This is a genomic window from Streptomyces sp. V1I1 (assembly GCF_030817355.1).
Lineage (GTDB): Bacteria > Actinomycetota > Actinomycetes > Streptomycetales > Streptomycetaceae > Streptomyces.
In genome coordinates this window covers 6,156,565-6,212,775 of the sequence record NZ_JAUSZH010000001.1, presented here as the reverse complement: position 1 = coordinate 6,212,775, position 56,211 = coordinate 6,156,565, and the positions used below count along the sequence as shown (strand labels likewise).

The window sequence follows — 56,211 nt, the reverse complement described above, 5'->3', positions numbered from 1 at the left end:
TGCTCCCTTACTGCGAGTTGAGGGCTGGGGTTAGGGTGGCCACCGTAAGGCACTCGCGGGAGCCCGGACGCACCGGGCTGAGAGGGAGGCTGGACGGCCTCCGACCGTACGAACCTGATCCGGGTCATGCCGGCGAAGGGAGGGGCTGGACGCCCATGTCTCGTACATCAGATGTCCTCGTCGTCGGGGGCGGAATCATCGGCCTGGTCACGGCCTGGCGTGCGGCGCAGCGCGGACTGCGCGTCGCCGTCGTCGATCCGGAGCCGGGCGGCGGGGCCGCACAGGTCGCGGCGGGCATGCTCGCCGCCGTCACCGAACTGCACTACGGCGAGCAGACGCTGCTCGGCCTCAACGTGGAGTCCGCCCGGCGCTATCCGGCGTTCGTCGCCGAGCTCGAGCAGGCGAGCGGGCAGCGTGTCGGCTACCGCGCATGCGGCACGCTGGCCGTCGCGCTCGACGCCGACGACCGCGCGCACCTGCGTGAACTGCACGCCCTGCAGCGCCGGTCCGGCCTGGAGTCGGAGTGGCTGGCCGGGCGCGAATGCCGCCGTCTGGAGCCGATGCTCGCGCCGGGCGTACGCGGGGGCCTGCGGGTCGACGGCGATCACCAGGTCGATCCGCGGCGGCTGGCCGCGGCGCTGGTGACGGCCTGCGAGCGGGCCGGGGTGGTCTTCCACCGCGGCTGGGCGGAGCGTCTCTCGGTGGTTCGGGACCGGGCGGCCGGAGCAGTGCTGAGGGATGCCGGCGAGCTCACCGCGGACCAGGTCGTCCTCGCGGGCGGCTCGCTCAGCGGCAGTCTCGACGGTGTGCCGGCGGATGTGCTGCCTCCCGTACGGCCGGTGAAGGGCCAGGTTCTGCGGCTCACCGTGCCCCCTGCGTACGCACCCTTCCTCTCCCGGACCGTACGGGCCGTGGTACGCGGCAGCCACGTCTATCTGGTGCCGCGCGAGAACGGCGAGCTGGTCGTCGGCGCGACCAGCGAAGAGCTCGGCTGGGACACCACGGTCACCGCCGGCGGGGTGTACGAGCTGCTGCGCGACGCGCACGAGCTGGTGCCCGGCATCACGGAGCTGCCGCTCACCGAGACCCGCGCGGGTCTGCGCCCCGGCTCCCCGGACAACGCCCCGCTGCTGGGCCCGACCGCCCTGTCCGGCCTGCACGTGGCCACCGGCCATCACCGCAACGGGGTGCTCCTCACGCCCGTGACCGGCGATGTGATGGCCGCCGTGCTGGTCACCGGCGAGCTGCCGGACGAGGCCCCGCCCCTTCACTCCTCGCCGCTTCTCCCCCGTGCCCCAGGAGCAGCCCGCATGAACGTCCTGAACGTCTCCGTCAACGGCGAGTCCCGTGCGCTCGCCACCGGAACCACCCTGGACACCCTGGTGGCGAACCTCACCGCGGCCGCTACCGGGGTCGCGGCCGCGGTCAACGAAGCGGTCGTCCCGCGCAGCCAGTGGTCCGGCACCCTCCTTGACGACGGCGACCGCGTCGAAGTCCTCACCGCAGTGCAGGGAGGCTGACCGGCATGGCCGACGACCGTCTCACCATCGGCGGCACCACGTTCAACTCCCGCCTGATCATGGGTACGGGCGGGGCGCCCAGCCTCGACGTACTCGAACGCTCCCTCGTCGCGAGCGGCACCGAACTCACCACCGTCGCGATGCGCCGCCTCGACCCGACCGTCCAGGGCTCCGTGCTGTCCGTCCTGGAGAAGCTGAACATCCGCGTCCTGCCCAATACGGCGGGCTGCTTCACGGCGGGCGAGGCCGTGCTGACCGCACGGCTCGCGCGCGAGGCCCTCGGAACCGACTGGATCAAGCTCGAGGTCGTCGCGGACGAGCGCACCCTGCTGCCCGATCCGATCGAGCTGCTGGAGGCGGCCGAGACGCTGGTCGACGACGGCTTCACGGTCCTGCCGTACACCAATGACGACCCGGTGCTCGCCCGGAGGCTGGAGGACGCGGGCTGCGCGGCGATCATGCCGCTGGGTTCGCCGATCGGCTCCGGTCTCGGCATCCGTAATCCGCACAACTTCCAGCTGATCGTCGAGCACGCGCGCGTGCCGGTCGTGTTGGACGCGGGCGCGGGCACGGCCTCCGACGCGGCCCTGGCGATGGAGCTGGGCTGCGCGGCGGTGATGCTGGCGTCGGCGGTCACCCGCGCGCAGGAGCCGGTGCTGATGGCGGAGGCGATGCGGCACGCGGTGGAGGCGGGGCGCCTGGCGCGTCGGGCGGGGCGTATCCCGCGCCGGCACTTCGCGGAGGCGTCGTCTCCTCACGAGGGCCGCGCGGCCCTCGACCCGGAACGCCCGGCGTTCTGACCGCTGCGCGGAGCCTCACACCACCCCGCCCCTCCCCGTTGCATCGATTTGCGGCTCCGCCGCGTGGGGGCTCCGCCCCGGACCCCGTACGGCCTTCGGCCGTGTCCTCAATCGCCGGACGGGCTGAAATTCAGCCCCTCCGGCGTTTGAGGAGCGGGGGTCCGGGGGCGGAGCCCCCGGCGTAGGCCCGCGCAGCGTTACAGCTCGGCTCCAGTCCCGCACCGAGGCGTCAGCCGTGTCACCGGTGGCTCGTAGAATCACCGTCGTGGATACGACCCTCAAGGACCCCCTCGTCGGGCAGGTGCTCGACGGCCGCTACCGCGTCGACGCGCGCATCGCCGTCGGCGGTATGGCCACGGTCTACCGGGCCGTCGACACCCGACTCGACCGTGTGCTCGCGCTCAAGGTGATGCACCCGGCCCTCGCCACCGACGCCTCCTTCGTGGAGCGCTTCATCCGCGAGGCCAAGTCCGTGGCCCGTCTCGCCCACCCCAATGTGGTGGCGGTCTTCGACCAGGGCGCCGAGGGCGCGTACGTCTATCTGGCCATGGAGTACGTCGCGGGCTGCACGCTGCGCGACGTACTGCGCGAGCGCGGGGCGCTCCAGCCGCGGGCCGCGCTCGACATCCTGGAGCCCGTGCTGGCGGCGCTCGGCGCGGCGCACCGGGCCGGGTTCGTCCACCGGGACATGAAGCCGGAGAACGTGCTGATAGGGGACGACGGCCGGGTCAAGGTCGCCGACTTCGGTCTCGTACGGGCCGTGGGCTCGGTCACCAACACCACCGGCACGGTGCTGGGCACGGTCTCCTACCTCGCCCCCGAGCAGATCGAGTACGGCACAGCCGACACCCGCGCCGATGTGTACGCCTGCGGGGTCGTCCTTTACGAGATGCTGACCGGCGGCAAGCCGCACGCCGGAGACACCCCCGCCCAGGTGCTCTTCCAGCATCTGAACGAGGACATTCCGGCGCCGTCCGCGCTGGTCCCGGGGCTCGCCGTCGAGCTCGACGAGCTGGTCGCGAGCGCCACCGCCCGCAATCCCGAGGTCCGTCCGTACGACGCGGTGGCGCTGCTGGCGCAGGTCCGCGAGGCCCGTGCTCGGCTCAGCGACGAGCAGCTGGACCTGGTGCCGCCGCAGGCGCACACCCAGGACACGGCGGAGGACGGGAGCGAGCGGGTGCGCGAGGCTCCTTCCTCCGAGGCCCCCTCCTCCGACAACGCCACAGACGTGATCCCGCGGGTGCTCGCCCGCAAGGAGCCGGTGGTCAACCACACCACCCGGCTGGCGATGCCGCCTTCCGAGCCGCCGCACCAGCCCCAGCAGTCCCGCCGGTCCATGCCCAGGCGCGGCGTCGTCGCCATACTGGTCGCGGTGTTTCTGGTGCTCGGCGTGGGTGCGGGCGTCTGGTACATCAACTCCGGGCAGTTCACCCGCGTCCCGGCCCTCATCGGCAAGACCGAGAAGGACGCGAGGCAGCAGCTGAACAGCGCCGGGCTCGATGTGAAGAAGGTCCGGTACGACTTCAGCGAGACGGTCAAGCGCGGCACGGTCATCAACAGCGATCCCGCGACCAATGAGCGCATCCGCGGCAACGGCTCGGTGATCATCATCATCTCGCGTGGCCCGGAGATCATCCGGGTCCCCGTCGTCAAGGGCCAGCCGCTCGCCAAGGCGGAGCGCGAGCTGAAGGAGCTCGGTCTGGCGCCGGGAGTGGTCACCAGGGCGTTCAGCGACGAGATCGACCAGGGCTCGGTGATCAGCACGGATCCGGAGGCCGGGACCGGGCGCAGCCCCGATTCCGCGGTCGCCATCGTCGTCAGCAAGGGCTCCCCGATCGACGTACCGGGCGTGACCGGCGAGACCCTGGCGGACGCCACCAGCGCGCTCAAGGACGCCGGGTTCAAGGTCAAGGTCGCCCCCGAGCGGATCAACTCCCCCGAGGAAGCGGGCTCCGTCGCCAAGCAGTCCGCGGCCGAGGGCGCCAAGCTGGCCCGCGGCGACACGATCACGCTGACGGTCTCCAAGGGACCGCGGATGATCGAGGTCCCTGATGTCGTCGGGGACAAGGTCGACGACGCCACCAGCGAGTTGGAGTCCGCGGGCTTCGAGGTCAAGGTCGAGAGGAACTTCCCCTTCCTCGGCGACACCGTAGAGAGCCAGTCCGTCGAGGGCGGCGGTCAGGCCCCCGAGGGCAGCACGATCACGATCAAGACCAAGGGGCTGTAGTTCAGATGCGCAACCCCGTCGGCGGCCATGTCCCCGTGGCCGGCGGCCTCGCCAGGACCGGTCTCGCCTACGCCCGTGAGCTGGAGGCGGAGACCGTCCAGGTCTTCGTGGCCAATCCGCGTGGCTGGGCGACGCCTGCCGGAAGCCCGGTGCAGGACGAGCAGTTCCGCGCCGAGTGCGCAGCCGACGGGATATCGGCGTACGTCCACGCCCCGTATCTGATCAACCTCGGCTCGCACACCGAGGCCACCGCGGAGAAGTCCGTGGAGTCCTTGCGGCACTCGCTGCGCCGCGGCCGGGAGATCGGCGCGCTGGGCGTGGTCGTGCACACGGGCTCGGCGACCGGCGGCCGGACCCGCGAGGTGGCGCTGGCGCAGGTGCGGGAGCGGATGCTGCCGCTGCTGGACGAGCTGACACACGACGACGACCCGTTCCTGCTGCTGGAGTCGACGGCAGGCCAGGGCTTCTCGCTCTGCTCACGGACCTGGGACTTCGGTCCGTACTTCGAGGCGCTCGACGCCCACCCCAAGCTGGGCATCTGCCTGGACACCTGCCACGTCTTCGCGGCGGGACACGATCTGACCGGGCCGCACGGGATGGCGCAGACTCTGGATCTGCTGCTGGAGACGGTCGGTGAAGGGCGGCTGAAGCTGATCCACGCCAACGACTCCAAGGATGTGGTCGGCGCTCACAAGGACCGCCACGCGAACATCGGCGCGGGCCATATCGGCGAGGAGCCGTTCCGGGCGCTGATGCAGCACCCGGCGACCGAGGGCGTACCGCTGATCATCGAGACGCCCGGCGGCAAGGAAGGGCACGCGGCGGATGTGGCGCGGCTGAAGAAGCTCCGCTGAACAACCGGGAATACCCCTAGGGGGTATACTGTTCTTGCTGTAGGCAGGAACCGCTACCTGGTTTTGGGGGTTCTCTCATGCAGCACGACACTCACGCTCAGCACGCACACCATGAGCACCACACACAGCACGGATCCGTCAGCTGGTCCATGGCCGCCCAGGCCACGCTGCACTGCCTCACCGGCTGCGCCATCGGCGAAGTGCTCGGCATGGTCATCGGCACCGCGCTGGGCTGGGGAAACATGCCGACGATGATCCTCGCGATCGTCCTGGCCTTCTTCTTCGGCTACTCGTTCACCCTGCGAGGAGTCCTCAAGGCCGGCGTCGGCTTCAGGACCGCCATCCGGGTCGCCCTCGCCGCCGACACCCTCTCCATCGCCGTCATGGAGCTGATTGACAACGGCGTGATCGCCCTGTGGCCCGGCGCGATGGACGCCCACCTCGGTGACGCGATGTTCTGGTGGGTGCTTGCGATCGCCCTCGTCGCCGCCTTCCTGATCACCACACCCGTCAACAAGTGGATGATCGGCCGCGGCAAGGGCCACGCCGTGGTGCACCAGTACCACCACTGAACCCCCAGGGGGTCAGAGTTCCGGGCCGTCCCCCGGCTCCTCCTGATAGGAGTAGCGCTGCTCACGCCAAGGGTCGCCGAGATTGTGATAGCCGCGCTCCTCCCAGAAGCCGCGGCGGTCGGCGGTCATGTACTCCACGCCACGGACCCACTTGGGCCCCTTCCAGGCGTACAGATGCGGGACGACAAGGCGCAGCGGAAAGCCGTGCTCGGCGGTGAGCAGTTCGCCGTCCTTGTGGGTCGCGAACATCGTGCGGTCCGAGACGAAGTCGGAGAACCGCAGGTTGGCGCTGAATCCGTACTCGGCCCAGACCATGACATGGGTGACGTTCGGCGCGGGCGGCGCGAGCTCCACGACCGTACGGGCGGGCACACCGCCCCATTCGGCCCCCAGCATGCTGAACTTCGTCACGCAGTGCAGATCGGCTACGACCGTCGAGAAGGGCAGCGCCGAGAACTCCTCGTGGTTCCAGCAGCGCTTGTCGCCGTCCGCCGTGGCGCCGAAAACCCTGAACTCCCAGCGGTCCGGCCTGAACTTGGGTACGGGCCCGTAATGAGTGACCGGCCAGCCACGCTGCAGTCGCTGCCCCGGCGGAAGCTCGGACTCCTCTGATGCGCGGTATTCCCGGCTCTCCGGCTGACCCATGCCTTCAATGGTGACAGACCGGGAGGGGTGGTCATGACCAGGTCTGGCCCGATTCGGGCAACTCCTACTAAGCATGCACTTACTGGACGCCCACCTGTCGCGGTGCGAGGATTCGCGCACCTGCCCAAAGTCACACGCGCGGAAGGAGCCTCTGCGATGCAGGGCGACCCCGAGGTCATCGAGTTTCTCAATGAGCAGCTGACCGCCGAATTGACCGCGATCAATCAGTACTTCCTGCACGCGAAGATGCAGGAGAACTTCGGCTGGACGAAGCTCGCCAAGTACACCCGGTCCGAGTCGTTCGACGAGATGAAGCACGCAGAGGTGCTGACCGACCGGATCCTCTTCCTCGATGGCCTGCCGAACTACCAGCGCCTGTTCCATGTGCGCATCGGCCAGACGGTCACCGAGATGTTCCAGGCCGACCGGCAGGTCGAGGTGGAGGCGATCGACCGCCTCCGGCGCGGAATCGAAGTGATGCGCGGCAAGGGCGACATCACGTCGGCGAACATCTTCGAGTCGATCCTGGCGGACGAGGAGCACCACATCGACTATCTCGACACCCAGCTGGAGCTGGTGGAGAAGCTCGGTGAGGCGCTGTACATCGCGCAGCTGATCGAGCAGCCCGACAGTTAGGCCGCAGCTCGAGGGCCAGGTCACCGCCGGAGGGCTGGGCCACAACCCGAGGGCTAGGCCGCTTCGCCGAGCTCGGTTCCGGGGGCGGAGCCGGGGTCCGTGGCCAGCACGGCGGCGCTGTTGCCCTGCTCGAGCAGCTCCCGGCGGGGGCAGACGTCACGACCGAGGATCCCCTGGATACGGCGTACACACGATCCGCAGTCGGTTCCGGCTTTGGAGACCGACGCTATCTGGCGGGGAGTGCAGGAGCCGGCATCCGCGTGTTCCTTCACTTGCTTCTCGGTGATGCCGAAGCATGAGCAGACGTACACGCGGTTCACCTCCCGGGCGGGATCGATAGGTGGCGCCTTCCCGATGATCGGTGAGGCTAACCTAACCTTACCCGGCGGACCCGGTGCGCAAAAGCCCCGGATTTGACGGTGGGGCGCGGATCACATCGATCCGCGCCCCACCGTCGTTGATCCGTCACTACTGGTCGCGGTACATCTCGGCGACCAGGAAGGCCAGGTCCAGCGACTGGCTGCGGTTCAGGCGCGGGTCGCAGGCCGTCTCGTAGCGCTGGTGCAGATCGTCGACGAAGATCTCGTCGCCGCCGCCCACGCACTCGGTGACATCGTCACCGGTGAGCTCGACATGGATGCCGCCCGGGTGCGTGCCGAGCGCCTTGTGGACCTCGAAGAAGCCCTTGACCTCGTCGAGCACGTCGTCGAAGCGGCGGGTCTTGTGGCCGGAGGCGGCCTCGAAGGTGTTGCCGTGCATCGGGTCGGTCACCCAGGCCACCGTGGCGCCGGAGGCAGTGACCTTCTCGACGAGCTCGGGGAGCTTGTCGCGGACCTTGTCGGCGCCCATACGGACGACGAAGGTCAGCCGGCCCGGCTCGCGCTCGGGGTCGAGCTTCTCGATGTACTGCAGCGCCTCGTCGACCGTGGTCGTCGGGCCGAGCTTCACACCGATCGGGTTGCGGATCCGGGAGGCGAACTCGATGTGCGCCCCGTCCAGCTGGCGGGTGCGCTCGCCGACCCAGACCATGTGGCCCGAGGTGTTGTACAGCTGGCCGGTCCGCGAGTCGGTGCGGGTCAGCGCGCCCTCATAGTCGAGCAGCAGCGCCTCGTGGGAGGCGTAGAACTCGACCGTGCGGAACTCCGCCGGGTCGGTGCCACACGCCTTCATGAAGTTCAGCGCGTTGTCGATCTCGCGGGCGAGCTGCTCGTAGCGCTGGCCCGAGGGGGAGGACTTCACGAAGTCCTGGTTCCAGGCGTGCACCTGGCGCAGGTCGGCGTAGCCACCGGTGGTGAAGGCGCGCACCAGGTTGAGCGTCGCGGCGGAGGCGTTGTACATCCGCTTGAGGCGCTCGGGGTCCGGGATGCGGGCCGCCTCGGTGAAGTCGAAGCCGTTGACGGAGTCGCCCCGGTAGGTCGGCAGCGTCACGCCGTCGCGGGTCTCGGCCGGCTTGGAGCGCGGCTTGGAGTACTGGCCGGCGATACGGCCGACCTTCACCACGGGCACGGACGCGGCATAGGTGAGCACCGCGCCCATCTGGAGCAGGGTCTTGAGCTTGTTGCGGATTTGGTCGGCGGACACGGCGTCGAAGGCCTCGGCGCAGTCGCCGCCCTGCAGCAGGAACGCCTCGCCCTTGGCGACGGCTCCCATCCGGGCGCGCAGCTGGTCGCACTCGCCCGCGAAGACGAGCGGCGGATACGACTCGAGGTCCGCGATCACATCGCGCAGAGCCTCGGCATCGGGGTACTCGGGCTGCTGCGCCGCGGGCAGGTCTCGCCAGGTGTTGCCACCGGCAGTGGTGGTCTTAGCGTTCACGGTCACCCAGCCAACATTACGGGGTCTTTGCGGACGCCCCTTCCAGCGCCCACTGAATGAGACGCGACGTCCACCGCTCCGACATTGGCTGTTCAACGGGCCAGGCCGTCCGGTCTGCCCGATCTGTCTGCCGAGGCGATTCAAAGCCCCCTGGCCTGCTAGTCTCACGCCGATTTCCAAGTGGTTCGATATTAAAACAAGTGGAACCAGGGGTGGGCGTGAACCGGGGTCATCGCAGAGACCGCAAGAAGAAGCTGCTCATTTACGGTGTCGCCACGGCCGTGGTCGCCACCGTCACGATCGGCACCATCGCCGTGGCTTCGCCCGGCTTCCTGGACTCTTCGACAGACGGCAAGCCAAGGCCCCCGGGCGCGGTGCTGCAGTCCCAGTTCGAGGACGCGGCTCGGGAGTTCGACGTTCCGAAGAGCGTGCTGATGGCGGTCTCGTACCGGCAGACGCGGTGGGAGACCCATGACGGACTGCCGAGCACGACTGGCGCGTACAACGTCATGGGGCTGACCCAGGTCGACCCGGAGGACGTGGAGCAGCCGGACGGCAAGGAGCGCCTCGCGCACCTCAACGCGAGCGGCAACCCGGAGATCGAGAAGACTTTCGACGCCGCGAAGATGCTGCGCAGCCTGCCGGAGGAGACCGTCGACACCGACGACCCGCGGCTGCACACGCTGGACAAGGCCGCCGAGCTGATCGACGGTTCGACAGACTCCGTGAAGAACAGCACGGCCGAGAGCATCCGCGCCGGTGCGGCGCTGCTCGCGGAGTACCAGCGCCAGGCGACCGGCGAGCTGCCGGACGACCCGGGGCAGTGGTACCCGGGCGTCGCCCGTTTCAGTGAGTCGCCGGACAAGAAGGGCGCCGATCTCTTCGCGAAGCGCGTCTTCGAGTCGATCAAGACCGGCGAGCGGGAGCTCACCGCGGATGGCCAGCTCGTCACGCTGCCGGCCGATCCCTCGGTGGAGCCGGTCAAGCCGTCGAACGTCCCGCTCGCCGCGACCTTCGCGAGCACGACGGCGGTTCCGGCACCCGAGTGCCCGTCGGGCCTGAACTGCAACTACATCCCGGCCGAGGTCCCAAGCACCGGCCAGCGCAACTACACGCTCGCGGACCGCCCCGCCAACGGGTTCGGCATCCGCCAGATCGTCATCCACGACACCGAGGGCAGCTACGACGGCACCATCGCCGCATTCCAGAGCTCCGCGGCCAGGGGAAGCGCGCACTACCTGATCCGCGCCTCGGACGGTCTGGTCACCCAGATGGTCGAGAACAAGAACCTGGCATGGCACGCGGGCAACTGGACCGTCAACATGCATGCCATCGGCCTGGAGCACGAGGGCTACGCCATCAAGGCGGGCAGCTGGTACACCGAGCCGCAGTACGAGTCCTCCGCGGCCCTGGTGAAGTTCCTGGCGGCCAAATACGGCATTCCGCTGGACCGTGAGCACATCATCGGCCATGACGAGGTGCCGGGACAGCTGGACGCCAAGGTGGCCGGCATGCACTGGGACGCGGGCCCGTTCTGGGACTGGAACCACTACATGTCGCTGCTGGGGGAGCCGACGGGCGCCGGTGGCGCCGGCGGCCTGCTCAAGGCCGGTCAACTGGTCCGTGTCGTGCCGCCGTTCACCACGGCGAACCAGCCCACGATCACATACAACGGCAGCACCGTCGCCAAGCAGCCGGCGAACTTCGGATACTTGTACACGACGGCGTCGACGGCCACGCCGATCAAGGACCCATACATACCCAACGTGCTGTGGAGCGACGGCCCGAACTGGGGCAACAAGGTCCTCGCAGGAGGTACCTACGTCGTCGCCGAGGCGCAGTACAACTGGACGGCCATCTGGTACGGCGGGCAGAAGGCCTGGTTCTACAACCCCGGCGGCCAGTACACCGCGCCGGTCGCCGGTGGGACCGTAGTGAAGCTCAAGGCCGGCGCGACGGCCCGAGTCTACGGACGTTCCTTCCCCGAGGCCTCGGCCTACGAGGGAACCGGCGAGACCGCGCCGACGGACAACCCCGACTACCTGTCGAAGTACACCTTCCCCTCCGGCCAGGCCTATGTGAAGGCAGGCGAGGCGGTCCTCGGTGACGACTACTTCGGCTCCACGCAGCTCCGGGTCGAGGGCGAGACCGACCTCTACGTCCCGATCCGCTACAACCACCGCATGGCGTGGGTGAAGGCGAGCGACGTCCAGCAGCTCAGCAGCACCGTCCCGGACGCGGGCACCAGCCGGTACAACACGCTGGCCCGCGACTCCTCGGGCGTGCTGTGGCAGTACCAGGGCACCGGCAGCGCAACCGCGCCGTACCTCACCCGCTACCGCGTCGGCAGCGGCTGGCAGGGCTACAACGCGGTGACCTCGATGACGGCTCTGCGTGCCGACGCAGTCGGCGACGTGGTGGCCCGCGACACCTCGGGCGTGCTCTGGTACTACCGAGGCAGCGGCAATCCGTCGGCGCCCTTCCTTAAGCGCACCGAGGTGGGCAAGGGCTGGGGGATCTACAACCAGCTGACCGGCGCCCGGGACATCACCGCGGACGGCATCTCCGATCTGATCGCGCGCGACTCGTCCGGCGTGCTCTGGCTCTACAAGGGCACCGGCAGCGCAACCACGCCCTTCGCGGCCAGGGTCAAGGTCGGCCCCGGCTGGCAGATCTACAACGGCCTGACCGACACCGGAGACATCACCGCGGACGGCAAGGCGGACCTGATCGCCAGGGACACCTCCGGCGTGCTGTGGCTCTACAAGGGCACGGGCAATGCCGCCGCGCCGTTCGCCGCCAGGGTCAAGGTCGGTCCCGGCTGGGGGATCTACAACGTCCTCAACGGACCGAGCGACCTCTCCGGTGACGGCAGGCCGGACCTGATCGCCCGGGACTCCTCGGGCGTGCTGTGGCTGTACAGGGGCACGGGCAGCGCCACCGCCCCGTTCGCCACCAGGGCACAGATCGCCACCGGCTGGCAGATCTACAACCTGCTGGTCTGACGCACAAACCGCCACGCTCCGCCCGCGGCACCGCGGCCGTCCGCTCCCCGGACGCGCTGCGGCGCCGCGGGCGGATGCGTTATGGTCGGCGTCATGTTCGCGCACTCGACTCAGACCTGGTGGTGGACCGCTCATCCGGCGGCCCACTGACTGCGCGTACACACAGCTCGCGAAGGCCGCCCCGCAGGGGCGGCCTTTCCCGTTTCCACGGGCCGTTCCTCCCACCCGGACCACCCGGACCACTCGGAAGGAACACACCGGATGCTCATCAGCCGACTGCTGGACGACGACTGCCCGCCCTTCGCCCTGCTGCGCAGACGCACCCCCGGCCACGATCACAACACCGTCGAGGTTCTGATCGGCGCCGTGCACGAGGCCGGGTCGCTCGCCGACATCCCGGTCGCGGACCGTCCCTCACTGGCCCTGATCCCGTTCCGCCAGATCAGGGAGCGCGGCTTCGACGTACGCGACGACGGCACTCCGCTGTCCGTGCTCGTCGCCGACGAGACGTACGAACTGCCGCTCGGCAAGGCCCTGGAGGCGCTGCCGGCGCACGATGTCCGGGTCGAGGGCGGAGCCTTCGACGTCGACGACGAGGAGTACGCGGGGATCGTCCGGCGCGTCATCGAGGACGAGATCGGCCGGGGCGAGGGCGCGAACTTCGTTATCCGCCGCACTTACACCGGCCGCATCCCCGGCTTCGGCCGGGCCGACGCCCTGGCCCTGTTCCGGCGGCTGCTGGCCGGCGAGCGCGGCGCGTACTGGACCTTCGTCGTGCACACCGGCGAGCGCACCCTCGTCGGCGCCAGCCCCGAGGTCCATGTGCGGATGAGCGGCGGGACCGTCGTGATGAACCCGATCAGCGGCACCTTCCGCTATCCGCCCGAGGGCCCGACTCCTGAGACGCTGCTGAGCTTCCTCGGCGACCGCAAAGAGCGCGAGGAGCTCTCCATGGTCGTCGACGAGGAGCTGAAGATGATGTGCACCGTCGGCGACATGGGCGGCGTCGTCATCGGGCCCCGGCTCAAGGAAATGGCTCATCTCGCCCACACCGAGTACGAGTTGCGCGGCCGCTCGTCGCTCGATGTACGTGAGGTGCTGAAGGAGACGATGTTCGCGGCTACGGTCACCGGCTCGCCCGTGCAGAACGCCTGCCGGGTCATAGAGCGCCACGAGGTGGGCGGCCGCGGCTACTACGCGGGCGCGCTCGCGCTGATCGGCAAGAACGCGGGTGGCGGGCGGGAAGGACAGGTCGGCGCACAGACCCTGGACTCCCCCATCCTCATCCGTACCGCCGACATCGACGCCGATGGCTCCCTGCGGGTGCCGGTCGGGGCGACCCTGGTGCGGCACTCCGACCCGGCGGGGGAGGTGGCCGAGACGCACGCCAAGGCGGCAGGCGTACTGGCCGCGCTGGGCGTACGCCCCGGGCGGCCGCAGGAGCACACCGAGCGCCCGAACCTCGCCGACGACCCGCGGGTGCGGGCCGCCCTCGACGCCCGCCGCGCCGACCTCGCGCCGTTCTGGCTGCGGATGCAGGAACGCGGCGCCCTGCTTACCGGGCACGCGCTGGTGGTCGACGGCGAGGACACCTTCACCGCGATGCTGGCGCATCTGCTGCGCTCCACCGGCCTGGAGGTGACGGTACGTCGCTACGACGAGCCGGGCCTGCGCGAGACGGTCCTCGCGCACACCGGACCGGTGGTCCTCGGCCCGGGTCCTGGCGATCCGGCCGACGCGACCGACCCGAAGATGCGCTTCCTGCGCACGCTCGCCGGCGATCTGCTGCGCGATCACCGCCACGGTCTGCTCGGCGTCTGCCTCGGCCATGAGCTGATGGCGGCCGAGTTGGGCCTGGAGATCGTACGGAAGGACGCGCCGTACCAGGGGGCGCAGGAGCGGATCGACTTCTTCGGGCGTGACGAGACCGTGGGCTTCTACAACAGCTTCACGGCGCGCTGCGACGACGCGGCGGCGGCGGAGCTGGAGGCGCACGGGGTCGAGGTGGCCCGCGATCCCCTCTCGGCGGAGGTGCACGCCCTGCGGGGCACGGGCTTCGCGGGCATCCAGTTCCACCCGGAGTCGGTACTGACGATGCGGGGGCCGGGGGTGATCCACGGGCTCCTTGCCTCGGCCCTGCGAGCGGGCCGAGCCTGATTTCTTGACTGGGGCTCCGCCCCAGACCCCGGTACGCCCTTCTGGGGGTCCCCCCACGCCCTTCGGGCGTAGGGGGAGTGTCCTCAATCTCCCCCAGACTTCGTCCGCGGCCCCCAGCGGGCTTGATTTCCGCCGGTCGGCCTGAAATTCAGACCGACCGGCGGGAAATTCCAGCCTCGCCGGCGATTGAGGCGCGGGGTCTGGGGCGGAGCCCCAGTCCGGGAAGGGGCGGGTAGGGGCCGGCAACCGTCAGCCGAAGAAGACCCCGACCTCCTCGTACAGCTTCGGGTCCACCGTCTTCAGCTTCGCCGTCGCCTCGGCAATCGGAACACGCACGATGTCCGTCCCCTGCAGCGCGACCATCTTGCCGAAGTCCCCGTCCCGCACCGCGTCGATCGCGTGCAGCCCGAAGCGGGTGGCGAGCCAGCGGTCGAAGGCGCTCGGAGTGCCGCCGCGCTGGACATGGCCGAGGACGGTGGTGCGGGCCTCCTTGCCCGTACGCCTCTCGATCTCCTTGGCCAGCCACTCGCCGACGCCGGAGAGCCGGACATGACCGAACGAGTCGAGCGTGCCGTCCTTGAGAACCGCCTCGCCGTCCTTGGGCATTGCGCCCTCGGCGACCACCACGATCGGGGCGTAGCTAGCCTTGAAACGCGACGTCACCCAGGCGCACACCTGGTCGACGTCGAAGCGCTGCTCGGGGATGAGAATGACATTGGCGCCGCCGGCCAGACCGGAGTGCAGGGCGATCCAGCCCGCGTGCCGCCCCATCACCTCCACGACCAGGACACGCATATGCGATTCGGCGGTGGTGTGCAGCCGGTCGATGGCCTCGGTCGCGATGCCGACCGCCGTGTCGAAGCCGAAGGTGTAGTCGGTGGCGGACAGGTCGTTGTCGATGGTCTTGGGCACGCCGACGCAGTTGATGCCGTACTCGTCGTGGAGCCGCGTCGCAACGCCGAGCGTGTCCTCGCCGCCGATCACGATCAGCGCGTCCACCTCGTGCTTGGCGAGGTTCTCCTTGATGCGGCGGATGCCGCTCTCTTCCTTGAGGGGGTTGGTGCGCGAAGAGCCGAGGATGGTGCCGCCGCGGGGCAGAATGCCGCGGACGGCCGAGATGTCGAGCGGAACGGTGTCGCCTTCGAGGGGTCCGCGCCAGCCGTCGCGATAGCCGACGAATTCGTACGCGTACTCCTGCACGCCCTTGCGGACGACACCACGGATGACCGCATTGAGGCCGGGGCAGTCGCCGCCCCCGGTCAGTACTCCGACGCGCATGGAAACTTCCCTTCGCCTGGTGAGCCTTATGACCGCCACGCTAATGGTGATCCAGGTCACTGCGGGATGGGGCGAAAGGTCAATTCCTGTGCGTCATGCGGAGGTTGACGTCCGGCTTTCACTCGTACGAGGAGAGGGCGGGGGTTACGCGTCGTCCAGGCCCCGCTCGATCGCGTACCGCACGAGCTCGACGCGGTTGTGCAGTTGGAGCTTGCCGAGGGTGTTCTGCACATGGTTCTGGACGGTGCGGTGCGAGATGACGAGCCGCTCGGCGATCTGCTTGTACGAGAGCCCCTTGGCCACCAGCCGCAGCACCTCGGTCTCCCGGTCGGTCAGCTGCGGGGCCTTCGGCTCGTCCGCGCCCGCCGCGGGGACGGGCTCGGAGGCCAGGCGGCGGTACTCACCGAGCACCAGGCCCGCGAGGCCCGGCGTGAAGACCGGATCGCCGACGGCGGTGCGCCGCACGGCGTCGCTCAGCTCTTCCGTACTGGCCGACTTGAGCAGATAGCCGGTCGCACCGGACTTCACCGCTTCCAGTACGTCAGCGTGCTCACCGCTGGCGGACAGCACCAGGACCCGCAGGCCCGGGTGGGAGCCGACGAGTTCCTTGCACACCTGGACGCCCGGCATCCCGGGCAGATTGAGGTCGAGGACGAGGACGTCGGGCGCGACGGCCTTGGCGCGGCGCACGGCCTGCGGACCGTCGCCGGCCGTCGCCACCACCTCGAAACCGGCCGCGGCCAGATCGCGGGCGACCGCGTCCCGCCACATCGGGTGGTCGTCGACGACCATCACCTTGATCGTCTGCTGGTCCGTCATATGACTGCCTTCCCCCGTGGAACCTTCAATTCGACTTCTGTGCCCTGGCCCGGGACCGAGATCAGCTCGGCCGAGCCGCCCAGATCCCGCAGCCGCCCGCGGATCGAGAGGGCGACTCCCAGCCGGCCCTCGCCCTCCGCCTGGGCGAGCCTGCCCTCCGGGATGCCCGGGCCGTCGTCCCGTACCGTCACGATCACCTCGTCCGGCCAGTCCTCGACCAGGATCCAGGCGTGGGCGTCCTCGCCGGCATGTCTGCGGACATTGTCCAGGGCGGCACTGACAGCGGCGGCGAGTTCCGCCGCCGCGGCGGTGGGGAGCAGCACCGGGGCGCCCGGTTCCGAGAGGGTCACCTTCGACCCGGCGTGCCGGGCCAGCAGCGAGCGCAGGTCGTCCAGTTCGGGCCCGTCGGGCTGATCGTCGTCGACGGTGCGGACCACGGCACCGAGTGAGACGTCCTCAGAGGCGCGCGTGGTGGGTACCAGACCGCTGGAGACCAGGGTGCGCAGGGCGACCTCCTGCTCCCCCGCCATCCGGCCGAGCTCCTCGGCCTCGCCGCCCAGCGCCGTACCGCGCCGCTGCACCATCGCGAGCACCTGGAGCACGCTGTCGTGGATATCGCGGGCCAGCCGCTCCCGCTCGCGGGTCGCCGCCTCGATCTCCAGGGCGCGGGCGAGGGTGCGCTCGGAGGCGCGGGCGACCTCGACGACGTAACCGATGGCTATGGAGGCGACCCAGACCAGCAGGACGTTGTGGAAGGTGTCCCGGCTGGGCTGGCCGCGCTCGATGATGTTGGCGACGGCGACGAGTGAGGACGCGAAGCCCGCCCATCGCCAGCCGCCCTTGATGGCGAACGCGAGGACGGATCCGGCGGTCCATATCGTCGGCAGGGTCGGGCCGTCCTGCGTCTGGGCCTGGGCGTCGGCGAGCGGCGTGAGCATGATCCCGGTCAGCGCGACGGTGAGATCGGCGACCAGGAAGCGCTTGGTGCAGCGGGCAGCGTTGGCCACCTTGGGGAGCGTGACCAGCGTCCATACGGACATCACCGCGAGGAAGCCGACCGCGACCCAGGGCCGCTCGAACTTGCTGGGGGTGACGACGAAGAGAAGCACCGCGTAGACCATGGTCAGTACGCGGTAGGCCGCCAGCGCACGCCACAGCGGCAGCTCGACCGACATCCGCACGACACGCTCGCGCTTGGCCATATCCCCCACCCCAGGACGGACGGCGCGGCTAGGCGGCCGGCCGGTCCGTCTTCCCCGCCTTGTCTGTGTTCTCCGGCTTCTCCGGCTTCTCCGGCTTCTCCGGCTTCTCCGGCTTGTTCGCCTTCGCGGCCTTTTCGGCCGCCGCCTTCTCGGCCTTCTCCGCCTTCTCCGCATCCGCGATCTGGCGCTTGGCGGCCGTCGCGTAGATGTCGACGTACTCCTGGCCGGACAGCTTCATGATCTCGTACATGACCTCGTCGGTCACCGAGCGCAGGATGAAGCGGTCGCTCTCCATGCCGTGGTAACGGCTGAAGTCGAGCGGCTTGCCGATCCGGATCCCCGGGCGCATCAGCTTGGGGACCACCTTGCCGGGCGGCTGGATCTTCTCGGTGTCGATCATCGCGACCGGGATGACCGGAGCGCCGGTGGCGAGCGCCACGCGCGCGAGGCCGCCCGGCTTACCGCGGTAGAGGCGGCCGTCCGGGGAGCGGGTGCCCTCCGGGTAGATGCCGAACAGGCCACCGCCCGCGATGACATCTATCCCGGCCTTGATCGCAGCCTCACCCGCACCGCGCGCGCCCGAGCGGTCCACCGGGAGCTGCCCGACGCCCTTGAAGAAGGCGGCGGTCAGCTTGCCCTTGACCCCGGGCGATGTGAAGTACTCCGCCTTGGCGATGAAGGTGACCTTGCGGTCGAGCACCGCCGGCAGGAAGAACGAGTCCGAGAAGGACAGGTGGTTGCTCGCGAGGATCGCCGGCCCCTCGACGGGAATGTTCTCGAGGCCCTCCACCCAAGGCCTGAAGGCAAGCTTCAGTGAGCCCCCGATGGAGAACTTCATTGCGCCGTAGATCAACTCGAGTGCCTCCTGTGTGCTGTCGAACAGACCCTATCCCGAGGTGGGTCAGTCATCCCTGCGCCGGGGGGCTTGCGGACCTGGTCGGTGTCAGTCCGGTCGCGTACGGTGAAGTACACCCTTCAGACACTCATGAACAGGAGACCCAGGTGCCGGTCCTTCCTGGAGCCGAGCCGTACCGCCACGAAGGCGGCGAGGTCGGCGTCCTCCTCTGTCACGGATTCACCGGTTCTCCGCAGTCGCTGCGCCCCTGGGCCGAGTATCTGGCGGAGCGCGGACTGACCGTGTCCCTGCCGCTGCTCCCCGGACACGGCACGCGCTGGGAGGACATGCAGGTCACCGGCTGGCAGGACTGGTACGCAGAGGTGGACCGCGAGCTGCGGGTGCTGGTCGAGCGATGCAGCCAGGTCTTCGTCTTCGGGCTCTCGATGGGCGGGGCACTGACGCTGCGGCTCGCCGCGAAGCACGGGGACGCGGTCAGCGGCATCGTCGTGGTGAACCCGGCGAACAAGGTCCACGGCCTGTCGGCGTACGCCCTGCCGGTCGCGCGCCACTTTGTGCGTACGACAAAGGGGCTGACGAGCGACATCGCCAAGGAGGGCTCGGAGGAGGTCGGGTACGACCGGGTGCCGCTGCACGCCGCGCACTCGTTGCGGAACTTCTTCCGGCTGGTCGACGGCGAGCTGCCGCAGGTCACTCAGCCGATGGTGCTGCTGCACAGCCCGCAGGACCATGTGGTGCCGGCTGCCGACTCGGCGCGGATCCTGGGCCGGGTCTCGTCCACGGACGTCTCGGAGATCCTGCTGGAACAGAGCTACCACGTGGCGACGTTGGACCACGATGCGGAGCGGATTTTCGACGAGAGTTACGCGTTCATCGGCCGGCTCGCTCCGAGTATCGGGAAGAAGGGGAGCACCACCGGTGGCTGAGCAGCACGATGCGGACCGCGAGCCGCAGCCGATCGACGAGGAGGCCGCCTGGGCCGCCATCGTCGAGGGGTACGGCGAGGAGCCGACCGACCCGCCGGGCGCCAAGCCGTTCAAGTCGGTGGACGACCTCGCCCTGCTCGAGGGTGATCTGAACAAGACGCCGAAGGACGACAGGGCGGCGGAGGCCAAGACCGATCCGGAGGATCCGGACGCGGGTGACGCGGGGCCTGACGCGGACAAGCCCGCGCTGGGCAGCTCGATCACGTTCGCGCCGGGGATCGGTGGCCCGCGCGACTACCAGGTGGCCGACGCGAAGGACGACGACCTCGACGAGAGCGACGAGGGCCACTTCGTACCGCCGGAGCCGCCGCCTCTGCCGGAGTCCGATGTCACGGCCAAGTTCGCCTGGCTGGCGGTGGTCGGCGGGCCGGTGCTGATGCTGGTGGCGGTGCTGCTCCAGTGGAACATGACGTGGTGGCTGACGACGCTCTGCGTCGGCGGCTTCCTGGGCGGCTTCGGCACGCTGGTGGCCCGGATGTCGCACGGCGACGACGAGGACGACGACGATCCGGGCCGCGGCGCGGTGGTCTGACTCTCGACGCGGCGTCGGCCTCCGGCCGTCGGACGCGGCTCAGCGGGCACTCGGTCCGTCGGACGACACGGCGGGGACGCGTAGCGCCGCCAGCACCGGCAGGTGGTCCGTCGCAGCGCGAAGGTCAGCCTGGGTGATGCCCGGCAGGGTCAACGGCACCCCGCAGCCCAGCACTTCGACTCCCGGGGTGGCGAAAATCGCGTCGATCCGCTGGTGCGGGTCGTCGGGTGTCGAGGTGTGCTCGCCGCCCCAGGGCGCGACCGCCCAGCAGTCCTGCAGCTCCCCCGCGAGCCTGCGGAAGCTCCGGCCGCTGGGCCGGTCGTTCAGGTCGCCCGCCGCGATCGCGTACGGCACGTCCATCGCCTTCAGCCGGTCCAGCAGCATCCCGGTCTGCGCATAGCGCTCGTCGCTCTGCAGGCTCAGATGGCAGCTGAGCAGCCCGATCCGGGCGCCCCCGATCCGTACGACCGCCGTGGCGAAGCCGCGCCGGTGCAGGCGGGGGGTGAGCGGCAGCAGCACATCCTCCGTACGCTCCACGGTCGCCCGCAGCGAGCAGAGCAGCAGCGGGCCGGCTGCGGTGGCCCCGCCGGTCAGCACCACCAGCTCGCTCTTGGCGGCCAGCCGCGCCGCGTGCTTGCGCCAGCGGAAGAAGCGCGGGGCCTCCTGGATGAACACCAGGTCGGGCGCGCAGGCGCGGATCACCCGGGCCAGCGCGTCCTCGTCGTCGCGCATGGAGCGGATGTTGTAGCTGAGCACGCGGATCACGGCCGAACCGTCTGGTTCGGTGCGGGAGTTTGGCAGTGCGGTGATCGCCATGCGCAGCAAGATACGCGGGTGCGGGTCTTTTCCGGGGCTCCGCCCCAGGCCCGCCCCCTACGCCCTGGCGGGCGTGGGGGACCCCCAGTCCTCAATCGCCGGACGGGCTGAATTCAGCCCGCCCGGGTGCAGAAGACCGGGTGCGGGTCTTTTCTGGAGCTCCGCCCCAGACCCGGGGTCCTCAATCGCCGGACGGCTGAATTTCAGCCCGTCCGGGTGCACTTAATTCAGGCCCGCCCGGCGATAGAGGACAGACCCTCAGCCCGCCCGGGGAGACCGAAATCAAGCCCTCGGCCCTCAAGAATCAAGCCCGCCCGGCGATTGAGGGCGAACCTCCAGCCCGCCCGGGGAGGCCGAAATCAAGCCCCCGGCGCCCAAGAATCAAGCCCGCCCGGCGATTGAGGACAGACCTCCAGCCCGCCCCAGGGGGCCAAAAATCAAGCCCATCCGGCGATTGAGGACAAGGAAACTAGCCCTGGCGGGCCAGGTCCGCCGCGCCCACCAGGCCCGCCCTGCCGCCCAGTTGCGCCGCGACCACCTGCGCGTGCGGGCGGAACCTGCCGCCGATCAGCCAGCGGCGGAAGGACTTGCGGATCGGGTCGAGGACCAGCTCCCCCTCGTCGGAGAGACCGCCGCCGACGATGAAGGCTGACGGGTCGAAGAGCGATGCCAGGTCGGCCAGGCCCGCGCCCACCCAGCGGGCCAGTTCGCGGTACGAGTCGACCGCGACCGGGTCGCCCTGCCGCGCGGCCTCACTGATGTGCTTGCCCTCGATGCCGTCGACCGTGCCGTCGCCGAGGCCGAGCAGGATCTCGGCGCTCTCCGGGGTGGCGTTGGCGCGCTGCTTGCCGTAGCGGACGAGAGCGCGCCCGGAGGCGTACTGCTCCCAGCAGCCCTGGCTGCCACAGCCGCACAGCAGACCGTCCGGGACGACCCGGATGTGACCGAACTCCGCGGCCACGCCGAAGCGGCCGCGGCGCAGCTTGTTGCCGATGATGATGCCGCCACCGAGCCCGGTGCCGAGGGTGATGCAGATGACGTCTTCGTGGCCCTGGCCGGCACCGAAGCGGTACTCGCCCCAGGCCGCCGCGTTCGCGTCGTTCTCGACGACCACCGGGAGGCCGACGCGCTGCTCGACCTTGTCCTTCAGCGGCTCGTGGCGCCAGTCGATGTTGGGCGCGAACAGGACGGTGGCACGCTTGTCGTCGACGTATCCGGCGGCGCCGATGCCGACCGCCTCGATCTCGTGCCCCTCGCCGGCCCCGGCGACGGCCGAGCAGATCGCGTCGACGATGCCCTGCGGGGTCGACGGGGTGGGCACCTTGTGAGTCTCGAGGATGGTGCCCTCTTCGTCGACCACGCCCGCTGCGATCTTCGTGCCGCCGATGTCGACGCCGATGGTGAGTCCCATGTGTCCCTCAGTTTTCGGTCGAGCCCCGCTATGGCCAACCGTACCCGAGGGCGGGGCACGGCCTGGTCAGTCCAGGTCGATGTGCTCGCTCGCCCCGGGTCCCTCGTCCCGCGGGTCCTGGTCGTCCTTGGAGGCGGTGGGCCGCTGGGTCCAGCGTCGCTCATGGCCCTCGACGGCGGATCGATACGCGGCGAGCAGCTCGCCGCCCGCCGCCGTGAGGTGGTCGAAGACCTCAGGGTTGCGCTCTATGACCGGCTCTACGGCGGCCCTCGCCTGGTTGACCAGCTGCTGCACGGTGTTCTGCGCAGCCATTCCGGGCAGCGACGTCTGGAACGAGGAGACCTTGTCGGCGACCGCGTCGAGGAGCTTGCGCAACTCCTCGCCGGCCGAGCCGGGCGGCGGCCCGTACTGGGCGCGGCGGCGGGCCTTCTCCGCCTCCAGGTCCTCGGCGCACGCCGTGGCCCAGGCGTCGTCGTCGACGGCGGGACGCTCGGTGGCATCGCTCATGGCGTACTCCTAACGGAAGAACTGGCGGAAGAACTGAGGGTTTGTACGCTCGACGGTACCCGAATGGAGGCAGCGCGTTCAGCGTGCCCGCGGCCACAGATCGGGGTCGGGCTGGAAGCGGACCCGCAGCACGCCGTCCGTGAGACCCGCGCCCGCCACGGTGCAGCGGCGCAGCGCGGAGGGCAGCGGCACGATCCTGCGGAACGGTCCGACGGTGATCAGGAGTTCATCCCCTCGGCGGACGAGTGCGAGCTCCTCCTTGACGGCGCCGGGCAGCGGTAGCTCCCAGACGAAGACGCTGTCGGTGCCGTGCCCCTCCGCGACCCGCCATGGGTCCTCGCGACGCTCGCCGCGGTGCCGGTGCGGTCCGAGGGCTCCTACGGCTTCGACGGCGAGCCCGTCGCCGGTGTCGAGGAGGGCGAGGTCCTCGATGCCGCGCGGGTCCCGGCCGAGGTGGGGCGCCTCGCGGATCGAGCCTTGGGGGGCCCAGTCCTCGTACCACTCGCTCAGGCACTTCTCCTGCTGTGCGGAGAGGGTCGCGAGCCAGCTGTCGGCCGAGTCGCGCGGCAGGATCCGGTTGGGTACGAGGGTGTCGACCGGCAGTCCGTACAGCGCGAGCCCGGCACGGGCGGTGCGCAGGGCGTCGGCGGCCGCGGGTCCGGGCTCGGCGACAACCCGCAGCGTCGTACCGGCGGATTCGATCATTGCTTGGACGCCGGCCAGTTCGCTGTCCCAGCGGGCCGCGGTCTCGTACAGCCACTGCGCGGGCATCGGCACACCGGCGAGCTGGGCGAGCATCGGGCGCAGGGCCCGGGCGGCCTGCCGTTCCGGCGGCAGCAGGCGGCGCAGATAGCGGCGCAGCTGTTCGGGCAGGGCGAGCAGGGCGATGGTCTCGCGCAGCGGCGGCAGGTCGAGGACGATCACGTCCCAGCCGCCGGCGGCGGTCTTCAGCGCGCGCAGCAGGGCGAACTGCTCGCTGCCGGGGAGCTCGGTCAGCTCCTCGTCCTCGAGTCGCGCCGCGCCCAGCAGATCGAGCCCGGCGGCGGCGCGCTCCTGGAGCGAGAGGAACTCGGTGCGGAAGTCGGCGCCTGAGTCGATGCGGGCGGCCCACAGGCCGTCCGCGATCCCGTCCGGTGCGTCGGGGCGCCCGGTGACAGGCGCGCCGAACACGTCGCCGGGCTCGGCGGAGAGGAACAGGGCGCGGTTGCCGCGCCGGGCCGCGGCGAGCGCGGTGGCAGCGGCGACGGTGGTTCGGCCCGCGCCGCCGAGCCCGGTGACGAGGACCGTGCGCATCAGGCGGCGGGCCCGCTCTCGACGCGCTTCTTCAGACCGGCCAGGGCGCGGTCGATGATGACCTTCTCGGCCTTGCGCTTGATCATGCCGAGCATGGGGATCTTGACGTCGACGGTGAGCTGGTAGGTGACCTCGGTGCGGTCACCGCCGCCGACCGCCGCGAGGGTGTACGAACCGTCGATGGCGCGCAGCATCTGGGACTTCACCAGCGTCCAGCTGACCTGGTTTTCGCCGTTCCAGGTGTACGCGAGGGTGTGGTCGTCCTTGATCGCGCCGGCGTCGAGCACCAGCCGGACCTGCTCGGCGCGGCCCTTGGCGTCGGTGGCGAGCACCTCGGCCTCCTTCACCTCGCCGGTCCACTCGGGGTAGCGGGCGAAGTCGGAGATCACGCCCATCACGTCGGCCGGCGCCGCCTCGATCGTGATGCTCGAGCTGGTGTGTTCCGCCATCGCTGCGGCTCCTCAGAGTGCGGTACGGACCGGGGGTGGTGTGGGGTGCAGGCTATCGCGACCCGGCTGGTCACCACTCCAGGGCCCGGCCGGTCACCGCTCCAGGGCCCAGCGGTTCACAACTCCAAGGTCCAGGGGCGACCGGTCGAGGCGAAATGCCCGACGTTCACGCACTCCGTCGAGCCGATGCGCATCCGTTGGGCGAGCGGCTGGTGGACGTGGCCGAAAAGGGCGTACCGGGGCCGGGTGCGGCGGATCGCCTCCAGAAGGGCCCGGCTGCCGCGCTCGAAGCGGCGCGGGACGGTGTCGTACGTCAGCTCGGGGACGTCCGGGGGAATGTGCGAGCAGAGCACATCGACCTCCCCGAGCGCTTCGACCTTGGCGGCGAACTCCTCGTCTGAGATCTCGTACGGAGTGCGCATCGGGGTGCGCAACCCGCCGCCGACGAAGCCGAAGACGCGGCCGCCGATCTCGATCCGCTCGCCGTCGAGGACGGTGGTGCCCGGCCGCGCATACTCCGGCCAGAGGGTCGGCATATCGACATTGCCGTAGGTGGCGTACGTCGGGGCGGGGAACGCCGCGAACAGCTCGGCGTACTGGCGGCGCACGGCGGATTCGATGGCGGTCTCCCGGTCCGTCTCCAGCTCGGCCCAGAGTCTGCGCCCGAGCTCGCGGGCCGCGTCGTAGCGGCGGGCGGTGCGCAGTTCCACGATCAGGTCGGCGTTCTCGACGCCGAAGAGGTCGGGGAAGATGCCGCGCGAGTGGTCGGCGTAGTCGAGGAAGAGCACGAGGTCACCGAGGCAGATGAGCGCGTCCGCGCCGTCTCCCGCCATCGCGAGATCTTTGGCATTGCCGTGTACGTCACTGACCACGTTGACTCGAATGCCTCGCATGGTGATCACCCTAGGACGCCGGTTCGCGGCTCGGTAGAGCAGGGCGGACCAGCCGTTCTTCCGAGTCGTCATGTGTGTGGACTACTCTGCGCGAAGCACTGCCAACACGTGTGACGCAGCGAACATCTGGCCGGAACCCCCTATCCGGAACCGAGTACTGGTGGGTAACGTCCGGGCAGTCCAGTCGTGCTCACCCCACTGAGCACCTGCCCGATCTTGGACCGCAGCCGGTGCATCACACAGAGCCGTGGCGCCGGCGCCCGATGAGGAGCAGCAGTCTTGCGCGAGTTCAGCCTTCCGGCCCTGTACGAGGTCCCCACGGACGGCAATCTGACGGATCTCATCCGCCGCAATGCCGCTCAGCATCCCGATGTGGCGGTCATGAGCCGCAAAGAGGCGGGCGTCTGGACGGACGTCACCGCCACGCAGTTCCTCGCCGAGGTGCGCGGCGTTGCCAAGGGTTTGATCGCGGCGGGCGTAGAGCCCGGCGACCGGGTCGCCCTCCTGTCCCGTACCCGCTACGAGTGGGTGCTCCTCGACTTCGCGATCTGGAGCGCGGGCGGGGTCACCGTGCCGGTGTACGAGACCAGCTCGCCCGAGCAGATCCAGTGGATACTCGGTGACTCCGGTGCCACGCTGTGCGTCGTCGAGTCCGGGGCACACCAGGACTCAGTGGTCTCGGTTCAGTCCAATCTGTCCGCCCTGAAGGGGATTTGGCAGATCGAGGCGGACGCGATCGCCCAGCTGACGAGCACCGGCTCCGACATCTCCGACGAGCTGCTCGACGAGCGCAGCGGGAGCGCCAAGGCGGACGACGCGGCGACCATCGTCTACACCTCCGGGACCACCGGCCGCCCCAAGGGCTGTGTGCTCACCCACCGCGCCTTCTTCGCGGAGTGCGGCAACCTGGTCGAGCGCCTCAAACCGCTGTTCCGTACGGGTGAGAGCTCTGTGCTGCTCTTCCTCCCGGCCGCGCATGTCTTCGGCCGCATGGTCGAACTCGCGGCCGTGATGGCGCCGATCAAGCTCGGCTGCGTACCGGACATCAAGAACCTCACCGACGAGCTGGCCTCCTTCCGGCCGACGCTGATCCTCGGTGTGCCGCGCGTCTTCGAGAAGGTCTACAACTCGGCGCGCGCCAAGGCGCAGGCGGACGGCAAGGGCAAGATCTTCGACAAGGCCGCGCAGACGGCGATCACCTACAGCCGCGCGCTGGGGACCCCCGACGGGCCGTCGATCGGTCTCAAGTTCAAGCACAAGGTCTTCGACAGGCTCGTCTACAGCAAGCTGCGGGCGGTGCTGGGCGGGCGCGGTGAGTACGCGGTCTCCGGCGGCGCGCCGCTGGGCGAGCGGCTCGGGCACTTCTTCCGCGGCATCGGCTTCACGGTGCTGGAGGGCTACGGCCTCACCGAGTCGTGCGCGGCGACCGCGTTCAACCCGTGGGACCGGCAGAAGATCGGCACGGTCGGTCAGCCGCTGCCGGGCTCGGTGGTGCGGATCGCCGACGACGGCGAGGTGCTGCTGCACGGCGAGCATGTCTTCCAGGGGTACTGGAACAACGAGGCGGCGACCGCGGAGGCGCTGGCCGACGGCTGGTTCCACACGGGCGACATCGGCACCCTGGACGAGGACGGATACCTCGCGATCACGGGCCGCAAGAAGGAGATCCTGGTCACCGCGGGCGGCAAGAACGTCGCTCCCGCGGTGATCGAGGACCGCATCCGCGCGCACGCGCTGGTCGCGGAGTGCATGGTGGTGGGCGACGGGCGTCCGTTCGTGGGCGCGCTGGTCACCATCGACGAGGAATTCCTGGGGCGTTGGGTCTCGGACCACGGCAAGCCGACCGGTTCGACGGCGGCCTCGCTGCGGGACGATGCGGATCTGCTCGCGGAGGTCCAGCAGGCGGTGGACGACGGCAATGCGGCCGTCTCCAAGGCGGAATCGGTGCGGAAATTCCGCATTCTCTCCTCCCAGTTCACTGAAGAGGCGGGACACATCACGCCGTCGCTGAAGCTGAAGCGCAATGTGGTGGCGAAGGACTTCGCCGACGAGATCGAGGCGATCTACCGCGGCTGATCAGCCGCTGACAGCCCTTGGTGCCCCTTGGCCGGCGGTCAGCCGCTGGGGTCCTCGGCGAGGATCCGGGTCATGTTCCGTTCGGCGAGCGCCGTGATGGTGACGAACGGATTGACCCCGATCGAGCCGGGGACCAGGGCGCCGTCGGTTACGTACAGCCCTGAATACCCTTTGGCGCGGCCGTAGTTGTCGGTTGCCCGGCCCAGTACGCAGCCGCCCAGCGGGTGGTACGTGAAGTCGTCGGCAAAGGTCTTGTTGCCGCCGAAGAGGTCGTACCGGTAGATGGTGGCGTTGACCCTGTTGATGCGGTCGAAGAGCGATTTGGCCGCTTTGACGGAGGGCTGGTTCTGCGACCGGGTCCAGTTGAGCTTCGCCGAGTCGGTCGCCGCGTCGTACGAGAAGCTGCCGCGCTCCGGGTTCTTGGTGATCGCCAGATAGAGGCTGATCCAGTGCTCGAACCCCATCGGCAGCGGTGCTATCTCGGCGAAGACGGGGTTGGTGGGATTGGCCCAGTCGTCGATGCCCATGGTGGGCATGGTCGCCTGGTTCGCGCCGACGGTGTCCCAGATGTGGTTGGCGCGGCCGGTCATCACATTGCCGTTGTGGCCCCAGCCCTTGCCGACCTCGGTACTGAGTCCGGGCAGGGTGCCCTTCTCACGGGCGCGCAGCAGTAGTTCGGTGCTGCCGATACTGCCGGCGCCGAGGAAGAGCTGCCTGCAGCCGATCTCCCTGGTCTCGACGACGCGGCCGGCGGTGTCCGTGCGGTCCACGGTCAGGACGTAGCTGCCGTCAGGCTCTGTCCGGATGCCTCTGGCCCGGCTCATGGTCTGGATGGTGACGTTTCCGGTGCCGAGCGCGGCGGCGAGATAGGTCTTGTCGACGCTGCGCTTGCCGTGGTTGTTGCCGTAGATGACCTCGCCGCCGAGCGCCGACCTGGTGGCCTGGCCGGCGGCTTCGCGCTGCATGTAGCCGAAGTCGTAGACGTTCGGCACGAAGACGGTCTTCAGTCCGGCGTTCTGGGCGTGCTTGCGCGAGATCCGCGAGAAGCGGTACCACTCGGTGGACTCGAACCAGGCCGGGTCGACGGTGTTGACGCCGAGCATCTGGCGGGCCCGCGGGAAGTATGTGCCGTACATCTCCGCGGCGTCGACCTGGGGCAGCACCTCGGAGAAGTACGTACGCGGCGGGGTCACCGCCATTCCGCCGTTGACCAGCGATCCGCCGCCGACGCCCCGGCCGACGAAGACGGACATCTCGGCGTAGCGGACCCGGTCGAGGACACCGGGGTAGGGGCTGATGTCCTTGTTGACGACGTCCAGCCAGAGGAAGGTGGAGAGCGGCGCCTCGGTGCGGGTGCGGAACCACATGGAACGCTGATCGGGCGCTCCGGTGGTACAGAAGATCTTGCCGTCCGGGCCCGGGGTGTCCCAGAGCCGGCCCATCTCCAGGACGAGGGTGCGCACGCCGGCCTCGCCGAGGCGGAGGGCGGCTACGGCGGCGCCGTAGCCGGAACCGATCACGATGGCGGGGGCGTAGTCGGCGGCCGCCGGCTGGATGGCGGCTGCCGAGGAGAGACCAATGCGGGTGAAGCCGAGCGCGGCCGCTGTCTGCAGGGCGGCGATGCCCAGCAGTTGACGGCGCGTCAGATGTGATGTCATGTCCGGAGCATGGGCGGAATCTCACCTTCCGCCCATGCTCCGCGCGGCTTAAAACTGACGTACCATCAAAAAATACTTTACGCAGCTCAGAGAAGTGTCCGAAGTTTCTCGGCCAGCAGGTCCCAGCGCCACTTCTCCTCGACCCACTCCCGGCCGCGCTCCCCCATCCGCTGCCGCAGCCCGGGATCTTCGAGCAGGGCCACGATCCGCTCGGCCGACTCCTCGGCCGAGCCGCCGCGGACCACCCAGCCCGTCTCTCCCTCGAGTACGGCGTCGGGGGCGCCGCCCGAGTCGCCCGCGACGACCGGCAGACCGGTCGCCGACGCCTCCAGGTACACGATTCCGAGGCCCTCGACGTCCAGGCCGCCCCTTCGGGTACGACAGGGCATCGCGAAGACATCGCCGGCGCCGTAGTGGGCGGGCAGCTCCTCCCAGGGCACGGAACCGGTGAAGCGGACCGACCGCGCGACCCCTGTCTCGTTCGCCAGCTTCCGCAGATCCTTCTCGTACGGACCGCCGCCTACGATCAACAGCACCGCGTCCGGCACCTTCGCCAGGATCCCGGGCATCGCCAGGATCAGCGTGTCCTGGCCCTTGCGCGGCACCAGCCGCGATACGCACACCACCACCGGCCGGTCGGCGAGCCCCAGGCGTTCCCGGACCGCGTCCCCGCCCGAGCCCGGATGGAAGGTCTTCTCGTCTACGCCGGGCGGCAGTTGGACCATGCGGCCGGCCGCTTCCGGCGTCAGCGCGGCGGCTATGCGCGAGCGCGTGTACTCACCCAGATAGGTGATCGTGTCCGTGCCTTCACCGATCCGCCGCAGCAGCTGCCGGGACACGGGCAGCTGCGCCCAGCCCGCCTCATGGCCGTGCGCGGTGGCCACCAGCCGCCGCGCCCCCGCCCTGCGCAGGGCCGGTGCCATCAGACCGAGCGGGGCGGCCGCCCCGAACCACACGGATTCGCAGCCGTACTCGCGCAGCAGCTGGGTCGCCCTTCGGGTGACGCGCGGGGTCGGCAGCAGCATCGTCGTACGGTCTCGTACGACCGTGAAGGGCTGCTCGGCATCGAACGCGGCGGTCGCCTCGGCACCCTCGCGGCCGCGCTTCCAGGTGGAGGCGTAGACGACGAGCTGCTCCGGGTCCAGCCGCAGCGCCATGTTGTGCAGGAACGCCTGGATGCCGCCGGGCCTGGGCGGAAAGTCGTTGGTCACGATCAGGGTCTTGTGCATCGCCGCCGACAGTACCCAACGGCCCTGCCTCACCGCTCACGCACAGCCCTGCCCGGCATCATGGGCACCCACAATTCCCCATGAATGGGATGAGGTGCTCATGGCGGGCGCAAGCGGCAGCGGCGGTGGCACGCGGCTTCCCCTCGCGGTGCGGATCGTCCCGGTGTGGATCACCCCGGTATGCATCGTTCTGGTGTGGATCATCACCAGGACCGCACTGCTGCTATGCGTCTTCAAGCTCGTCACCTTCCCCGGCCCCGATGTGACCAGCGACATCTCGGTGATCTACCAAGGCTGGTTCGAGGTGCTGAAGACCGGCACCTTCCCGCTGGACGACGTCGCCTGGCAGTACCCGCCCGCCGCCGCGCTTGCGGTCCTCTCCCCCGCCCTGCTGCCCTTCCTCGGCTACGCGTCGGCCTTCTTCGTCCTCGCCCTGCTCTGCGACGCGCTGGTGCTGAGCCTGCTGCTGTACGCCGGCGGGCGGCCCGGCAAGTCGCAGCGCGGCAGCTGGGTGTGGGTCGCGGGCGTACCGCTGCTGGGCCCCACCGCGTACGCCCGCTACGACCTGATGGTCACGGCCGTCGCCGTCGCCGCCCTGCTGGCCGGGGCACGCCGTCCGCGCACCCTGGGCGCACTGGCAGGCTTCGGCGCCCTGCTGAAGGTCTGGCCGCTGCTGCTGATCGTGGGCACCCCGCGCGGCCGGGCCACCCGCCGTTCCTGGGCCACCGCGGCGGGCACGGCGGCCGCCCTGGCGCTGCTGCTCCACGCGACGATGCCGGGCGCGCTGGCGTTCCTCACCTTCCAGCGCGACCGGGGCACCGAGATCGAGTCGCTGGGCGCGCTGGTCTTCCAGGTGGCGCGGCACTTCGGCTGGCAGGGCGAGGTGCTGCTGAACTACGGGTCGGTGGAGTTCGTCGGCCCGTACGTCACGCTCGTCTCCACGCTCGCCCTCGCCCTCACCCTCCTCGCGTTCGGCTGGCTGGCGATGTGGCGGCTGCGGGCCCGGAAGTTCGCGCCGAGCACGCCGTGCGACGCGGCGTTCGCCGCGGCGTTGCTGTTCACCACCACAAGCCGGGTGATCAGCCCCCAGTACATGATCTGGCTGGTCGGCCTGGCCGCCGCCTGCCTGGCCTTCCGGGGCAGCCGGATGGCTCTGCCCAGTCGGCTGGTGCTGGCCGCCACGGGCGTCACGCTGCTGGAGTTCCCGGTCTGGTTCGCGCACGTGGTGGCCGGCGACCCGCTGGGCGTGGTGCTGCTGGCCGTACGCAATGGGCTGCTGGTCGCGGCGACGCTGACCGCGTGCCTGCGGCTGTGGCGGCAGACGGTGACCGAACCGCGCCGCCGCCCGCCGCTCAGCCGTCCAGCCGCTCGCGCAGATAGTCCCGCCAGCGCACCGTGAAGTCCTTCCGCGTCGTGCCCAGTACATCGGCCATCGCCTTCTCGACTGCGGCCGCCCGGTGCTTCCCCGCACCGACGGCCCGGTAGAACGACGTCAGCTTCTTCTCGCCCCAGCGCGCGGCGATCAGCTCGCAGGCCAGCCAGCCGCCCTCGTACGCGCGCGCCAGCTTGTCCCCGTCGCCGTCGAAGGCGAAGTCCTTGTCGGACGGCAGCGCGGCCGGCACATCGCCGCGCACGACCGCGCGCTGGAGTTCGGGGGCGGTCTGCCCGGCGCTGCGGCCCGTGCCGCGGTACGCCGCCCAGTCGGCGAAGCCCTCCGAGAGCCACATCGGGGTGGCCGCCGAGGTGTACGCGCGTGTGGCCACATGGGCCGCCTCATGCGTGAGCACGATGCCCTGGCTGAAGTCGCCGAGCGCTCCGTACGCCTCGGGGTTGACGATCACCCGGTCCGCGGGCGCTGTCCCGGCCGCCCCGGTCTCGCCCGTGGTGACCGCCGCGATCCCCCGGTACCCGGCCGCGGGCGCCCCCAGCAGCCCTCCCATGGCGTCCAGGGAGGCGGGGACCAGGATCACCAGGCGCCCCGCCCAGGGGGAGCGCCAGACGTCCGAGACGGCGGGCACGGCCCGGTCGGCTTTCGTGGCGAGGGCGCGCAGCCGCGCCACGTCATGGCCGACGGCGAGGACCAGGCTCCGCTTGCCCCGGACGACCTGGACGTCGCCCTGCTGCCAGAGCTGCTGGCCGCCCTGCTTGCTCGCGCGATCGGCCGTGATGTACCAGCGGCCCTCGTGTTCGGCGAGCTCCAGCGTGCGGGAAGCGGTCACCGGGGCGGTGTCGTAGCCGTCGATGCGGTAGCGCAGTTCGGCCTCGGCGACCGCCCGCTCGCCCTGCCGTCTCACATCGCTCAGCCGGTACTCCCAGGAGCGCAGCGGCACATCCGCGAGGTTCTGGAACTCCCTGCGCTCCGTCGCCCGCAGCACCGGGGCCTTGGGATCGAGCGCGGCCAGGTAGGAGCTCTCGTCATGTCCGAGGACGGCGGCCGCGCGCCCGTCCAGCGTGCGCTGGATGTCCCGCATCGTGGTGTCGGACGCCTCGGGGGCCGCGCAGCCCGACGCCAGCAGGGCGGCGGCGAGGACCAGCCCCGCCGCACGCCGTACCGCTCGGCGCACCGTGCGCCCCTGACCTGCCACGTGGACGATCGTACGGAACGCGGCGCGGAACGGAACGCGGCGCGGAACAGAACGCGGCGCGGAACAGAACGCGGCTCAGACGCGGGTGACCGACGCGATCGGCATCATGCCGACCGGGTCGTAGCGGACCGCCGCTCCCGGGTAGGGCGCGTGCACGACCTGCCCGTTGCCCATGTACATCCCGACATGACTGGCGTCGCTGCGGTACGTCACAAGGTCGCCGGGCCGCGCCTCGGACAGCGAGACCTGCCGTCCCGCATACCGCTGCGCCTGCGAGGTGCGCGGCAGCCCGACCCCCGCCTGCGCGTACGACCACTGGGTGAGCCCCGAACAGTCGAAGCCGGAGGGCCCGTTGGCGCCCCACACATAGGGGCGGCCGACGGCGCTGCGGGCCGCCATCACCGCGGCGCCCGCCCGCGAGGAGGCGGGCGCGAGGCCGGAGAGCTCGGGCAGGGAGCCGCGGCCGGAGCGGGATGCCCGGTCGAAGGCGGCGCGGTACTGGGACGGAAGGGCGTTCAGCAGCCGCTGCGCCTCGGCGAGTTTGTGCTCGACGGTGCGCTTGTGGTGGGCGACGGCGGTCCGGCTGCGCTCCAGCTCTGCGAGGTCGTGGTAGGCCTCCGTGCGCTGCTGGCCGAGTCTTCGCTGCGCCCGCCGAAGGTCCTGCAGATCGGTTGCCTGCCGCTCGCTGATCCTGTCCAGGGTCGCCGCCTTGTCGAGGTAGGTGTCCGGGTCCGCGGAGAGCAGCAGGGCGAGCGCGGGGTCCATGCCGCCCGACCGGTACTGCGCGCCCGCGACCGAACCGAGCGCTCCCCGCATCCGGTTGACGCGCTCCTGGCCGCGGGCCACGCTGTCCTGCGCCTGCGCCACCTGCTCGCGCAGCCGCTCGACCCGCTCACCGGCCTTGTTGAAGTGCTCGGTGGCCTGCTCGGCCTCCTCGTACAGCCGGTCGACCTTGGCCCGGGCACTCTCCGCGGCGTCGTGCGGGTCAGCGCTCGCCGGTGCGGCCCCGAGCGCCGCAGCGGCCGTTGCCGCCGCGGCGGACAGGACGGTGACCCGGACACTCTGAGTGAGGCCGGACTGTGAAAGCCGTCGATGGGGCGCCACGAGCCGCGCTCCCTTCCGCTGTACGAGGGATGTTGCGCGGCAGACAGTAGCCGGGCGATCACGCAGCGGCCAACGCCCCTGACATGCACAGAAAGTGACGCCCCGCCGGAGACCACAGGTCACCGGCGGGGCGCGACGTCAGTTACAGGCGCGGGAAATCCCCCGATTGGGCGTCAGATGCGTACGCCGAACTGGAACGGCATGTTGTTGATCGACTCGTAGCGCACGCTGGCACCGGGCTTCGGGGCGTGCAGCACCTGGCCGTTGCCCGCGTAGAAGCCGACGTGGTGCATGTCGCCGTAGAAGATGACCAGGTCGCCCTGCTGGAGCGCACCCTGCGAGTAGATGCGGGTGCCGGCGTTGGCCTGCGACTGGGAGGTGCGCGGTATGGAGACACCGGCCTGCGCGTACGCCCAGGAGGTCAGCCCGGAGCAGTCGAAGGAGCTGGGACCGGAGGCGCCGTAGACGTACGGCGAACCGATCTTGCTCTGGGCGGCGGAGAAGGCCGCGCCCGCGCGCTGCGAGGCGGGGACCGAGTTGCCGAGGTCCGCGCGCGAGCTGGCGCGGTTGGCGCGGGACTCGTCGGCGGAGAGCGCGGCACGCTCCTGCGCGGTGAGCGAGTTGAGAAGCTTCTGCGCGGCGGCGAGCTTGGTCTGGACTTCCTTCTTCTTCTCGCCGAGCTCCTTGCGGGTGCTGGCGAGGTCGGCAAGCTTGTCCTGGGCCTCCTGGCGCTGCTGCGCGAGGGTCCGCTGCTTGGCCTGGATCTCGGACAGCGCCTCGGACTGCTTGGCGCCCAGCTGGTCCAGCGCGGAGGCCTTCTCCAGGTAGGTGTCCGGGTCCGAGGAGAGGAAGAGCTGCACCGCGGGGTCGATGCCGCCGGAGCGGTACTGGGCGCTCGCCACCGAACCGAGGCCGTCGCGCAGGGTGTTGAGCTCGTCCTGTCCGCGGGCGACCTTGTCCTGCAGGGCGTCGACCTGCTTCTGGATCTTCCCCTGCTGCTCCTTGGCCCCGTTGTACTTCTCGGTGGCCGCCTCTGCCTCTTCGTAGAGCTTGTCGACCTTCTCCTTGACCTCGCTCTTGCTCGGCTTCGGGTCGGCCTGCGCGGCCTGGGAGGTCAGGGCAACGGCCGCGGCGGCGGTCGCGGTGAGCACGGTCACACGGGTGCGGCTCGGCTGCTTGGGACGACGGTGGGACGCCACGAAGGCGAGCTCCTTCTTCCTCGAGCCGCCTACCGGGCTGTGGGGGGTTGAATCCCCGGCGTCCGCACTTCAGGTCCTTACGGGGAAATAAAGGACTGAACTGCACGAACTCGGCGGTTCCTTCGCTGTCGCCCCGGGTGGGCGATCAACCGCGCGAAGGTTCGAGGCCCGACCCTAGTGACCTTCCTGTGATCAGTTCAAATCCTGTCGAGAAAAATCTCGGTCGCTGAGCGTTTTCTTTACCCGCATCACACGCGTAGTAATTGCCACTTGACACTACGTCCGTCAGACAAATAGCTAATTCGGGCATTTGGCACGGCAGTTAACTAGACGCGCGAAAGCCGCTTCAGCAACAAGGCGGACGCGACGGGCCTCGCGCCCGCCTTCGCCACTCCGTCGGCGACTTCACGGTCGGTGGAGACCACCACCACGGGCCGCCCCGGCGGCTCCGCCCGTACCAGCTGACGGATCAGTTCGTCGGCGGTCACGCCCGGCTTGGAGAACAGCACCCGCACTCCGCGCGGCGGCGCCAGCAGCACCGGGGCGGCCAGCTCCGCCCCGTCGAAGACACAGGTGATCTCGGCGCCGGTCTGCGCCGCGAGCACCGAGAGACCGCCGAGCAGCCGCAGCCGCTGCTTCTCCAGCGGCATCGTCGGATAGCCGGTCTTGGTGACGTTGTAACCGTCCACCACCAGATGCGCCTGCGGCAGCGCGAGCAGCTGGTCGAGGAGCGCGGGATCGGACTCGGAGAGCGCACGGGCCGCGATGTCCTTGGGCGACATCCGGCCCGGCTCGACGGCGTCGACCGTGTCGGCGGGATGGACGGCGGCGGGCGGTAGAGCCAGTTCCCGGCGCAGCCCCTGGGCCGCGTCGAGCACCGTGTCCAGCAGCAGCCGCAGCCGCATGTCCTCGATCGAGCGGCCCTCCCGGGCGGCCCGGCGGCTCGCCTCCAGCGCGGCCTCCGCCTCGCCGAGGCGGGCCTTGAGCCGGCGGCTCTCACTCTCGGCCGCCGAGACCTGGGCCGCGGCCTCCGACCTGATGGCTTCGATATCGGCGTCTCTACGGCGCAGAGCGGCCTCGCCGCGCTTCACATCGCTCTGGGCGCTGCGGAGCTTACGGCGAAGCGTTTCGGCTTCCTTACGGGCCGCCTCCAGCTCCGTGCGCAGCCGCTCGGTCTCGCTCTTGGTCAGGCCGCGGGCCTCCGTGAGCTCCTCGCGCAGCCGTTCCAGCTCGCGTCGCCCGGCCTCGTCGGCGCGCTCGGCGTCCGCGCGCTGGGCCTCCTCACCCGCAGCGGCGACAAGTTTCACCCATCCGGTGGGTCGCAGCACATAGGCGGCGGCCGCCACATCGACGGGGTCGGCGGCCGCGGGCGGCGATCCGGACTCCAGCGCCCGGGACAGCTCCGGCTGGGCCTGGCTGAGCCGCTCGCCGATGCGCTGCCGGAAAACCGGGTCGCTCTCCAGGGCGGCGGCCATCGCGTTGCCCGCGAATTTGGCTCGCCGGGTGGGGGTGAACCGGGCGTACTGCCGCAGCTGGGCCGGAAGTTCGGCAACGGTCAGGCCGCCGAAAGCGTCCGAGACCAGCGCCATGACCCTGCGCCGTACGCCGTCCGGCAACGGGCGGTCGAGCGCCTCGGCGGCGTCACCGGCCGCACCGGCCGGCTCAGCGCCGCTTGCAGGCTGCTCCACGATCCGTCACCCCACTACCCGTTCGGGCCGCTCCCTCAGGAGCCGGCGCCCGGCCTGTCCACCAGCTCGATCTGGTCCACCGCGTTGCACCAACGGCAGCGCACCGACTCGATGGTCTCACTGACCACCTCGCGCTCCTCGACCGTCGGCTCTCCGGCCAGGTCCAGATGGACGTATTCGACGACCTTGGAGGAACGGGTTACATCGAAGCGCGTGAGGTTGCCGCAGAGCGTGCAGCGCCAGCGGGTACCGGCCGTCGGCGGGGGAACCGTCGTCATCGTGCCGTCCTCTTTCGTCGTGCGTATGCAGGTGCCGCTGTGCGCCGTCGAACCGCGGATGTACTGCCCGTAACCCTACGGCCTCGCAGGGACCCGATGGCGCGGCGAGGCACTCTGTACCGTTCAGCCCCACTAGGCCATGCTCTGTCCATGATCAGTTGGCAGGGCACGGCACGGGCGGCGGTGCGGGGCGCGGTGACGGGGCCCGCGGTGACATACGGCGTGATCGCCGTCTGCTGTGCGGTATTCCTCCTCAGCCCGGTCTCGGGCCTCAACCCGGTGTACGGCACCGGTGACACACTGCTCGCCGCCCAGAGCGCGTACTTCGAACGCTGGGGCGTGATCCCTGCGGAACTGCTGAACAGCTCGCCCGGCACCCTCCACCCGCTCCTCACCCCTCTCACCGCCCTCTTCGTCCACGGCAGCTGGCTGCATCTGCTCGGCAACATGCTCTTCCTCTACGTCTTCGGGGCGATGGCCGAGGAGCGCGTGGGGCAGCTGGAGTTCGCCCTCTTCTATGTGGGCTGCGGCTATCTCGCGCTGCTCGCCTACGCGGCGGCCAACGCCGACTCCGAGCAGACCCTGGTGGGAGGATCCGGGGCGATCTCGGGCGTGCTCGGCGCGTTCCTCTTCCTCTTCCCCAAGGCCCGGGTCACCAGTCTCTTTCCGTTCCTCTTCTTCCTGCCTTTGCGCTTCCCCGCGTGGATCGTGCTGATCTTCTGGTTCGTCCTGCAGTGGCTGGCGGCACAGCAGGCGGGCAGCGGCCCCGGCGTCGCGTATCTCGCGCATCTGGTGGGGTTCGGGGCCGGGTTTCTCTACGCCTGGGGACGATTCCGGCATGCGACTAGAGTGAAGGCCCAAGCAGCGGCCACCGAGGGAGAAAGCCAACCGTGATCACCGCGATCGTGCTCATCAAGACCAGCGTGGACCGCATCCCCGAGATCGCCGAGTCGATCGCCGCGCTGGACAGCGTCAGCGAGGTCTTCTCCGTCACCGGCACGTACGACTTGATCGCGATGGTGCGGGTGGCCAAGCACGACGACCTGGCGGACGTCATCCCGGGCCGCATCAGCAAGATCCAGGGCGTCGAGGGCACGGACACGCATGTGGCGTTCCGTACGTATTCGCAGCACGACCTGGAGGCGGCGTTCGCGATCGGCCTGGACTCGTAGCGCGTCGCGGCGCGAAGCTGCCGCCCGGGTTCGGGGGCGTTCCGCCTCCGCCGCATACGCAACAAGCCCGCGCCTTCCGGCGCGGGCTTGTTCGGGTCCGGGGCGGAGCCCGGCGTCACACGGCGGGGACGCAGCGGCCGTCCTCCGTGCGGTAGTTCCACTTGGCGCCCTCGCGCACCAGCTCCTTCACCGCCCGTACGAAACGCTCCACATGCTCGTCCGGCGTACCCGCCCCGAAGCTCACGCGGATCGCGTTGAGCGAGCGTTCGCCCGGCTCGGCCTCCGGAGCGCCGCACTCGCCCGGGTCCTGCGGGTCGCTGCCCAGCAGGGTCCGCACCAGCGGGTGCGCGCAGAACAGCCCGTCCCGTACGCCGATGCCGTACTCCGCAGAGAGCGCGGCCGCGAAGTGCGAGCTGTTCCAGCCCTCGACGACGAAGGAGATGACGCCCACCCGAGGAGCGTCGTCCCCGAACAGCGAGAGCACCTTCACCTCGGCCACCTCGGCCAGGCCCGCGCGGACCTTCGCGACGAGGTGCTGCTCCCGGGCGACCAGGTTGTCGAAGCCCGCCTCGGTGAGCGCCTTGCAGGCGGAGGCGATGGAGTAGACACCGATGACGTTCGGCGAACCGGCCTCGTGGCGGGCGGCCGTGGTGTGCCAGTCGACGTCCACGCCGCCGTCCGCGCGCCTCGCGACCTTGCGCGAGGCACCGCCGCCGGCGAGGTACGGCTCCGCGTCCCGAAGCCAGTCCGCACGGCCGGCCAGCACGCCCGAGCCGAACGGCGCGTACAGCTTGTGCCCGGAGAAGGCGACCCAGTCGACGTCCAGCTCCTGTACGGACACGGGGTGGTGGGGCGCGAGCTGAGCCGCGTCGAGCACGATCCGCGCGCCGTGGGCGTGCGCGGCGGCCGCGAGCTCCTTCACCGGCCACAGCTCACCGGTGACATTGGACGCACCGGTCACGCAGACCAATGCCGGGCCGTACGAGTCACGTTCGGCGAGCGCGCGCTCCAGCGTCTGCACCGCCTCCGCCGGCGTACGCGGCGCGTTCAGATACGTCACCCGGGCATCTCTCCCCCTACGCCCTGCGGCGTGGGGGGACCCCCACGGCAGCAGCGAGGCGTGGTGCTCGGTCTCGAAGACGAAGACCTCGCAGTCGGCGGGGATCACGGCCGCCAGCAGGTTCAGCGAGTCGGTCGTGGAGCGGGTGAAGACGACCTGGTCGTCCGGGCGGCAGTCGAGGAACTCCGCGACCGTGACCCGGCTGTTCTCGAAGAGGTCGGTGGACAGCTGCGAGAGGTACCCGGCGCCGCGGTGCACGCTGCCGTAGTACGGGGCGTAGGCAGCGACGTCGTCCCACACCCGCTGCAGGGCCGGGGCGCTCGCCGCGTAGTCGAGTGCGGCGTAGGTGACTTCGCCGCCGGTGACGAGCGGGACGGTGACGTCCCGGCCGAGGACGGGCAGTGGCGCGGCACAGGCAGGGTCGGACTCGGCGGGGGCGACAGCGGTGGCGGTGGCGGTGGCAGCGGAGGCAACGGCGTTCGGGCGTGCGGACATGGCGGTATCTCCCGGCAGGACGAGGCTGGGGGTCCCCCCGACGAAGTCAGGGGGAGGCTTCGGTAGGACCTGCGCGCCTCAACGGCCGCTCGGCGCACAGGGGTTGCCTCGAACACACGGCAACTGCCGCACGGAGGCGTACTGAAGAAGGGGCGTGTAGCCCTATCGCATTCGCTTGCTCACGAGACTGCTCCCTTGAGGACCAGGACCCCAGGGCTTGCAGGGGTCCGCGCTTGCCGCAGACCTCGCTGCCTACGGCCTGGTCTTCACCCGGGGCACCCCGCCACGGACGGAGGGTTGCCGGACAGCGAGCCGGGGCCGTAATCGCTGTCACTCATGACCTTGAAGAGCATCCTGCCATACGTCCCACAGCATGCAAGGCGAGGTCCAGTTCCTGAGACAGGAACCGAACCACGCCTTGCCTCACGCCACCGCAGCCTCAGGCGTTACTCGCGGCCACCCACCGCTCGAGCACTGCTCTGGCCGCACCCGAGTCGATCGACTCGGCGGCCCTTTCGATGCCCGCCGCCAGCTGCTCGTTCAGCGTGCCGTGCGTCGGCTCCAGCGCGACGAGAGCCGCCGCCGAGTTGAGCAGCACCGCGTCCCGTACGGGCCCGGTCTCGCCGCCGAGCAGCCGACGCGCGACATCCGCGTTGAACGATGCGTCGGCGCCGCGCAGGGCCTCGACCGGCACGAGGCTGATGCCGATGTCCCGCGGGTCGAAGGCCTCCTCGCGCACCGCCCCGTCCCGTACCACCCACACCCGGGAGGTCGCCGTCGTGGTCAGCTCGTCGAGGCCGTCGTCGCCGCGGAAGACCAGCGCCGAGGAACCGCGCTCGGCCAGTACACCGGCCAGAATCGGCGCCATCCGCGCGTCCGCGACACCGGTGGCCTGCGCCTTCACCTTCGCCGGGTTGGTGAGCGGGCCGAGGAAGTTGAAAGTGGTGCGGATGCCCAGCTCCTTACGGGCGGCCGCCACATGCCGCAGGGCCGGGTGGAACTTCACCGCGAAGCAGAAGGTGATGCCCGCCTCTTCCGCGACCTGGGCGACCCGCTGCGGGGTGAGCTCGAGATTGACGCCGAGCTTCTCCAGTACGTCGGACGCACCGCTCGCCGACGACGCGGCGCGGTTGCCGTGCTTGACGACCTTCGCACCCGTCCCCGCGACCACGATCGCGGACATCGTGGAGATGTTCACGGTCTTGGCACCGTCGCCGCCGGTCCCGACGATGTCGACGCTCGGCCCGGGCACCTCGATCAGGTTCGCGTGCGCGTACATGGTCCGTACGAGACCGGAGATCTCCTCGACGGTCTCGCCCTTGGCGCGCAGGGCCACCGCGAAGCCTGCGATCTGCGCGTTCGTCGCCTCGCCGCTGAGGATGCGGTCCATGGCCCACGCGGTGGCCTCCGCGCTCTGGTCGCGGTTGTCGAGGAGAGCGTTCAGCACCTGGGGCCAGGAGAGGTCCGCCACGCTGTCGCCGCCGACCGGGGTCACAACGTTCATGGTCCACTCCTGGGTCCACAGCCGAATAGGGATGGGTCCACCCTATCCAGCCCAGCAGACAGCGAAGAGCCCCGTCCGACGAATGGACGGGGCTCCAGCTGCGGCGACCTCGCGGTCGGGTGGGATCAGTGGTGGCCGTGGCCGCTCGTGATCTCCTTGTACTCCTCGACCGTGGGCTTGGGGATCTGGCTGTCTCCCCCGTAGTAGCCCTTGCTGAGCTTGGCTCGCAGCTTCTCCGTGAGCTTCACCTTGCGCTCGACGCCGTTCTCGTCGACCGTCGGGCCGATCTCGGCCGGCTTGTACTGCTCGTGCGAGGTGAGCTTGTACAGCTCGCCCTGCGAGAGCGGCTCATGGATCTCGACGAACTCACCGTGCGGCAGGCGCTTGATGATGCCGGACTCGCGTCCGTGCAGCACCTTGTCCCGGTCGCGGCGCTGGAGACCGAGGCAGATCCGCTTGGTGATGATGAAGGCGATCACCGGGCCGACGAAGAAGGCGATCCGGGCGAACCAGGTGATGTGGTTGATCGACAGGTGGAAGAAGATGGCGACCATGTCGTTTCCACCGGCGATCAGCAGGATGACGTACCAGGTCAGCCAGGCCACACCGAAGGCCGTACGGGTCGGGGCGTTGCGCGGGCGGTCCAGGATGTGGTGCTCGCGCTTGTCCCCGGTGATCCAGGACTCGACGAAGGGGTAGACCGCGATCACCGCAAGGATCATCGGGAAGATCATCAGCGGGATGAACACGCCCAGAGCGAGGGTGTGGCCCGCGAAGTTGATCTCCCAGCCGGGCATGGCCCGGATCAGGCCCTCCGAGAAGCCCATGTACCAGTCCGGCTGAGCGCCGGTGGACACCTGGTCCGGACGGTAGGGGCCGAGAGCCCAGATCGGGTTGATCGAAGCGACCGCGGCGATGATCGAGATGATGCCGAAGACCAGGAAGAAGAAGCCTCCGGCCTTGGCCATGTAGACCGGCAGCAGCGGCATGCCGACGACGTTCTTGTTCGTACGTCCGGGGCCCGCGAACTGCGTGTGCTTGTGGTAAAAGACCAGGATCAGGTGGGCCACCAGCAGGCCCATCATGATGCCCGGCAGCAGCAGCACGTGGATCGAGTAGAACCGGCTCACGAAGTCCCCGCCGGGGAACTCCCCGCCGAAGAGGAAGAACGACAGGTACGTGCCGACGATCGGCATGGAGAGAATCGCGCCCTCCATGAACCGGACGCCCGTACCGGACAGCAGGTCGTCGGGGAGCGAGTAGCCGGTGAAGCCGGTGAACATGCCCAGGACCAGCAGCAGGAAGCCGAACAGCCAGTTGATCTCACGCGGCTTGCGGAAGGCGCCCGTGAAGAAGACGCGCATCATGTGCACGATCATGGCCGCGACGAAGATCAGCGCCGCCCAGTGGTGGATCTGCCGGATCAGCAGACCGCCGCGGACGTCGAAGCTGATGTCCAGCGTCGAGGCGTACGCCTCGGACATCCGGATGCCCTGCATGGGCACGTACGAGCCCTCGTACACGACCTCGTTCATGCTCGGGTGGAAGAACAGCGTCAGATACACACCCGTGAGGATGATGATGATGAAGCTGTAGAGGGCGATCTCACCCAGCATGAAGGACCAGTGGTCCGGGAAGATCTTCCGCATGTTGGCCTTGGCCAGGGAGTAGATCCCGAGCCGGCCGTCCGCCCAGTCGGCGACCCGCTCACCCGCGGGTGCCTTGCGGTTCGTCTCAGATGTAGTACTCATCCGCGCTCCCAGAAGGAAGGACCGACGGGCTCTTCGAAGTCGCCGAGCGCCTCAAGGTTGCCCTCGGCGTTCACGCCGATCCGCAGCTGCGGGAGGGCGTGACCGGCCGGGCCGAAGATGACGCGGGCGCCGTCGGAGAGGTCGAAGGTGGACTGGTGGCAGGGGCAGAGCACGTGGTGCGTCTGCTGCTCGTACAGGCTGATCGGGCAGCCGACGTGGGTGCAGATCTTCGAGTACGCCACGATGCCCTCGTGCGACCACTCGAGTTCGCGCTTGTCCTTGATGTCGTCCGGCTGGATTCGGACGATCATCAGGGCCGCCTTGGCGATTTCCTTCTGGAAGTCGTGGCTGTCCTCCTCCAGGCCCTCGGGCATGGCGAAGGTCAGCGAACCGACGACGATGTCCTCGGGACGCAGCGGCTCATTCGTGTTCATGTTGATGAGTTGCTTGCCCTTGGCCCACAGGGTGGACCGCAGCTTCTTCTCGGGCAGCGGGCCCAGGTCGCGCAGCAGCACCACACCGGAGAGCGGCACCAGCGCCAGCGCGCCGAACATCGTGGTGCGGATCAGCTTGCGCCGGCCGAAGCCGGACTCCTCGGCGCCCGCCGCGAAGTCGGCCATGACCTTGGCCCTGACCTCGGGCTCGGCCGCGATGGGGTGCCGCTCGTCGGCGACCTCCACATCGGACATCAGGGTGCGGGCCCAGTGGACCGCGCCCGCGCCGATACAGAAGAGCGCGACGCCGAGCGTGGTGCCCAGCGCGAAGTTGAGCGCGCTCACATGGCCGATCGGCCAGATGAACACGATCTTGTCGACCGGGAAGATGACGTACGAGGCGATGAAGGCGACGGTGGCCAGCATCGACAGCGTGAACAGGAAGGCGACCGCGCGCTCGGAGCGCTTGGCGGCCCGCTCGTCGATGTCCTGGATGCGCGGCTTGTGGGGCGGCAGCCCCGGGTCCGCGAACGGCTCGTCGGCGACCTTTACCGCGCCGTGCGCGGTGTCCTGCTCAGCAGGCAGGTTCTCTTCTGGAATCTCTTGGCTACTCATGACTTCTTGGCCTTAGCGGTGTGGGCCGCGACCCAGACGGCAACTGCGATCAGTGCACCCAGCCCGAAGACCCAGCCGAAAAGACCCTCGCTGACGGGGCCGAGGCCACCCAGCTTGAGGCCGCCGGGGCTCTCGGCCTCTCCACTGTTCACGGTGTGGAGGTACGCGATGACGTCCCGCTTCTGCTGCTCCGGCAGGATCGTGTCGGGGAAGGAGGGCATGTTCTGCGGGCCGGTCTGCATGGCCTCGTAGACATGCTTGGGGTCCACGTCCTCGAGGTTCGGGGCGTACTTGCCGTCCGTCAGGGCACCGCCCTCACCGGTGAAGTTGTGGCACTGGGCGCAGTTGGTGCGGAACAGGTCGCCACCCTTGGCGATGTCCGCACCCTCGGGGCTGTACTGCTTCTCGGTCGGCGTGATCGGACCGGCGCCGAGGGAGGCGACGTACGCCGCGAGCTGGTCGATCTCGCTCTGCGAGTAGATGACCTTCTTCTTCGGCACCTGTGCGCCGGGCTGCTGGGCCGGCATCCGGCCCGTGCCGACCTGGAAGTCGACGGCGGCGGAGCCGACGCCGACCAGGCTCGGGCCGTCAGAGGTGCCCCGACCGCCGGTTCCGTGGCAGCTGGCGCAGCCGACGGTGTAGAGCTTCTTGCCCTCCTTGATGGCGAGTGACTGGGCGGTTTCATCGGCCTGCGCCTTGTCCGCGGGTGCGAACGCGGCGTACAGCCCCCCAGTAGCCGCCAGCGCGAGGAGTAGGACGACGACCGCCGCCAGCGGATGGCGTCGTCGTGCGGAGAGCTTTTTCACGGATTACCCCGGTGTCAGGATCTTCTGCGTCGATGCTTCTGGACTGTGTCTGCTTCGGACAGCGAGCTGCCCACGCCACTACTTGATCATGTAGATCGTGGCGAAGAGGCCGATCCAGACGACATCGACGAAGTGCCAGTAGTAGGACACGACGATGGCGGCGGTTGCCTGCTCGTGAGTGAATCTCCTGGCCGCGTAGGTCCTCCCGAGAACCAGCAGGAAGGCGATGAGTCCGCCCGTCACGTGCAGGCCGTGGAAACCGGTGGTCAGGTAGAACACCGAGCCGTACGGGTCGGACGAGAGCGAGAGGCCCGCGTCCTTGACCAGCTCGGTGTACTCGAAGACCTGGCCTCCGATGAAGATCGCACCCATCACGAAGGTGATCACGAACCAGGTGCGGAGCTTCTTCACATCGCCCCGCTCAGCGGCGAAGACGCCGAGCTGGCAGGTGAGGGAGGAGAGCACCAGGATCGTGGTGTTCGTCGCCGAGAACGGGAAGTTCAGGTGATCCGCCTGCGTCTTCCAGAACTCGGCACCCGTCACCGATCGCAGGGTGAAGTACATCGCGAAGAGGGCCGCGAAGAACATCAGCTCGGAACTCAGCCAGATGATGGTTCCGACGCTGGTGAGGTTCGGCCGATTGACCGACGGGTGCGCGTGCCCGGTTTCTACTGTCGTTGCTGTCGCCACGACCGACATTATGTCGGTCGCTTATCCCGCCCTCACTCCGGGGGGTGCCGTTCGGTGTGTCAGTGGGCTTTGTCCAGCCCGAACGGCCCATCGAAGCACTGCCCGAACTGCTGTTGACAGGGAGTCGGACGGAGTAGCATCCGGCGCATCGGTTCCTGATCCAACGACGGAGGAACAATGCAGGCGACTGCCACGGTCCTGGTCTACAGCGACGACTCGGGCACCCGGGAGCAGGTCCGGTTGGCGGCGGGACGCAGGCCGGCGGCCGACGTACCGCCGGTGGAGTTCCTGGAGTGCGCGACCCTGCCCGCTGTCCTCAAGGCGCTGGACGAGGGGGGCGTCGACGTCTGCGTACTGGACGGCGAGACGGTTCCCGCGGGCGGCATGGGCGTATGCCGGCAGATCAAGGACGAGATCTTCAACTGCCCGCCGGTGCTGCTGCTGATCGGCCGCCCACAGGACGCCTGGCTGGCCACCTGGAGCCGTGCGGACGCCGCGGTGACCCTTCCGGTCGATCCGGTGGAGTTCGCGGACGCACTGGCCGCCCTGCTGCGCGGCCGGCTCGGCGTCGACGCGTAGGCCCGGGACCCGTCAGACCCGGGACCCGTCAGACCCGGGCCGGTCAGACCCGGGACCCGTCAGACCCGGGCCGGTCAGACCCGGGCCGGTCAGACCCGGGCCGGTCAGACCTGGGGACGCAGCCGCGCCGCCGCCGTGGGGTCGCTGCCGTCCCTGGTGTCGGCCACCAGGGCGCTGCCCTTGCGCCACTTGTCCCAGGCCAGGTTCCAGTCGCCGAAGCCGTTGCCGAAGGTGTCCATCTCGTTCCCGCGGCTGTTGATGACCTTGACGATGTCGCCCTCGCGGACGGTCTTGTAGAACCACGCGGCGTTGCCGGTCGACATTCCGGTGCAGCCGTGGCTGACGTTCGCGTACCCCTGTGAGCCGACGGACCAGGGCGCGGCGTGGACGTACTCCCCGCTCCAGGTGACGCGTGTCGCGTAGTAGACGGGCAGGTCGTACGATTCTGAACTGCCCTCGGCGATCCCGATGCTGGTACCGCGCATCCGTACGAAGTACTCCTTGCCGAGCACGACCTTGATTCCGTTACGGGTGGAGAAGCCGGGCTTGCCCGTGGTCACCGGAATGGTATTGATCACTTCTCCGTTGCGCATGACCGTCATGTTGTGCGCTCCGGCGTCGGTTACGGCCTCTATTCGGTCCCCGATGGTGAGCGCCAGCGGCTCCGAGGCGGTGCCGTAGATCTTGTCGGAGACCTTTACGCCCTGGAGGTTGCTGGTGGCGCTGACGGTCGCGCCGGTGGGCCAGTACTCCTTCGGGCGGAAGTGCAGCTTCTTGTCGTCGACCCAGTACCAGGAGCCCTCCACGGACGGCTCGGACTGGACCCTCAGGGCACTTTCGACCACGGCCCTGGCCTCCTTGGCCTTGACCGGAGCGCTGAGCTCCGCGGTTATGGGCTGGCCGACGCCGTACGTGCCCGCCTTCGGGCCGAACTTGACCGTCAGCAGCCGCTTGGCGGGGGATGTCTCGAAGGTGAGCGTGCGGGCGCCCGGGGCGCCGTCCTCGTCCTCCGTGGATACCTTCACGGTGTACTTGACGCCGGCCGACAGCGGCGCGGTGGAGCGCCAGCGGGCGCCGTCCGCGGAGAGTTCGCCCGCCAGGTGGTGGTCCGAGTCGTCGGTGACCGTCACATCGGTGATCCGGCCGTTGCCGCCGTTGGTGGTGACCTCCAGGGGCTTGTCAGGGTCCACCTTGACCCTGCCCTTGGGCGTGTTGAAGGAGACCTGCTCCGCCGCGTCGAAGGGCTTCGCAGCGAGCGGGTGGCTGTCGGCGTCGCCGCACGCGGCCACTGCCGCCCCGAAGGACACGACCAGCAGGGTGCAGCTGAGAACGGTGCGGAAGCGCGGCGTTTGGTTCATAAGCACACGTTATGAAGACAGGTCTGCAACGGCGCGCCGGGTGACTCCAAACGAGGGGCCCGGATCCCCCTCAGGAGTGAGGGGGATCCGGGCCCGGCCCGTGTGTTGCTGACGCGGTGTTACTGGTTCTGGCTCTCACCGCGGTAGTACTCGAACACCCAGCCCCAGAGACCGACCAGGATGACCGGGGCCGAGAAGTACAGCAGCCACCAGCCGAAGACGACGCCCAGGAAAGCCAGGGCACCTCCGACGGCAAGGGAGAGCGGCTGCCAGCTGTGCGGGGAGAAGAACCCCACCTCGCCGGCCTCGTCCGCCACGTCGGCGTCCTTGTTGTCCTGCGCCATGGAGTCGACCCGCCGGGCCGTGAAGGCCAGGTAGTAGCCGATCATGATGCTCAGGCCGAAGCCCAGGAAGAGCGCGGTGGTACCGGCCGGCTCCTTCGACCACACGCCATACAGGATGGCCATGGCGAGGATGAAGACGCTCAGCCAGAGGAACATCTTGCCCTGGATCCTCACTTGCCTGCCTCCTTCTCACCGGCGATGACGCTGGCGCCGTGGCCGGCGTGCTCGAGCTGGTCGAGCGCCGCGATCTCCGGGTGGTGCAGGTCGAACGCCGGGGATTCGCTGCGAATCCGCGGCAGGGTGAGGAAGTTGTGCCGCGGCGGCGGGCACGATGTCGCCCATTCGAGCGAACGGCCGTAGCCCCACGGGTCGTCGACCTCGATCTTCTTGCCGTACTTGGCGGTCTTCCAGACGTTGTAGAAGAACGGCAGGACCGACAGACCGAGCAGGAACGAGCTGATCGTGGAGATGGTGTTCAGCGCGGTGAAGCCGTCGGCGGCGAGGTAGTCCGCGTAACGACGCGGCATGCCCTCGGCGCCCAGCCAGTGCTGCACCAGGAACGTGCCGTGGAAGCCGATGAACAGCGTCCAGAAGGTGATCTTGCCGAGCCGCTCGTCCAGCATCTTGCCCGTGAACTTCGGCCACCAGAAGTGGAAGCCGGCGAACATCGCGAAGACCACGGTGCCGAAGACGACGTAGTGGAAGTGCGCGACGACGAAGTACGAGTCGGAGACGTGGAAGTCCATCGGGGGCGAGGCCAGGATGACGCCGGTCAGTCCACCGAAGGTGAAGGTGACCAGGAAGCCGATCGTCCAGAGCATCGGTGTCTCGAAGGACAGTGAGCCCTTCCACATGGTGCCGATCCAGTTGAAGAACTTCACACCGGTCGGTACCGCGATCAGGAAGGTCATGAAGGAGAAGAACGGCAAGAGCACGCCGCCTGTGACGTACATGTGGTGCGCCCACACCGTCACGGACAGACCGGCGATCGCGATGGTCGCGCCCACCAGGCCGATGTAGCCGAACATCGGCTTGCGGCTGAAGACGGGGATCACTTCGGAGACGATCCCGAAGAACGGCAAGGCGATGATGTACACCTCTGGATGGCCGAAGAACCAGAAGAGGTGTTGCCAGAGCAACGAGCCGCCGTTGGCCGCGTCGAAGATATGGGCCCCGAACTTCCGGTCTGCCTCCAGCGCGAAGAGCGCGGCGGCCAGTACCGGGAAGGCGAGCAGGACCAGCACACCGGTCAGCAGCACGTTCCAGGTGAAGATCGGCATCCGGAACATCGTCATGCCGGGCGCGCGCATGCAGATGATCGTGGTGATGAAGTTGACCGAACCGAGGATCGTGCCGAAGCCGGAGAAGGCCAGACCCATGATCCACATATCGGCGCCGATGCCCGGCGAGCGGACCGCGTCCGACAGCGGGGAGTAGGCGAACCAGCCGAAGTCGGCCGCACCCTGCGGGGTGAGGAAGCCGGCCACCGCGATCAGCGAGCCGAAGAGGTACAGCCAGTACGCGAACATGTTCAGCCGCGGGAACGCCACATCGGGCGCGCCGATCTGCAGCGGCATGATCCAGTTCGCGAATCCGGCGAACAGCGGCGTCGCGAACATCAGCAGCATGATCGTGCCGTGCATCGTGAATGCCTGGTTGAACTGCTCGTTCGACATGATCTGCGTGCCGGGACGGGCCAGCTCGGCGCGCATGAAGAGCGCCATCAGGCCGCCGATGCAGAAGAAGGCGAACGACGTGACCAGGTAGAGCGTGCCGATCGTCTTGTGGTCGGTGGTGGTAAGCCACGTCACGACGACTTTGCCGGGCTGCTTGCGCCGTACCGGCAGCTCGTTCTCGTACGAGTCGTCAGCTGCGGCGGCACCCTGGGGTTCGTTGAGGATGCTCACAGTTGGTTCTTCTCCGCATTCCTGGCCGGGTCCGTCTGCTCAATGCCAGACGGGATGTAGCCGGTCTGCCCCTTCTCGGCCAGCTCCTTCAGGTGCTGCTGGTAGCGCTCCGGGGAGACCACCTTGACGTTGAAGAGCATCCGGGAGTGGTCGACGCCGCAGAGCTCGGCGCACTTGCCGAGGAAGGTGCCCTCCTGGTTCGGAGTCACCTCGAAGACGTTGGTGTGACCGGGGATGACGTCCTGCTTGAACAGGAAGGGGACCACCCAGAAGGAGTGAATGACGTCACGAGAGGTCAGGATGAACCGGACCTTCTCGCCCTTCGGCAGCCACAGGGTCGGGCCCGGGTTGCCGGTCTGGGGGTTCCGGGTGCCGGGGATGCCGGCGTCGTAGACGCCGCCCGCGTTCGCCGGGAAGTCCGCGCGGTACTTGTCCGGGACGGCCTTCAGTTCCTTGTTGGTCTTGGCGTCTCCCTCGGAGCCTTCCACGTTCTCGACGTAGTTGAAGCCCCAGCTCCACTGGTAGCCGACCACGTTGACCGTGTGGGCAGGCTTTTCGGAGAGGGAGAGGAGCTTCGACTCATCACGCGCGGTGAAGTAGAAGAGCACCGAAACGATGATGAGCGGAACGACCGTGTACAAGGCCTCGATGGGCATGTTGTACCGGGTCTGCGGAGGTACCTCCACCTTGGTGCGGCTGCGCCGGTGGAAGATGACACTCCAGATGATCAGACCCCACACCAGCACGCCCGTGACGAGCGCTGCCGCCCACGAGCCCTGCCAGAGGGAGAGGATCCGAGGGGCCTCTTCCGTTACCGGGGTGGGCATTCCAAGGCGGGGGAAGTCCTTGTATGTGCAACCAGAGGCGGTCGCCAGGACCACGCCCGCGGTCAGCACCTGGAGCAGCTTCCGCCGCATCGGGCGCCGCGACGAGCGGTCGGAGCCGTTGGGACTCACGTAGCGCCTTCCCGAGAGTCTCGGCCCGCGCGGCATGCCGCGGCCGTCTCACTGGTCGGTCGCCGGCCCTGACGCGGGCAGGGGTTTGGATGTTTATGCGGACCAAACCCTACTGGACGCTATTTGGGGTCGCGCGGGGAGGGTGCTTAACGCGCCGCCCGACACCCCGAAGGGGTGGAACGCCCCTGGAATCCCGGCCTCCGGCAGGCATCTGACGCCCCCTCCGCGTATGGGGGTTAGCGTGGCAGTGTGCCTTACTTCGACGTCGCGTCATCCGCTCCTCTGCACCCGGTTGCCCGGCAGGCCCTGCAGGCATCCCTGGACGAGGGCTGGGCCGACCCCGCCCGGCTCTACCGCGAGGGGCGGCGCGCCAGGCTGCTTCTGGACGCGGCGCGGGAGGCCGCGGCGGAGGCCGTGGGCTGCCGTCCGGACGAGCTCGTCTTCACTCCTTCGGGGACGCGCGCGGTTCACCTGGGAATTTCCGGCGCGCTCGCGGCCCGTCGGCGTGTCGGGCGCCACCTGGTCGTTTCCGCGGTCGAGCACTCCTCGGTACTCCATGCGGCGACCTCGTACGAGGGGGCGGACGGCGGGGCGGACTCCCGGTCGGTGACCGAGGTCCCGGTGGAGCGGTCCGGAGCGGTCTCCCCCGCCGCGTACGCCGCCGCCCTGCGGGAGGACACCGCGCTGGCCTGCCTGCAGTCGGCCAACCACGAGGTGGGGACGGAGCAGCCGGTGGCCGAGGTCGCCGAGGCATGCCGGGCGGCCGGGGTGCCGCTGCTGGTCGACGCGGCGCAGTCACTCGCGTGGGGGCCGGCGGCCGGGGCCTGGTCGCTGCTCGCGGGAAGCGCCCACAAGTGGGGCGGTCCGGCGGGGGTCGGGCTGCTCGCCGTACGCAAGGGTGTCCGGTTCGCACCCCAAGGCCCCGCCGACGAGCGGGAGTCGGGGCGGTCGGCCGGCTTCGAGAACATCCCGGGGATCGTGGCCGCGGCGGCCTCGCTGCGGGCGGTGCGGGCCGAGGCTGCGGACGAGGCGGTACGGCTGCGGGCCCTGGTGGACCGGATCCGCGCGCGGGTCCCGGAGCTGGTCCCGGATGTGGAGGTGGTGGGCGATCCGGTGCGCCGGCTCCCCCATCTCGTCACCTTCTCCTGTCTCTATGTCGACGGAGAGACTCTGCTGCACGAGCTGGACCGGGCCGGGTTCTCCGTATCGTCGGGCTCCTCCTGCACGAGCAGCACGCTTACGCCGAGCCATGTGCTGCGGGCGATGGGCGTGCTCTCGGAGGGAAATGTCCGCGTCTCACTCCCCCTCGGCACGCCGGAGGAGGACGTGGACCGCTTTCTGGAGGTCCTGCCGGGGGTGGTGGCGGAAGTACGGGAGCGGCTCGGCGCGCCGGTGACGCCTTCGGCGGCGGGCACGGCGGGATCCCTGGTCGTCGACGCCCGGGGCAAGCGCTGCCCGATTCCGGTGATCGAGCTGGCGAAGGTGATCGGTGACGTGCCGGTCGGCGAGACGGTGACGGTCCTGTCGGACGACGAGGCGGCGCGGCTGGACATCCCGGCGTGGTGCGAGATGCGGGGGCAGGAGTACGTGGGGGAGGAGCCGGCGGAGCGGGGTTCGGCGTACGTGGTGCGGCGGCTGGCGTGATGCGCGGGGCCCGACGGGGGGCCTCAATCGCCGGACGGGCTGAAATTCAGCCCCTCCGGCGATTGAGGTGGGGGTCCCCCACGCCCGCTAGGGCGTAGGGGGTGGGGGCACCTCCCATGTCCGAAGGGCTATGGGGGAGGGTCCGGGGCGGAGCCCCGGCGGCTAGCTCAGGTGGGCCTGGACCTCCGCCGCCGCCTCATGGCCGTACGCCTTGGTGAAGCGGTCCATGAAGTGAGCCCGCCGCAGCGTGTACTCCTGCGTGCCGAGCGTCTCGATGACCAGCGTCGCCAGCATGCAGCCGACCTGCGCCGCGCGCTCCAGGCTCACACCCCAGGACAGGCCGGAGAGGAAGCCCGCCCGGAACGCGTCGCCGACGCCGGTCGGGTCGACCTTCGCGTCCTCCTCCGGGCAGCCGACCTCGATCGGCTCCTCGCCCGTCTGCTCGATGCGGACGCCGTTCGAGCCGAGTGTGGTGACCCGGTGGCCGACCCTGTCCAGGATCTCTGCGTCGCTCCAGCCGGTCTTGGACTCGATGAGCCCCTTCTCGTACTCGTTGGAGAAGAGGTACGTGGCGCCGTCGAGGAGGGTGCGGATGTCGTCGCCGCTCATCCGCGCGATCTGCTGGGAGAAGTCCGCGGCGAACGGGATCGAGCGGGTCTTGCACTCCTCGGTGTGGCGGAGCATCGCCTCGGGGTCGTCCGCGCCGATCAGCACAAGGTCGAGGCCGCCGACCCGGTCGGCGACGGACTTGAGCTCGATCTGGCGCGCCTCGCTCATCGCGCCGGTGTAGAAGGAGCCGATCTGGTTGTGGTCGGAGTCCGTGGTGCAGACGAAGCGTGCGGTGTGCAGGACCTCCGAGATACGGACGGAGTCGGTGTCCACGCCGTGGCGGTCGAGCCAGGCGCGGTACTCGTCGAAGTCGGACCCGGCGGCGCCGACCAGAATCGGCCCGGTGCCGAGCTGGCCCATGCCGAAGCAGATGTTGGCGCCGACTCCGCCCCTGCGCACATCGAGGTTGTCGACGAGGAAGGAGAGGGAGACCGTGTGCAGCTGCTCCGCGACGAACTGGTCGGCGAAGCGGCCGGGGAAGGTCATGAGGTGGTCGGTGGCGATTGAGCCGGTGACTGCGATTCGCACGGCTGGGACGCTCCTGAGAAGTGGGGGCGTTGACAGTTAACGCTACCGGGTCCGAGCACCCTGGCTGCAGTGCGGAAACTACCCGATAGTAGGCCTTTTTTCCGGGACTCCCTGGTGCGTACGGTGCGGATATGACGAAGCCCATCGCCCCGCGCGAGTCGCGGGAGTCCGAGATCAGCCTGGACCTGCTGCGCGGCGACTGCGCGCGAATGGCTCCGCACTGGGTGGTGCCCGCGGCCGCCGTGCCCGCGCCGGTGCCGCCGTCCCGTATCCACGGTGTCGTCGTGCCCGCCTCGTCCGCCCGGCTGATCGACGCGATGTCCGACTACGGCGACTGACGATCGACCACTGACGGCCGAAGGCCGTCAGTGGCTGAGGGTCGACGACTGAGGGCGCACAAGGGAACCGTGCGCTCCCCCGCTCCGTCCCATCCGTGCCCCCGTACAGCGGGGACACGAGACAAGGAGCGATGCGGTGAGCAGCACGGAGAACACGCACGACAGCCCCCGCCGCCGGCGTTCCCCGCTCGCCGTCGCCTCGGTGGCGGCGGCGGTGCTGGTCGCGGGTGGCGGCGGTGCGTACTTCGCCACATCCGGCTTCGGCGGCAGCGACGGCGGCACGAACGCCAAGAGCGGCGCGCAGCGCGACGCGAAGCCGCCGCTGCTTTCCCTGGACACCTCCACCGGCAGCCCCGGCATCGCACCCGGTGAGCCCGACCCCTCGGGTGGCGGGATCGTCTACCGGGCCGAGGGCAAGCTTCCGGACGGTCCCGACAAGGCAGCCGTCCACCGTACGAGGGGTGCTGTCACCGCAGCCGAGGTGAGGGCGCTGGCGAAGGCGCTCGGGGTGCCGGGCACACCGCGGCCGGCCGGCCCGGACTGGAAGATCGGGACGGACAAGGACGGCGCAGGCCCGCTGCTGCAGGTCAACAAGCAGGCGCCGGGCACCTGGACGTTCGCCAGGTTCGGGGCTTCGCCGGGCGGTGACAACTGCAAGAAGGTCGATGTCTGTCCGTCCCGTGCCGACATGGGGACGACGGGCGAGAGCACGGCCCGCACCGCGCCGGTGAGCGAGGCGGCCGCGAAGAAGGCCGCGGCCCCCGTACTGAACGCACTCGGGCAGAGCGACGCCGAGCTGGACGCCCGCCAACTGATGGGCGCGGTACGGGTGGTGAACGCCGACCCGGTTGTCGGCGGGCTGCCGACGTACGGCTGGTCGACCGGGATCCAGGTCGGCGCGGACGGTCAAGTGGTCGGTGGCAGCGGGCAGTTGAAGAAGCCCGTGAAGAGCGACGAGTATCCGGTGCTCTCTGCGGAGGAGACGCTGAAGCAGCTGAACAAGGCCGGCCGGGACAGCGGCACGATCGGGATCGGCGGCTGCGCCACGCCGGTGCCGCTGGAGGGCGACCAGAAGCCCGAGGCGCCGTGCGAGCCCAAGGGTAAGCCGGCCGGCCCCGAGCGGCTGACTGTCAGCAAGGCGGTTTTCGGGCTGGCCGCGCAGTACGTGGACGGGCAGCAGGCGCTCGTACCGTCGTGGCTTTTCGAGGTGAAGCCCAATGGCGGCGCCCAGCCGTTCACGGTCACGCAGCCCGCGGTGGACCCGAAGTATCTGAAGGGGGCCACGCCGCAGAAGGACATCAAGCCGACCGAGCCGCCGCAGGATCCCGTGGCGCCGTCCGAGAGGCGTGTCCTGTCGTACAGCGTGGACGGGCGGGACGGACGGACGCTGAGCCTGACGTTCTGGGGCGGGGTGTGCAGCGACTACGCGGCGAAGGCGAGCGAGAGCGGGAGTCAGGTGAAGGTGACGATCACCGAGTCGAACCCGGATCCGAAGCGCGTCTGCATCATGATCGCCAAGGAGCTGACGGAGAAGGTGACGCTGGACAAGCCGCTGGGCGACCGGAAGGTCGTGGACGCGGCGACGGGTGAGGCTGTCCCGCTGAAGTAGCGCCTGGGTCATGACGAAGGCGGCGGCCCTGATTTTCAGGGGCCGCCGCCTTCGTGCGTGCGCAGCTTTAGCTGAAGGAGTCGCCGCAGGCGCAGGACCCGGTCGCATTCGGGTTGTCGATCGTGAAGCCCTGCTTCTCGATCGTGTCCACGAAGTCGATGGACGCGCCACCGAGGTACGGGGCGCTCATCCGGTCGGTGACGACCTTGACGCCTCCGAAGTCCTTGACGACATCGCCGTCGAGCGAACGCTCGTCGAAGAACAGCTGGTAACGCAGGCCGGAGCAGCCGCCGGGCTGAACGGCGACACGCAGCGCAAGGTCCTCCCGGCCTTCCTGGTCCAGCAGGGCCTTCACCTTGGCAGCGGCGGCGTCGGACAGGAGGATGCCGTCGCTCACGGTGGTGGTCTCGTCCGATACGGACATCTGCTTCTCTCCCGGGTTGTACGGAGACTGCTTGCCGACGTTTGCAACCGGCGTGGCCGCGGATTCATTCCGGACCGAGGGCATGTTGTTCCCTTTCATGCTCGCACACCGGATCGCGAAGGGACACTGACCTGTGGACGGGGGGTGCGTCACATCGACGCTATCGCCATCGTCAAAGTGACGTGAAGGGGTTATGATAGATAGCGTCAAATAGACGAGAAGGTCTGTCTGCAGAAGAGAAAGGGTGCGTGTCGTGACCACCGCCCAAGCCCGCCCGGAGCTCGACGTCCAGCCGACG

The 56,211-nt window shown here is 69.5% G+C and carries 52 protein-coding genes, 1 pseudogene and 2 riboswitches (1 of these 55 only partly in view); of the genes and pseudogenes, 21 read left to right on the top strand and 32 right to left on the bottom strand.

Features of this window, described 5'->3' with window-relative positions; all coding sequences use genetic code 11:
* Positions 1-45: 45 nt before the first annotated feature.
* Positions 46-158: riboswitch (TPP riboswitch) on the top strand.
* From thiO to QFZ67_RS29065, 6 genes and pseudogenes are all read left to right on the top strand, one after another.
* Positions 156-1,314: pseudogene (thiO, locus tag QFZ67_RS29090) on the top strand (glycine oxidase ThiO). (Overlaps the previous riboswitch by 3 nt.)
* On the top strand, positions 1,311-1,520 hold the full coding sequence (gene thiS, locus QFZ67_RS29085; RefSeq protein ID WP_307664014.1) for a sulfur carrier protein ThiS: 210 nt from the start codon (positions 1,311-1,313) through the stop codon (positions 1,518-1,520). Before thiO ends, thiS begins: the two are co-directional and overlap by 4 nt.
* 5 nt (positions 1,521-1,525) lie before the next feature.
* Complete coding sequence (locus tag QFZ67_RS29080) at positions 1,526-2,320, top strand: thiazole synthase (RefSeq protein ID WP_307664013.1); 795 nt, start codon at positions 1,526-1,528, stop codon at positions 2,318-2,320.
* 265 nt (positions 2,321-2,585) lie between these two features.
* Positions 2,586-4,547 (top strand): Stk1 family PASTA domain-containing Ser/Thr kinase, encoded by a 1,962-nt coding sequence (pknB, locus tag QFZ67_RS29075; RefSeq protein ID WP_307664012.1) that lies wholly within the window; start codon positions 2,586-2,588, stop codon positions 4,545-4,547.
* 5 nt (positions 4,548-4,552) lie between these two features.
* The gene (locus QFZ67_RS29070) at positions 4,553-5,401 is read left to right on the top strand and encodes a deoxyribonuclease IV (RefSeq protein WP_307664011.1); all 849 of its coding nucleotides are present in this window, start codon (positions 4,553-4,555) and stop codon (positions 5,399-5,401) included.
* A gap of 77 nt (positions 5,402-5,478) precedes the next feature.
* Complete coding sequence (locus QFZ67_RS29065; protein ID WP_307664010.1) at positions 5,479-5,973, top strand: DUF4396 domain-containing protein; 495 nt, start codon at positions 5,479-5,481, stop codon at positions 5,971-5,973.
* 12 nt (positions 5,974-5,985) lie between these two features.
* Here QFZ67_RS29065 and QFZ67_RS29060 read toward each other — a convergent pair whose 3' ends face one another.
* Positions 5,986-6,618: a sulfite oxidase-like oxidoreductase gene (locus QFZ67_RS29060; protein WP_307664009.1), complete on the bottom strand. Its 633-nt coding sequence runs from the start codon at positions 6,616-6,618 to the stop codon at positions 5,986-5,988.
* A 156-nt stretch (positions 6,619-6,774) separates the two neighbouring features.
* Between QFZ67_RS29060 and bfr the strand changes: the two genes are divergently transcribed.
* Positions 6,775-7,254, top strand: coding sequence for a bacterioferritin (gene bfr / locus QFZ67_RS29055; RefSeq protein ID WP_307664008.1), 480 nt, complete (start codon positions 6,775-6,777; stop codon positions 7,252-7,254).
* A gap of 53 nt (positions 7,255-7,307) precedes the next feature.
* Here the strand turns inward: bfr and QFZ67_RS29050 are convergent, their stop codons facing one another.
* Together QFZ67_RS29050 and QFZ67_RS29045 are read right to left on the bottom strand one after the other, a co-directional pair.
* Positions 7,308-7,565, bottom strand: coding sequence for a bacterioferritin-associated ferredoxin (locus QFZ67_RS29050; RefSeq protein ID WP_373430140.1), 258 nt, complete (start codon positions 7,563-7,565; stop codon positions 7,308-7,310).
* A 157-nt stretch (positions 7,566-7,722) separates the two neighbouring features.
* Positions 7,723-9,075, bottom strand: coding sequence for a class II 3-deoxy-7-phosphoheptulonate synthase (locus QFZ67_RS29045; protein ID WP_307664006.1), 1,353 nt, complete (start codon positions 9,073-9,075; stop codon positions 7,723-7,725).
* A 212-nt stretch (positions 9,076-9,287) separates the two neighbouring features.
* Between QFZ67_RS29045 and QFZ67_RS29040 the strand changes: the two genes are divergently transcribed.
* The 3 genes from QFZ67_RS29040 (at position 9,288) to QFZ67_RS29035 (ending at position 14,231) form a co-directional block, all read left to right on the top strand.
* Positions 9,288-12,074: an N-acetylmuramoyl-L-alanine amidase gene (locus QFZ67_RS29040; protein ID WP_307664005.1), complete on the top strand. Its 2,787-nt coding sequence runs from the start codon at positions 9,288-9,290 to the stop codon at positions 12,072-12,074.
* 81 nt (positions 12,075-12,155) lie between these two features.
* Positions 12,156-12,224: a trp operon leader peptide gene (locus tag QFZ67_RS39180; protein WP_356228357.1), complete on the top strand. Its 69-nt coding sequence runs from the start codon at positions 12,156-12,158 to the stop codon at positions 12,222-12,224.
* 111 nt (positions 12,225-12,335) lie between these two features.
* Positions 12,336-14,231 carry an anthranilate synthase family protein gene (locus QFZ67_RS29035; protein ID WP_307664004.1) on the top strand — a complete coding sequence of 632 codons (1,896 nt, stop codon included), beginning with the start codon at positions 12,336-12,338 and terminating at the stop codon, positions 14,229-14,231.
* A gap of 249 nt (positions 14,232-14,480) precedes the next feature.
* Here the strand turns inward: QFZ67_RS29035 and QFZ67_RS29030 are convergent, their stop codons facing one another.
* From QFZ67_RS29030 to QFZ67_RS29015, 4 genes are all read right to left on the bottom strand, one after another.
* The gene (locus QFZ67_RS29030) at positions 14,481-15,509 is read right to left on the bottom strand and encodes a 6-phosphofructokinase (RefSeq protein ID WP_307664003.1); all 1,029 of its coding nucleotides are present in this window, start codon (positions 15,507-15,509) and stop codon (positions 14,481-14,483) included.
* A 144-nt stretch (positions 15,510-15,653) separates the two neighbouring features.
* A complete protein-coding gene (locus QFZ67_RS29025; protein WP_307664002.1) occupies positions 15,654-16,328 on the bottom strand; it encodes a response regulator transcription factor in 675 nt (224 codons plus the stop codon).
* On the bottom strand, positions 16,325-17,530 hold the full coding sequence (gene macS, locus QFZ67_RS29020; RefSeq protein WP_307664001.1) for a MacS family sensor histidine kinase: 1,206 nt from the start codon (positions 17,528-17,530) through the stop codon (positions 16,325-16,327). Before macS ends, QFZ67_RS29025 begins: the two co-directional genes overlap by 4 nt.
* A 28-nt stretch (positions 17,531-17,558) precedes the next feature.
* Positions 17,559-18,368, bottom strand: coding sequence for a 1-acyl-sn-glycerol-3-phosphate acyltransferase (locus QFZ67_RS29015; protein ID WP_307666006.1), 810 nt, complete (start codon positions 18,366-18,368; stop codon positions 17,559-17,561).
* Between the two features lie 164 nt (positions 18,369-18,532).
* Between QFZ67_RS29015 and QFZ67_RS29010 the strand changes: the two genes are divergently transcribed.
* The gene (locus QFZ67_RS29010) at positions 18,533-19,312 is read left to right on the top strand and encodes a carboxylesterase (protein ID WP_307664000.1); all 780 of its coding nucleotides are present in this window, start codon (positions 18,533-18,535) and stop codon (positions 19,310-19,312) included.
* Positions 19,305-19,904 carry a hypothetical protein gene (locus tag QFZ67_RS29005; RefSeq protein ID WP_307663999.1) on the top strand — a complete coding sequence of 200 codons (600 nt, stop codon included), beginning with the start codon at positions 19,305-19,307 and terminating at the stop codon, positions 19,902-19,904. The genes QFZ67_RS29010 and QFZ67_RS29005 overlap by 8 nt, the downstream gene beginning before the upstream one ends.
* A gap of 39 nt (positions 19,905-19,943) precedes the next feature.
* Here QFZ67_RS29005 and QFZ67_RS29000 read toward each other — a convergent pair whose 3' ends face one another.
* From QFZ67_RS29000 to QFZ67_RS28975, 6 genes are all read right to left on the bottom strand, one after another.
* Positions 19,944-20,720: an endonuclease/exonuclease/phosphatase family protein gene (locus QFZ67_RS29000; RefSeq protein WP_307663998.1), complete on the bottom strand. Its 777-nt coding sequence runs from the start codon at positions 20,718-20,720 to the stop codon at positions 19,944-19,946.
* Between the two features lie 469 nt (positions 20,721-21,189).
* The gene (locus QFZ67_RS28995) at positions 21,190-22,131 is read right to left on the bottom strand and encodes an ROK family glucokinase (protein ID WP_307663997.1); all 942 of its coding nucleotides are present in this window, start codon (positions 22,129-22,131) and stop codon (positions 21,190-21,192) included.
* Between the two features lie 66 nt (positions 22,132-22,197).
* Positions 22,198-22,638 carry a DUF5304 domain-containing protein gene (locus QFZ67_RS28990; RefSeq protein WP_307663996.1) on the bottom strand — a complete coding sequence of 147 codons (441 nt, stop codon included), beginning with the start codon at positions 22,636-22,638 and terminating at the stop codon, positions 22,198-22,200.
* Between the two features lie 78 nt (positions 22,639-22,716).
* Positions 22,717-23,931 (bottom strand): ArsA family ATPase, encoded by a 1,215-nt coding sequence (locus tag QFZ67_RS28985; protein WP_307663995.1) that lies wholly within the window; start codon positions 23,929-23,931, stop codon positions 22,717-22,719.
* On the bottom strand, positions 23,931-24,380 hold the full coding sequence (locus QFZ67_RS28980) for an SRPBCC family protein (protein ID WP_307663994.1): 450 nt from the start codon (positions 24,378-24,380) through the stop codon (positions 23,931-23,933). Before QFZ67_RS28980 ends, QFZ67_RS28985 begins: the two co-directional genes overlap by 1 nt.
* Positions 24,381-24,496: 116 nt before the next feature.
* Positions 24,497-25,252 carry a metallophosphoesterase gene (locus QFZ67_RS28975; protein WP_307666005.1) on the bottom strand — a complete coding sequence of 252 codons (756 nt, stop codon included), beginning with the start codon at positions 25,250-25,252 and terminating at the stop codon, positions 24,497-24,499.
* Between the two features lie 300 nt (positions 25,253-25,552).
* Between QFZ67_RS28975 and QFZ67_RS28970 the strand changes: the two genes are divergently transcribed.
* Positions 25,553-27,349, top strand: coding sequence for a long-chain fatty acid--CoA ligase (locus tag QFZ67_RS28970; RefSeq protein WP_307663993.1), 1,797 nt, complete (start codon positions 25,553-25,555; stop codon positions 27,347-27,349).
* A gap of 38 nt (positions 27,350-27,387) precedes the next feature.
* Here the strand turns inward: QFZ67_RS28970 and QFZ67_RS28965 are convergent, their stop codons facing one another.
* Positions 27,388-29,007, bottom strand: coding sequence for a GMC oxidoreductase (locus QFZ67_RS28965; RefSeq protein ID WP_307663992.1), 1,620 nt, complete (start codon positions 29,005-29,007; stop codon positions 27,388-27,390).
* 86 nt (positions 29,008-29,093) lie between these two features.
* Complete coding sequence (locus tag QFZ67_RS28960) at positions 29,094-30,236, bottom strand: glycosyltransferase family 4 protein (protein WP_307663991.1); 1,143 nt, start codon at positions 30,234-30,236, stop codon at positions 29,094-29,096.
* A 100-nt stretch (positions 30,237-30,336) separates the two neighbouring features.
* On the opposite strand from QFZ67_RS28960, the gene QFZ67_RS28955 reads away from it, so the two are divergent.
* On the top strand, positions 30,337-31,635 hold the full coding sequence (locus QFZ67_RS28955) for a glycosyltransferase 87 family protein (RefSeq protein ID WP_307663990.1): 1,299 nt from the start codon (positions 30,337-30,339) through the stop codon (positions 31,633-31,635).
* Here QFZ67_RS28955 and QFZ67_RS28950 read toward each other — a convergent pair.
* The 5 genes from QFZ67_RS28950 to QFZ67_RS28930 form a co-directional block, all read right to left on the bottom strand.
* A complete protein-coding gene (locus tag QFZ67_RS28950) occupies positions 31,589-32,821 on the bottom strand; it encodes a hypothetical protein (protein WP_307663989.1) in 1,233 nt (410 codons plus the stop codon). The two genes, QFZ67_RS28955 and QFZ67_RS28950, sit on opposite strands and share 47 nt — an antisense overlap.
* Before the next feature lie 75 nt (positions 32,822-32,896).
* Positions 32,897-33,925, bottom strand: a complete 1,029-nt coding sequence (locus tag QFZ67_RS28945) for a C40 family peptidase (RefSeq protein WP_307663988.1) — start codon at positions 33,923-33,925, stop codon at positions 32,897-32,899.
* A gap of 173 nt (positions 33,926-34,098) precedes the next feature.
* Entirely contained in the window at positions 34,099-35,124 is a 1,026-nt protein-coding gene (locus tag QFZ67_RS28940) for a C40 family peptidase (protein WP_307663987.1), read from the bottom strand.
* Between the two features lie 326 nt (positions 35,125-35,450).
* Complete coding sequence (locus tag QFZ67_RS28935; protein ID WP_307663986.1) at positions 35,451-36,812, bottom strand: NYN domain-containing protein; 1,362 nt, start codon at positions 36,810-36,812, stop codon at positions 35,451-35,453.
* A gap of 35 nt (positions 36,813-36,847) precedes the next feature.
* Complete coding sequence (locus QFZ67_RS28930; RefSeq protein ID WP_307663985.1) at positions 36,848-37,090, bottom strand: hypothetical protein; 243 nt, start codon at positions 37,088-37,090, stop codon at positions 36,848-36,850.
* Positions 37,091-37,240: 150 nt separating this feature from the next.
* Here QFZ67_RS28930 and QFZ67_RS28925 point away from each other — a divergent pair, with 150 nt between their 5' ends.
* Together QFZ67_RS28925 and QFZ67_RS28920 are read left to right on the top strand one after the other, a co-directional pair.
* Positions 37,241-37,984 carry a rhomboid family intramembrane serine protease gene (locus QFZ67_RS28925; RefSeq protein ID WP_307663984.1) on the top strand — a complete coding sequence of 248 codons (744 nt, stop codon included), beginning with the start codon at positions 37,241-37,243 and terminating at the stop codon, positions 37,982-37,984.
* Positions 37,981-38,262 carry an Lrp/AsnC family transcriptional regulator gene (locus QFZ67_RS28920; RefSeq protein ID WP_307663983.1) on the top strand — a complete coding sequence of 94 codons (282 nt, stop codon included), beginning with the start codon at positions 37,981-37,983 and terminating at the stop codon, positions 38,260-38,262. Before QFZ67_RS28925 ends, QFZ67_RS28920 begins: the two co-directional genes overlap by 4 nt.
* Before the next feature lie 115 nt (positions 38,263-38,377).
* On the opposite strand, the gene QFZ67_RS28915 is transcribed toward QFZ67_RS28920, so the two are convergent.
* From QFZ67_RS28915 to QFZ67_RS28890, 6 genes are all read right to left on the bottom strand, one after another.
* Positions 38,378-39,817: an aminotransferase class V-fold PLP-dependent enzyme gene (locus tag QFZ67_RS28915; protein ID WP_307663982.1), complete on the bottom strand. Its 1,440-nt coding sequence runs from the start codon at positions 39,815-39,817 to the stop codon at positions 38,378-38,380.
* A 224-nt stretch (positions 39,818-40,041) separates the two neighbouring features.
* A riboswitch (SAM riboswitch) is annotated at positions 40,042-40,159 on the bottom strand.
* Between the two features lie 97 nt (positions 40,160-40,256).
* On the bottom strand, positions 40,257-41,321 hold the full coding sequence (trpD, locus tag QFZ67_RS28910; RefSeq protein ID WP_307663981.1) for an anthranilate phosphoribosyltransferase: 1,065 nt from the start codon (positions 41,319-41,321) through the stop codon (positions 40,257-40,259).
* A gap of 125 nt (positions 41,322-41,446) precedes the next feature.
* Positions 41,447-43,072 carry a cytochrome bc complex cytochrome b subunit gene (locus tag QFZ67_RS28905; protein WP_307663980.1) on the bottom strand — a complete coding sequence of 542 codons (1,626 nt, stop codon included), beginning with the start codon at positions 43,070-43,072 and terminating at the stop codon, positions 41,447-41,449.
* Positions 43,069-44,121, bottom strand: a complete 1,053-nt coding sequence (locus tag QFZ67_RS28900; protein ID WP_307663979.1) for a ubiquinol-cytochrome c reductase iron-sulfur subunit — start codon at positions 44,119-44,121, stop codon at positions 43,069-43,071. Before QFZ67_RS28900 ends, QFZ67_RS28905 begins: the two co-directional genes overlap by 4 nt.
* Complete coding sequence (locus tag QFZ67_RS28895) at positions 44,118-44,927, bottom strand: c-type cytochrome (protein ID WP_307663978.1); 810 nt, start codon at positions 44,925-44,927, stop codon at positions 44,118-44,120. The genes QFZ67_RS28900 and QFZ67_RS28895 overlap by 4 nt, the downstream gene beginning before the upstream one ends.
* Positions 44,928-45,005: 78 nt before the next feature.
* The gene (locus tag QFZ67_RS28890; RefSeq protein ID WP_307663977.1) at positions 45,006-45,626 is read right to left on the bottom strand and encodes a heme-copper oxidase subunit III; all 621 of its coding nucleotides are present in this window, start codon (positions 45,624-45,626) and stop codon (positions 45,006-45,008) included.
* Between the two features lie 168 nt (positions 45,627-45,794).
* Here QFZ67_RS28890 and QFZ67_RS28885 point away from each other — a divergent pair, with 168 nt between their 5' ends.
* Positions 45,795-46,196 (top strand): hypothetical protein, encoded by a 402-nt coding sequence (locus QFZ67_RS28885; RefSeq protein ID WP_307663976.1) that lies wholly within the window; start codon positions 45,795-45,797, stop codon positions 46,194-46,196.
* A 104-nt stretch (positions 46,197-46,300) separates the two neighbouring features.
* On the opposite strand, the gene QFZ67_RS28880 is transcribed toward QFZ67_RS28885, so the two are convergent.
* From QFZ67_RS28880 to coxB, 4 genes are all read right to left on the bottom strand, one after another.
* Positions 46,301-47,554 carry an Ig-like domain-containing protein gene (locus QFZ67_RS28880; protein WP_307663975.1) on the bottom strand — a complete coding sequence of 418 codons (1,254 nt, stop codon included), beginning with the start codon at positions 47,552-47,554 and terminating at the stop codon, positions 46,301-46,303.
* Positions 47,555-47,673: 119 nt separating this feature from the next.
* Positions 47,674-48,072, bottom strand: a complete 399-nt coding sequence (locus QFZ67_RS28875) for a cytochrome c oxidase subunit 4 (protein WP_307663974.1) — start codon at positions 48,070-48,072, stop codon at positions 47,674-47,676.
* A complete protein-coding gene (gene ctaD / locus QFZ67_RS28870; RefSeq protein WP_307663973.1) occupies positions 48,069-49,805 on the bottom strand; it encodes a cytochrome c oxidase subunit I in 1,737 nt (578 codons plus the stop codon). Before ctaD ends, QFZ67_RS28875 begins: the two co-directional genes overlap by 4 nt.
* Positions 49,802-50,761 (bottom strand): cytochrome c oxidase subunit II, encoded by a 960-nt coding sequence (gene coxB, locus QFZ67_RS28865; RefSeq protein WP_307663972.1) that lies wholly within the window; start codon positions 50,759-50,761, stop codon positions 49,802-49,804. The genes ctaD and coxB overlap by 4 nt, the downstream gene beginning before the upstream one ends.
* A 249-nt stretch (positions 50,762-51,010) precedes the next feature.
* On the opposite strand from coxB, the gene QFZ67_RS28860 reads away from it, so the two are divergent.
* Entirely contained in the window at positions 51,011-52,405 is a 1,395-nt protein-coding gene (locus QFZ67_RS28860) for a cysteine desulfurase/sulfurtransferase TusA family protein (RefSeq protein ID WP_307663971.1), read from the top strand.
* Between the two features lie 162 nt (positions 52,406-52,567).
* Here QFZ67_RS28860 and QFZ67_RS28855 read toward each other — a convergent pair whose 3' ends face one another.
* Positions 52,568-53,542: a carbohydrate kinase family protein gene (locus tag QFZ67_RS28855; protein WP_307663970.1), complete on the bottom strand. Its 975-nt coding sequence runs from the start codon at positions 53,540-53,542 to the stop codon at positions 52,568-52,570.
* Between the two features lie 131 nt (positions 53,543-53,673).
* Here QFZ67_RS28855 and QFZ67_RS28850 point away from each other — a divergent pair, with 131 nt between their 5' ends.
* Positions 53,674-53,880 carry a hypothetical protein gene (locus QFZ67_RS28850; RefSeq protein ID WP_307663969.1) on the top strand — a complete coding sequence of 69 codons (207 nt, stop codon included), beginning with the start codon at positions 53,674-53,676 and terminating at the stop codon, positions 53,878-53,880.
* A gap of 136 nt (positions 53,881-54,016) precedes the next feature.
* Positions 54,017-55,489 carry a hypothetical protein gene (locus QFZ67_RS28845; protein ID WP_307663968.1) on the top strand — a complete coding sequence of 491 codons (1,473 nt, stop codon included), beginning with the start codon at positions 54,017-54,019 and terminating at the stop codon, positions 55,487-55,489.
* A 67-nt stretch (positions 55,490-55,556) separates the two neighbouring features.
* Here the strand turns inward: QFZ67_RS28845 and QFZ67_RS28840 are convergent, their stop codons facing one another.
* Complete coding sequence (locus QFZ67_RS28840) at positions 55,557-55,913, bottom strand: iron-sulfur cluster assembly accessory protein (protein ID WP_101387995.1); 357 nt, start codon at positions 55,911-55,913, stop codon at positions 55,557-55,559.
* 244 nt (positions 55,914-56,157) lie between these two features.
* Between QFZ67_RS28840 and nadA the strand changes: the two genes are divergently transcribed.
* A protein-coding gene (nadA, locus tag QFZ67_RS28835) for a quinolinate synthase NadA (RefSeq protein WP_307663967.1) crosses the window boundary here: on the top strand, positions 56,158-56,211 show its 5' end (the start). Its footprint extends 1,137 nt past the window's final position; 54 of the gene's 1,191 nt are visible here — the first part of the coding sequence; its start codon is at positions 56,158-56,160; its stop codon lies off the right edge, out of view.

Excerpts from the sequence above, each read along its gene's own strand:
- thiS (WP_307664014.1), top strand. The coding sequence starts at position 1,311 with ATGAACGTCCTGAACGTCTCCGTCAACGGCGAGTCCCGTGCGCTCGCC.
- QFZ67_RS29080 (WP_307664013.1), top strand. The coding sequence starts at position 1,526 with ATGGCCGACGACCGTCTCACCATCGGCGGCACCACGTTCAACTCCCGC.
- QFZ67_RS29070 (WP_307664011.1), top strand. The coding sequence starts at position 4,553 with ATGCGCAACCCCGTCGGCGGCCATGTCCCCGTGGCCGGCGGCCTCGCC.
- QFZ67_RS29065 (WP_307664010.1), top strand. The coding sequence starts at position 5,479 with ATGCAGCACGACACTCACGCTCAGCACGCACACCATGAGCACCACACA.
- QFZ67_RS29060 (WP_307664009.1), bottom strand. The coding sequence starts at position 6,618 with ATGGGTCAGCCGGAGAGCCGGGAATACCGCGCATCAGAGGAGTCCGAG.
- bfr (WP_307664008.1), top strand. The coding sequence starts at position 6,775 with ATGCAGGGCGACCCCGAGGTCATCGAGTTTCTCAATGAGCAGCTGACC.
- QFZ67_RS29035 (WP_307664004.1), top strand. The coding sequence starts at position 12,336 with ATGCTCATCAGCCGACTGCTGGACGACGACTGCCCGCCCTTCGCCCTG.
- QFZ67_RS29030 (WP_307664003.1), bottom strand. The coding sequence starts at position 15,509 with ATGCGCGTCGGAGTACTGACCGGGGGCGGCGACTGCCCCGGCCTCAAT.
- QFZ67_RS29025 (WP_307664002.1), bottom strand. The coding sequence starts at position 16,328 with ATGACGGACCAGCAGACGATCAAGGTGATGGTCGTCGACGACCACCCG.
- macS (WP_307664001.1), bottom strand. The coding sequence starts at position 17,530 with ATGGCCAAGCGCGAGCGTGTCGTGCGGATGTCGGTCGAGCTGCCGCTG.
- QFZ67_RS29015 (WP_307666006.1), bottom strand. The coding sequence starts at position 18,368 with ATGAAGTTCTCCATCGGGGGCTCACTGAAGCTTGCCTTCAGGCCTTGG.
- QFZ67_RS29000 (WP_307663998.1), bottom strand. The coding sequence starts at position 20,720 with ATGGCGATCACCGCACTGCCAAACTCCCGCACCGAACCAGACGGTTCG.
- QFZ67_RS28995 (WP_307663997.1), bottom strand. The coding sequence starts at position 22,131 with ATGGGACTCACCATCGGCGTCGACATCGGCGGCACGAAGATCGCAGCG.
- QFZ67_RS28990 (WP_307663996.1), bottom strand. The coding sequence starts at position 22,638 with ATGAGCGATGCCACCGAGCGTCCCGCCGTCGACGACGACGCCTGGGCC.
- QFZ67_RS28985 (WP_307663995.1), bottom strand. The coding sequence starts at position 23,931 with ATGCGCACGGTCCTCGTCACCGGGCTCGGCGGCGCGGGCCGAACCACC.
- QFZ67_RS28980 (WP_307663994.1), bottom strand. The coding sequence starts at position 24,380 with ATGGCGGAACACACCAGCTCGAGCATCACGATCGAGGCGGCGCCGGCC.
- QFZ67_RS28965 (WP_307663992.1), bottom strand. The coding sequence starts at position 29,007 with ATGACATCACATCTGACGCGCCGTCAACTGCTGGGCATCGCCGCCCTG.
- QFZ67_RS28960 (WP_307663991.1), bottom strand. The coding sequence starts at position 30,236 with ATGCACAAGACCCTGATCGTGACCAACGACTTTCCGCCCAGGCCCGGC.
- QFZ67_RS28955 (WP_307663990.1), top strand. The coding sequence starts at position 30,337 with ATGGCGGGCGCAAGCGGCAGCGGCGGTGGCACGCGGCTTCCCCTCGCG.
- QFZ67_RS28930 (WP_307663985.1), bottom strand. The coding sequence starts at position 37,090 with ATGACGACGGTTCCCCCGCCGACGGCCGGTACCCGCTGGCGCTGCACG.
- QFZ67_RS28925 (WP_307663984.1), top strand. The coding sequence starts at position 37,241 with ATGATCAGTTGGCAGGGCACGGCACGGGCGGCGGTGCGGGGCGCGGTG.
- QFZ67_RS28915 (WP_307663982.1), bottom strand. The coding sequence starts at position 39,817 with ATGTCCGCACGCCCGAACGCCGTTGCCTCCGCTGCCACCGCCACCGCC.
- trpD (WP_307663981.1), bottom strand. The coding sequence starts at position 41,321 with ATGAACGTTGTGACCCCGGTCGGCGGCGACAGCGTGGCGGACCTCTCC.
- QFZ67_RS28905 (WP_307663980.1), bottom strand. The coding sequence starts at position 43,072 with ATGAGTACTACATCTGAGACGAACCGCAAGGCACCCGCGGGTGAGCGG.
- QFZ67_RS28900 (WP_307663979.1), bottom strand. The coding sequence starts at position 44,121 with ATGAGTAGCCAAGAGATTCCAGAAGAGAACCTGCCTGCTGAGCAGGAC.
- QFZ67_RS28890 (WP_307663977.1), bottom strand. The coding sequence starts at position 45,626 with ATGTCGGTCGTGGCGACAGCAACGACAGTAGAAACCGGGCACGCGCAC.
- QFZ67_RS28885 (WP_307663976.1), top strand. The coding sequence starts at position 45,795 with ATGCAGGCGACTGCCACGGTCCTGGTCTACAGCGACGACTCGGGCACC.
- QFZ67_RS28880 (WP_307663975.1), bottom strand. The coding sequence starts at position 47,554 with ATGAACCAAACGCCGCGCTTCCGCACCGTTCTCAGCTGCACCCTGCTG.
- QFZ67_RS28850 (WP_307663969.1), top strand. The coding sequence starts at position 53,674 with ATGACGAAGCCCATCGCCCCGCGCGAGTCGCGGGAGTCCGAGATCAGC.
- QFZ67_RS28840 (WP_101387995.1), bottom strand. The coding sequence starts at position 55,913 with ATGTCCGTATCGGACGAGACCACCACCGTGAGCGACGGCATCCTCCTG.